The organism is Luteimonas sp. YGD11-2 (assembly GCF_004118975.1).
Classification (GTDB): domain Bacteria; phylum Pseudomonadota; class Gammaproteobacteria; order Xanthomonadales; family Xanthomonadaceae; genus Luteimonas; species Luteimonas muca.
In genome coordinates, this window is sequence record NZ_CP035376.1 from 113,582 (window position 1) to 169,229 (window position 55,648).

General features: G+C 68.6%; 51 protein-coding genes and 1 pseudogene (1 of these 52 only partly in view). 25 read left to right on the top strand and 27 right to left on the bottom strand.

The window, feature by feature from the left end; translation table 11 throughout:
- Positions 1-307: the 3' portion of a S1 family peptidase gene (locus ERL55_RS00530; RefSeq protein ID WP_129134683.1), read on the top strand. Its footprint begins 656 nt before the window's first position; the window shows 307 of its 963 coding nt (coding positions 657-963); its start codon lies off the left edge, out of view; it ends in the stop codon at positions 305-307.
- 345 nt (positions 308-652) lie between these two features.
- On the opposite strand, the gene ERL55_RS00535 is transcribed toward ERL55_RS00530, so the two are convergent.
- Together ERL55_RS00535 and ERL55_RS00540 are read right to left on the bottom strand one after the other, a co-directional pair.
- Complete coding sequence (locus tag ERL55_RS00535; RefSeq protein ID WP_129134684.1) at positions 653-1,054, bottom strand: hypothetical protein; 402 nt, start codon at positions 1,052-1,054, stop codon at positions 653-655.
- 40 nt (positions 1,055-1,094) lie between these two features.
- Positions 1,095-1,646, bottom strand: a complete 552-nt coding sequence (locus ERL55_RS00540) for a hypothetical protein (RefSeq protein WP_241685794.1) — start codon at positions 1,644-1,646, stop codon at positions 1,095-1,097.
- A gap of 229 nt (positions 1,647-1,875) precedes the next feature.
- Here ERL55_RS00540 and ERL55_RS00545 point away from each other — a divergent pair, with 229 nt between their 5' ends.
- Complete coding sequence (locus ERL55_RS00545; protein ID WP_129134685.1) at positions 1,876-2,094, top strand: polyprenyl synthetase; 219 nt, start codon at positions 1,876-1,878, stop codon at positions 2,092-2,094.
- On the opposite strand, the gene ERL55_RS00550 is transcribed toward ERL55_RS00545, so the two are convergent.
- Positions 2,084-2,467 carry a hypothetical protein gene (locus ERL55_RS00550; protein ID WP_129134686.1) on the bottom strand — a complete coding sequence of 128 codons (384 nt, stop codon included), beginning with the start codon at positions 2,465-2,467 and terminating at the stop codon, positions 2,084-2,086. The two genes, ERL55_RS00545 and ERL55_RS00550, sit on opposite strands and share 11 nt — an antisense overlap.
- A 167-nt stretch (positions 2,468-2,634) precedes the next feature.
- Between ERL55_RS00550 and ERL55_RS00555 the strand changes: the two genes are divergently transcribed.
- The 4 genes from ERL55_RS00555 (at position 2,635) to ERL55_RS00570 (ending at position 6,783) form a co-directional block, all read left to right on the top strand.
- Complete coding sequence (locus tag ERL55_RS00555; protein WP_129137128.1) at positions 2,635-3,852, top strand: RtcB family protein; 1,218 nt, start codon at positions 2,635-2,637, stop codon at positions 3,850-3,852.
- 112 nt (positions 3,853-3,964) lie between these two features.
- Complete coding sequence (locus ERL55_RS14800) at positions 3,965-4,711, top strand: hypothetical protein (RefSeq protein WP_164972075.1); 747 nt, start codon at positions 3,965-3,967, stop codon at positions 4,709-4,711.
- Positions 4,712-4,925: 214 nt separating this feature from the next.
- Positions 4,926-5,492, top strand: coding sequence for a YdeI/OmpD-associated family protein (locus ERL55_RS00565; protein WP_129134688.1), 567 nt, complete (start codon positions 4,926-4,928; stop codon positions 5,490-5,492).
- Positions 5,479-6,783: an NAD(P)/FAD-dependent oxidoreductase gene (locus tag ERL55_RS00570; RefSeq protein ID WP_129134689.1), complete on the top strand. Its 1,305-nt coding sequence runs from the start codon at positions 5,479-5,481 to the stop codon at positions 6,781-6,783. Before ERL55_RS00565 ends, ERL55_RS00570 begins: the two co-directional genes overlap by 14 nt.
- 77 nt (positions 6,784-6,860) lie before the next feature.
- Here the strand turns inward: ERL55_RS00570 and ERL55_RS00575 are convergent, their stop codons facing one another.
- The 3 genes from ERL55_RS00575 to ERL55_RS00585 all read right to left on the bottom strand — a co-directional run bounded on the left by ERL55_RS00575 (position 6,861) and on the right by ERL55_RS00585 (position 8,824).
- Positions 6,861-7,724: a type II toxin-antitoxin system RelE/ParE family toxin gene (locus ERL55_RS00575; RefSeq protein WP_129134690.1), complete on the bottom strand. Its 864-nt coding sequence runs from the start codon at positions 7,722-7,724 to the stop codon at positions 6,861-6,863.
- Between the two features lie 315 nt (positions 7,725-8,039).
- Positions 8,040-8,267, bottom strand: a complete 228-nt coding sequence (locus ERL55_RS00580; RefSeq protein ID WP_129134691.1) for a DUF378 domain-containing protein — start codon at positions 8,265-8,267, stop codon at positions 8,040-8,042.
- Positions 8,268-8,302: 35 nt separating this feature from the next.
- The gene (locus tag ERL55_RS00585; RefSeq protein WP_206733387.1) at positions 8,303-8,824 is read right to left on the bottom strand and encodes a fasciclin domain-containing protein; all 522 of its coding nucleotides are present in this window, start codon (positions 8,822-8,824) and stop codon (positions 8,303-8,305) included.
- Positions 8,825-8,930: 106 nt separating this feature from the next.
- On the opposite strand from ERL55_RS00585, the gene ERL55_RS00590 reads away from it, so the two are divergent.
- Entirely contained in the window at positions 8,931-9,830 is a 900-nt protein-coding gene (locus ERL55_RS00590; protein WP_164972076.1) for a MerR family transcriptional regulator, read from the top strand.
- Positions 9,831-9,883: 53 nt separating this feature from the next.
- On the opposite strand, the gene ERL55_RS00595 is transcribed toward ERL55_RS00590, so the two are convergent.
- From ERL55_RS00595 to ERL55_RS00605, 3 genes are all read right to left on the bottom strand, one after another.
- Entirely contained in the window at positions 9,884-11,545 is a 1,662-nt protein-coding gene (locus ERL55_RS00595; RefSeq protein ID WP_129134694.1) for a hypothetical protein, read from the bottom strand.
- 149 nt (positions 11,546-11,694) lie between these two features.
- Positions 11,695-12,897, bottom strand: a complete 1,203-nt coding sequence (locus tag ERL55_RS00600; protein WP_129134695.1) for a glycosyltransferase — start codon at positions 12,895-12,897, stop codon at positions 11,695-11,697.
- Positions 12,898-12,977: 80 nt separating this feature from the next.
- Positions 12,978-13,469: a YetF domain-containing protein gene (locus ERL55_RS00605; protein ID WP_129134696.1), complete on the bottom strand. Its 492-nt coding sequence runs from the start codon at positions 13,467-13,469 to the stop codon at positions 12,978-12,980.
- Positions 13,470-13,600: 131 nt separating this feature from the next.
- On the opposite strand from ERL55_RS00605, the gene ERL55_RS00610 reads away from it, so the two are divergent.
- A complete protein-coding gene (locus ERL55_RS00610) occupies positions 13,601-17,044 on the top strand; it encodes an amidohydrolase family protein (RefSeq protein WP_129134697.1) in 3,444 nt (1,147 codons plus the stop codon).
- Between the two features lie 310 nt (positions 17,045-17,354).
- Here ERL55_RS00610 and ERL55_RS00615 read toward each other — a convergent pair whose 3' ends face one another.
- Genes ERL55_RS00615 through ERL55_RS00625 form a run of 3 tightly spaced genes read right to left on the bottom strand, consistent with a single transcriptional unit; the run spans position 17,355 to position 19,348 of the window.
- Positions 17,355-17,846: a VOC family protein gene (locus ERL55_RS00615; RefSeq protein ID WP_129134698.1), complete on the bottom strand. Its 492-nt coding sequence runs from the start codon at positions 17,844-17,846 to the stop codon at positions 17,355-17,357.
- Positions 17,843-18,646 (bottom strand): VOC family protein, encoded by an 804-nt coding sequence (locus ERL55_RS00620; RefSeq protein ID WP_129134699.1) that lies wholly within the window; start codon positions 18,644-18,646, stop codon positions 17,843-17,845. The genes ERL55_RS00615 and ERL55_RS00620 overlap by 4 nt, the downstream gene beginning before the upstream one ends.
- A 33-nt stretch (positions 18,647-18,679) precedes the next feature.
- Entirely contained in the window at positions 18,680-19,348 is a 669-nt protein-coding gene (locus tag ERL55_RS00625) for a glutathione S-transferase family protein (protein ID WP_129134700.1), read from the bottom strand.
- A 117-nt stretch (positions 19,349-19,465) separates the two neighbouring features.
- On the opposite strand from ERL55_RS00625, the gene ERL55_RS00630 reads away from it, so the two are divergent.
- A complete protein-coding gene (locus ERL55_RS00630; RefSeq protein WP_129134701.1) occupies positions 19,466-20,167 on the top strand; it encodes a winged helix-turn-helix transcriptional regulator in 702 nt (233 codons plus the stop codon).
- Positions 20,168-20,227: 60 nt separating this feature from the next.
- A complete protein-coding gene (locus ERL55_RS00635) occupies positions 20,228-21,922 on the top strand; it encodes a M28 family peptidase (RefSeq protein WP_241685795.1) in 1,695 nt (564 codons plus the stop codon).
- A 131-nt stretch (positions 21,923-22,053) separates the two neighbouring features.
- Here ERL55_RS00635 and ERL55_RS00640 read toward each other — a convergent pair whose 3' ends face one another.
- The 3 genes from ERL55_RS00640 to ERL55_RS00650 are packed head-to-tail and all read right to left on the bottom strand — an operon-like array spanning position 22,054 to position 22,872.
- On the bottom strand, positions 22,054-22,263 hold the full coding sequence (locus ERL55_RS00640; protein WP_129134702.1) for a hypothetical protein: 210 nt from the start codon (positions 22,261-22,263) through the stop codon (positions 22,054-22,056).
- A gap of 30 nt (positions 22,264-22,293) precedes the next feature.
- Complete coding sequence (locus ERL55_RS00645; RefSeq protein WP_129134703.1) at positions 22,294-22,539, bottom strand: hypothetical protein; 246 nt, start codon at positions 22,537-22,539, stop codon at positions 22,294-22,296.
- Between the two features lie 12 nt (positions 22,540-22,551).
- Entirely contained in the window at positions 22,552-22,872 is a 321-nt protein-coding gene (locus tag ERL55_RS00650) for a YkgJ family cysteine cluster protein (RefSeq protein ID WP_129134704.1), read from the bottom strand.
- Positions 22,873-23,232: 360 nt separating this feature from the next.
- Between ERL55_RS00650 and ERL55_RS00655 the strand changes: the two genes are divergently transcribed.
- Together ERL55_RS00655 and ERL55_RS00660 are read left to right on the top strand one after the other, a co-directional pair.
- Positions 23,233-23,778, top strand: a complete 546-nt coding sequence (locus tag ERL55_RS00655; RefSeq protein WP_129134705.1) for a YaeQ family protein — start codon at positions 23,233-23,235, stop codon at positions 23,776-23,778.
- 100 nt (positions 23,779-23,878) lie between these two features.
- Positions 23,879-24,115, top strand: coding sequence for a DUF378 domain-containing protein (locus tag ERL55_RS00660; RefSeq protein WP_129134706.1), 237 nt, complete (start codon positions 23,879-23,881; stop codon positions 24,113-24,115).
- A 66-nt stretch (positions 24,116-24,181) separates the two neighbouring features.
- On the opposite strand, the gene ERL55_RS00665 is transcribed toward ERL55_RS00660, so the two are convergent.
- Positions 24,182-26,044, bottom strand: a complete 1,863-nt coding sequence (locus ERL55_RS00665; protein ID WP_206733338.1) for a DUF885 domain-containing protein — start codon at positions 26,042-26,044, stop codon at positions 24,182-24,184.
- A 199-nt stretch (positions 26,045-26,243) separates the two neighbouring features.
- On the opposite strand from ERL55_RS00665, the gene ERL55_RS00670 reads away from it, so the two are divergent.
- The 7 genes and pseudogenes from ERL55_RS00670 (at position 26,244) to ERL55_RS15265 (ending at position 32,639) form a co-directional block, all read left to right on the top strand.
- Positions 26,244-26,606 carry a hypothetical protein gene (locus tag ERL55_RS00670; protein WP_129134708.1) on the top strand — a complete coding sequence of 121 codons (363 nt, stop codon included), beginning with the start codon at positions 26,244-26,246 and terminating at the stop codon, positions 26,604-26,606.
- On the top strand, positions 26,603-27,079 hold the full coding sequence (locus ERL55_RS00675) for a hypothetical protein (protein WP_129134709.1): 477 nt from the start codon (positions 26,603-26,605) through the stop codon (positions 27,077-27,079). Before ERL55_RS00670 ends, ERL55_RS00675 begins: the two co-directional genes overlap by 4 nt.
- Positions 27,080-27,126: 47 nt before the next feature.
- Positions 27,127-27,735 carry a GTP cyclohydrolase I FolE gene (folE, locus tag ERL55_RS00680; RefSeq protein WP_129134710.1) on the top strand — a complete coding sequence of 203 codons (609 nt, stop codon included), beginning with the start codon at positions 27,127-27,129 and terminating at the stop codon, positions 27,733-27,735.
- A complete protein-coding gene (locus tag ERL55_RS00685; RefSeq protein ID WP_129134711.1) occupies positions 27,735-28,121 on the top strand; it encodes a YchJ family metal-binding protein in 387 nt (128 codons plus the stop codon). The genes folE and ERL55_RS00685 overlap by 1 nt, the downstream gene beginning before the upstream one ends.
- Before the next feature lie 46 nt (positions 28,122-28,167).
- Complete coding sequence (egtB, locus tag ERL55_RS00690; RefSeq protein ID WP_129134712.1) at positions 28,168-29,448, top strand: ergothioneine biosynthesis protein EgtB; 1,281 nt, start codon at positions 28,168-28,170, stop codon at positions 29,446-29,448.
- 4 nt (positions 29,449-29,452) lie between these two features.
- A complete protein-coding gene (egtD, locus tag ERL55_RS00695; RefSeq protein WP_129134713.1) occupies positions 29,453-30,415 on the top strand; it encodes an L-histidine N(alpha)-methyltransferase in 963 nt (320 codons plus the stop codon).
- Between the two features lie 113 nt (positions 30,416-30,528).
- A pseudogene (locus ERL55_RS15265) lies at positions 30,529-32,639 on the top strand (lytic murein transglycosylase).
- Between the two features lie 862 nt (positions 32,640-33,501).
- Here the strand turns inward: ERL55_RS15265 and ERL55_RS00710 are convergent.
- From ERL55_RS00710 to ERL55_RS00735, 6 genes are all read right to left on the bottom strand, one after another.
- Positions 33,502-34,869, bottom strand: a complete 1,368-nt coding sequence (locus ERL55_RS00710) for a hypothetical protein (protein WP_129134716.1) — start codon at positions 34,867-34,869, stop codon at positions 33,502-33,504.
- 9 nt (positions 34,870-34,878) lie between these two features.
- On the bottom strand, positions 34,879-36,957 hold the full coding sequence (locus ERL55_RS00715) for a DUF87 domain-containing protein (RefSeq protein ID WP_129134717.1): 2,079 nt from the start codon (positions 36,955-36,957) through the stop codon (positions 34,879-34,881).
- Between the two features lie 24 nt (positions 36,958-36,981).
- A complete protein-coding gene (locus ERL55_RS00720) occupies positions 36,982-37,965 on the bottom strand; it encodes a DNA adenine methylase (protein ID WP_241685796.1) in 984 nt (327 codons plus the stop codon).
- Positions 37,966-38,400: 435 nt separating this feature from the next.
- Positions 38,401-39,411, bottom strand: coding sequence for an IS1595 family transposase (locus ERL55_RS00725; RefSeq protein WP_129134718.1), 1,011 nt, complete (start codon positions 39,409-39,411; stop codon positions 38,401-38,403).
- 100 nt (positions 39,412-39,511) lie between these two features.
- Entirely contained in the window at positions 39,512-39,826 is a 315-nt protein-coding gene (locus ERL55_RS00730; RefSeq protein ID WP_129134719.1) for a hypothetical protein, read from the bottom strand.
- 88 nt (positions 39,827-39,914) lie between these two features.
- On the bottom strand, positions 39,915-40,229 hold the full coding sequence (locus ERL55_RS00735; RefSeq protein ID WP_129134720.1) for an I78 family peptidase inhibitor: 315 nt from the start codon (positions 40,227-40,229) through the stop codon (positions 39,915-39,917).
- Positions 40,230-40,340: 111 nt separating this feature from the next.
- Here ERL55_RS00735 and ERL55_RS00740 point away from each other — a divergent pair, with 111 nt between their 5' ends.
- Positions 40,341-41,516 carry a DNA topoisomerase IB gene (locus tag ERL55_RS00740; protein WP_129134721.1) on the top strand — a complete coding sequence of 392 codons (1,176 nt, stop codon included), beginning with the start codon at positions 40,341-40,343 and terminating at the stop codon, positions 41,514-41,516.
- 4 nt (positions 41,517-41,520) lie between these two features.
- Here ERL55_RS00740 and ERL55_RS00745 read toward each other — a convergent pair whose 3' ends face one another.
- On the bottom strand, positions 41,521-42,039 hold the full coding sequence (locus ERL55_RS00745) for an isoprenylcysteine carboxylmethyltransferase family protein (protein WP_129137131.1): 519 nt from the start codon (positions 42,037-42,039) through the stop codon (positions 41,521-41,523).
- A gap of 99 nt (positions 42,040-42,138) precedes the next feature.
- Positions 42,139-45,942 (bottom strand): indolepyruvate ferredoxin oxidoreductase family protein, encoded by a 3,804-nt coding sequence (locus ERL55_RS00750; protein ID WP_129134722.1) that lies wholly within the window; start codon positions 45,940-45,942, stop codon positions 42,139-42,141.
- Between the two features lie 196 nt (positions 45,943-46,138).
- Here ERL55_RS00750 and ERL55_RS00755 point away from each other — a divergent pair, with 196 nt between their 5' ends.
- Complete coding sequence (locus ERL55_RS00755; RefSeq protein ID WP_129134723.1) at positions 46,139-46,777, top strand: tetratricopeptide repeat protein; 639 nt, start codon at positions 46,139-46,141, stop codon at positions 46,775-46,777.
- Between the two features lie 215 nt (positions 46,778-46,992).
- On the opposite strand, the gene ERL55_RS00760 is transcribed toward ERL55_RS00755, so the two are convergent.
- Both ERL55_RS00760 and ERL55_RS00765 read right to left on the bottom strand, forming a co-directional pair.
- Positions 46,993-47,655: an ankyrin repeat domain-containing protein gene (locus ERL55_RS00760; protein ID WP_164972077.1), complete on the bottom strand. Its 663-nt coding sequence runs from the start codon at positions 47,653-47,655 to the stop codon at positions 46,993-46,995.
- 115 nt (positions 47,656-47,770) lie between these two features.
- Positions 47,771-49,435, bottom strand: coding sequence for a DUF2974 domain-containing protein (locus ERL55_RS00765; protein ID WP_164972078.1), 1,665 nt, complete (start codon positions 49,433-49,435; stop codon positions 47,771-47,773).
- Positions 49,436-49,603: 168 nt separating this feature from the next.
- Between ERL55_RS00765 and ggt the strand changes: the two genes are divergently transcribed.
- From ggt to ERL55_RS00780, 3 genes are all read left to right on the top strand, one after another.
- Positions 49,604-51,313, top strand: coding sequence for a gamma-glutamyltransferase (gene ggt / locus ERL55_RS00770; RefSeq protein WP_129134726.1), 1,710 nt, complete (start codon positions 49,604-49,606; stop codon positions 51,311-51,313).
- Positions 51,314-51,371: 58 nt separating this feature from the next.
- The gene (locus ERL55_RS00775) at positions 51,372-52,412 is read left to right on the top strand and encodes a hypothetical protein (RefSeq protein ID WP_129134727.1); all 1,041 of its coding nucleotides are present in this window, start codon (positions 51,372-51,374) and stop codon (positions 52,410-52,412) included.
- 227 nt (positions 52,413-52,639) lie between these two features.
- On the top strand, positions 52,640-53,137 hold the full coding sequence (locus ERL55_RS00780) for a hypothetical protein (RefSeq protein WP_206733339.1): 498 nt from the start codon (positions 52,640-52,642) through the stop codon (positions 53,135-53,137).
- A gap of 288 nt (positions 53,138-53,425) precedes the next feature.
- Here the strand turns inward: ERL55_RS00780 and ERL55_RS00785 are convergent, their stop codons facing one another.
- Positions 53,426-54,913, bottom strand: coding sequence for an AAA family ATPase (locus ERL55_RS00785; RefSeq protein ID WP_129134729.1), 1,488 nt, complete (start codon positions 54,911-54,913; stop codon positions 53,426-53,428).
- 91 nt (positions 54,914-55,004) lie between these two features.
- Between ERL55_RS00785 and ERL55_RS00790 the strand changes: the two genes are divergently transcribed.
- Positions 55,005-55,643: a ParA family protein gene (locus tag ERL55_RS00790; RefSeq protein WP_129134730.1), complete on the top strand. Its 639-nt coding sequence runs from the start codon at positions 55,005-55,007 to the stop codon at positions 55,641-55,643.
- The last annotated feature ends 5 nt before the right edge of the window (positions 55,644-55,648 follow it).

Here is a 55,648-nt window from a genome sequence, read left to right on the forward strand (position 1 = left end):
TGTTGGAACTCTGCTATGCAAATACGGCAGAGCCTCCGGACAGACGTGTGGGGAGATCACATCTACCAACGCAGGGGTCACTAATCGTGAGAACGGGACGGTCGGATACTATTATCGTGTGCGGAATCTGACACCAAACCAGCCGATGACCATTAACGGCGACAGCGGCGGACCAGTGTTCGGCAGCGCGGGAGTGGCCTTCGGCATCGTTCATGGCCGTGGCAGTGGGCAGTTTGTCAACGACATGTACTTCATGCCGGCTCACCGCTTCTCCGCTATTGGTGCTAGCGTCCTCACTACTCCTTGAGCCGCTGCCGGAGTACTCGGCGGTGTGCCGGTAGGAGTCCGCTCCTTCCGGCACACCGTCTGTCAGTTCCCGTAGTCACGCGGAGGGCTGGGTCAGGCCGGCCGGCACCCTGCCGCGGCAGCCGGTGCGCGTTCGCGTAGGAGCGCCAGGAGATGACGCCTGATCCCAGCAGCGGGACCGTGACAGTGCGCTTCTCCCCGAAAGAGCGGCATCAGGCTGTTCCCAACCTTACTTCGCTGGCCGTCCGGAGGTGACATCGGCGACAAGCGCCGGCGCCACCCGCTGATGAACCGGGAGCAGGATCGGGCGGTGCGACGCACGTTGACGGGCAGGGCAGAACAGGATTCAGTGCGAACGCGCTCGCGTGGCGCGGCGACGCGCGGCCACGCCGGCCCAAAACACGAAGCCGTGGAGCACCGCGGCGCACAGGGCCGCGAGCGTCCAGAACAGGTCGAGCGTCAGCACGACGTTCGCGGCGCCATCCAGGAGCGGCCAGCCCGAGCGCTGGAACCAGGCGCTTCCCGCGCCGAACAGCCGGTGCGCGGCCTGGTCGGTCGACAACGAATGCCAGTCGCCAGACCGGAACACGCCGGCGAAACCCCAGGCGAAGCGGGCCGCCGCGCCCACGGCCAGCGCGCCGCCGATCCACAGCAACGCCTCGCCCACCCAGCGCGCGCGCGACCAAAGCTGCAGCGCGCCGAGCCACCAGGCCAGCGCGATCAGCAGCAGGAGGAACAGCAGCCCCATCAGTGGCGCCCGTCATCGAGGCGCCGGCCGCACGGCGGAATCACACGCCGGCCCGACGCGCATCGATCCCCAGCGCCGGCGAGATCACCCGGACCGCCTCGTCATCCGCCGCCAGCGTCATCCACCCCGCCACCGCATCGGTCCCGGTCTCCCAGGTCCACAGCGTGTAGCCATCGAGCCGCAGCTGGTCGTGGGCAGTTTCCAGCAGTTGGGTCGCCGACACGCTCCCGAGGAAAGCATCGTCAGTCGGATCCTCGACACCCCAGTCGATCGCCAGGTTGAATCGCGCGGCCAGCTCGTTGATGCAATCGATCAGCGCACCGGTCTCGCTCTCGTCGATATGGAAGCCCGACCTCCAGTCGATCACATCCTTCAGTAGCCCGACCACGTCGACGTCAGCGGCATCGCCACCACCCAGCGCATCCTGGAACGCCCCGAACTGCTGCATCGCCGCATCCTCGTCGCCGGGATTGATCACCAGCAGCAGTTGCCAGACCAGCGCCTCGGCGCCGGCCGCGTCCTCGATGTCCGCGCCCCCGGCCTCCTGCGCGTAGTTGTCGTCGGGATCGAAATCGTCGTCGGGCAGGGTCATCGCGGGCGCGCCGTGGCATGGGCGCGCCAGTGTGCCGCATGTCGCGTGGTGGCCGCGGGGGTGCGAATGCCCGCCGCCACCGGAGTCCAGCGCGTCGCTGCGGCCGCGCAGGCCGGTGTGGGTCGGCGCCGGCGCATGGCGGGCCTTGAACCTACCTGCCGAGCCGGAAGCGGCTTCCCGCATGGCGCGTGCGCCACAATGCACGGCCCCCGCACGATCAGGACGTCGCATGGACGTTGAAGCACTCCTCCGCGCAGCCCTCCGCGAAGCCGGCTACGGCCCCGACGCGATCGGTTCGGCGCTGCCGCGCATCATGCGCATCCTGCAGGCGGAGGACGTGCGCATCGAAGCCGGCCGCACCCTGTCGCGCAAGGAACGCGAGTACGTGCGCGTACAGCTCGAGATGGGCGTCGACGTGTCGGAGATCGTCGCCGGCCTCAAGCGCTGACGTCACCAAGCACCACGGCCAGCAGCAGCACGTACGCGGCCACCGCCGCCAGCGCATGGCCGATCACCAGGCCTGCCGGCAGCAGCCGCTTGTTCCACTTGTACCCGAGGCTCAGCACCGCGCCGCCGGCGGCCGCCAGCAGGAACAGCAGCAGTGCCAGCAGCGCCAGTGCCGGGATGCCACCGGCATACCAGGCATAGGCCATCAGGGTGACGCCTGCGCCCGCCAGCAGGCCGTGCAGCATGGCGAGCCAGGCGGGGGGATTGCGACGGCCTCTGAAACGGATGCCGGCCATCACCAGGCCGCCAAGGGCGGCCACGGTGAACAGCACGGCGGCCGCCTGCAGCATGCGCATTGTCTCGTCCGGATTCATGGCATGGCTCCTTTCGCCCTGCGGGTGCAGGCGTAAACGGAAGTCTTGCCCCGTGCGTCATCCGCCGTCGTGAAGGCTGCAACACGGTTGCCGGGACGATGGCGACGCGCGATTCATTGCCGATGGCGAACCATACGACGACGCGCACGGCTTCCGGGTGGATGGACATGGACACCTCGAACTACCAATGGCTGCACCACGAAGGCGAGACGCCCATCAAGGGCTGGGTGCGCGGCGTGCCGCTGGAAGACCAGGCGCGCGCGCAGCTGCGCAATATCGCCAGCCTGCCCTTCGTCGGCCCCTGGGTGGCGGTGATGCCCGACGTGCACCTGGGGATTGGCGCCACCGTGGGTTCGGTGGTGCCGACGCAGGGTGCGATCATTCCCGCCGCGGTTGGCGTGGACATCGGCTGCGGCATGGCCGCGGTGCGCACCACGCTCAACGCACGTGAACTGCCGGATTCGCTGTCGCGCCTGCGCTCGGCGATCGAGCGCGCCGTCCCGGTCGGCAACGGCCCGCACGGCGAACACCGCAAGACCCCCGACAGCATCGAAACGGCGCTCGGTGGATCGGGCCTGTGGCAGCGGCTGCAGCGCATCAAGGCCAGGCACCCGCGCATCCGCCTGGACAAGGTGGAGAAGCAGCTCGGCACGCTCGGCGGCGGCAACCATTTCATCGAGGTCTGCCTGGACGAAAGCGACGCGGTGTGGGTGATGCTGCATTCCGGTTCGCGCGGCACCGGCAACCTGATCGGCAGCTACTTCATCCAGCGTGCGCGCGAGGAACTCGGCAAGCGCGTGCTGGGCTACCACGTGCCCGACAAGGACCTGGCGTTCTTCATGGAAGGCGAGCCGCTGTTCGACGATTACGTCGAAGCCGTGGGCTGGGCGCAGGACTACGCGCGTGCCAACCGCGAGGCGATGATGCAGCGCGTGCTGCACGCGATGCGCGCGGAGCTGCCGAAGTTCAGGCTGCAGGCGATGGCAGTGAACTGCCACCACAACTACGTGCAGAAGGAGACGCACGCAGGGCAGGAGATGTTCGTCACCCGCAAGGGCGCGGTGCGCGCCGGCATGGACGAGCTCGGCATCATCCCCGGCAGCATGGGCGCGAAGAGCTTCATCGTGCGCGGGCTGGGCAATGGCGACAGCTTCGAGAGCTGCAGCCACGGCGCCGGCCGGGTGATGAGCCGCACCGCGGCGCGCAACAGCATCACGCTCAAGCAGCACCGCGAGGCCACCGCGCACGTGGAGTGCCGCAAGGACCAGGCGGTGATCGACGAATCACCGGCCGCGTACAAGGACATCGACGCGGTGATGACCGCGCAGGAGGACCTCGTGGAGGTGGTGCACACGCTGCGGCAGGTGGTGTGCGTCAAGGGTTAGGCGGTCGGATCCGGCACGCCAGGCAGTCCAGGCTCGCCTGCCGCGTGGAAAAGCAGGCCCCACTTCGGCAGGATCGTGCTCGACATCCGAGATCCGAGATCCGAGGTTTGCGATGCTCCGACATCCCGCCTGCCTGCTGCTCACGATCGCCTGCTGCCTCATGCCCGCGCTGGCGCGCGGCTTCGAGGTGCCCGACGTCACCTATCCCGCCATCGCGGAACGCGCCGCGACCACCGAGGCGTTCGCGCCGCCAGGCTGGCGGCTCGAGCACCTCGCGCGCGGCCGGCTGGATGCCGATGACCGGGAGGACGCCCTGCTGGTGCTGCGCATGGACGATCCAGCCAATGTCATCGACAACAGCGGCTTCGGGCCCGATCGCTTCGACACCAATCCGCGCATGCTGGTGGCGGTACTTGCACAGCCCGACGGCAGCTGGCGCCGGGTGATGCACAACCACACGCTGGTGCCGCGGCCGGAGTCGCCGGTGATGGACGATTACCTCGACGACGACCCGGCCCATGCCGTGACCATCCACCCGAACCGGACCTGGTCGGTGGCGCTTCGCAGCTGGGCCAGCGCCGGCACCTGGAGCATGCGCCAGGTGTCGCACACGTTCCGCCTTGAAGGCGACTGCATGCGGCTGGTCGGCTACGACGACATGCATCTGCATCGCGCGAGCGGGGAAACCATGACCACCAGCGTCAACCACCTCACGGGCCGCGCGTGGACCCGGCCCGGAAGCATCGAGGACGACGCGCCCGGCCCGCAGCGCCACACCCGCCTGGCCGCGAACCCGCGCCTGTGCATCGACGAAGTCGGCGACGGCCTGTCGTACCTGCCGGAACTCCTGGACCAGTAGGGCGCACGCTCACGCGCGATCGGCGACCGCGGGACCGGACGTCGCCGTCCGCACTGGCGATCCACGCGCCCTGTCCGGGCACCGTCGCCACCGGCCCCATGCGACACCGCACCTGCAGCCGCCGCGCTGCAGCAGGACCCCGGCGCCTACGCCGGGAACATCCATGCCGGATCCACAGTAGCCACCCGCGGCGGGTGCCATTACGCTGGGTCGCATGCCCAGCCGCGCGCCCGCCCGCGTTCGCTTCGAAGCACGCCTGCAGCGGCCCGCACGGCCGGCGGATGCCGATTGGGCCTTCCTTGTCGTGCCGGGGTCCGCCAGCTCGAAGCTGCCGACCCGCAGCCAGGTCTCGGTGGAGGGCACGCTTGCCGGGGCAGCGTTCCAGGCCACGCTGGAGCCGGACGGGCAGGGCAGCCACTGGCTCAGGGTCGGACCCGCGCTGCTCGGGGCGGCCGTTGCACGGGCGGGTGACACGGTGGCGCTGGACGTTATGCCGGTCACGCAGGAACCCGAGCCCGTTGTACCGCCGGACCTCGATGCCGCCCTCGCGGCGAACCCCGCCGCCAGGGCCACCTGGGACGACATCACCCCGCTCGCCCGCCGCGACTGGATCCAGTGGGTGACGTCGGGCAAGAAGGCCGCGACCCGCGTCAAACGCATCGCCACCGCCTGCGACAAGCTGGCCTCGGGCCAGCGCCGCGCCTGCTGCTTCGACCGCTCCGGCATGTACAGCCGGGGCAATCTCGGGCCGCCCGAGGCCCCGACTGATGCCCACGGCTAACACTCCAGCACGGATCGTGATCGTCGGCGGCGGCGTGGCCGGGCTGGAAATCGCCAGCACGCTGGGGCGGCGCTGGCGCCGCCGCAGCGCTGCGCCATCGATCACGCTGGTGGACCACGAATCGGCGCATGTCTGGAAGCCGATGCTGCACACCATCGCGGCCGGCACCCGCGACATCTCGCAGCAGCAGACCGCCTATCTCGCGCAGGCGCGCGATGCCGGTTTCGTCTACCGGCCAGGCGAGCTGTGCGGGCTGGACCGGTCCGCCCGCGAGATCCTGCTGGCCGCGCAGCACGCGGGCGACGGGCGCCTGCTGGTGCCGGCCAGCCGCGTCGGCTACGACCTGCTGGTGCTGGCGATCGGCAGCGAGGCCAATGATTTCGGCACCCCGGGCGTGGCCGAACACTGCTGGCGGATCGATTCACGGCGCCAGGCCGATGCCTTCGGTCGCGAGATGCGCATCCGGCTGCTGCAATCGACGACCCTGGACGCGCCGCTGCACATCGCGGTGGTTGGCGGTGGCGCGACCGGCGTTGAGCTGTCGGCCGAACTGGTACAGCTGCTGGAGTCGGCCACGGCCTACGGCGCGCCGGACCTCGCCGGGCGGGTCACCATCACCCTGGTCGAAGCCGGGCCGCGGCTGCTTGCCGCGTTTCCGGAGGACATCTCAAGCGCCACCCGCACGCGCCTGGAGTCGATCGGCATCCGCGTGCTGGTTGGCGCCCAGGTGAAAGCGGCCACGGCCGACGCCTTCGTGCTGGCAGACGGCAGCACCCTGCCGGCCACCCTCAAGGTCTGGGCCGCCGGGGTGAAGGGGCCGGACTTCCTCGCCGACTTCGATGGTCTCGAGGCCAGCCGCAGCAACCAGCTGGTGGTGCGCCCGACGTTGCAGACCACCCGCGATGACGCCATCTACGCACTCGGCGATTGCGCGGCGCTCACCCTGCCCGGCGCCGAGCGCCCGCTACCGCCCACCGCACAGGTCGCCCACCAGCAGGCGCGCTACCTGATCGACGCGTTGCCGCGCGCGCTGCAGGGCAGGCCGGTACCGGACTTCCGCTACCGCGACCTCGGCGCGCTGGTGTCGCTGGGCGACTACGACGCCTTCGGTTCGCTCGGCCAGTTCGGCCTGTTCAACGGCCTCACCTTCCGCGGCAAGCTCGCCCAGCTCAGCCACGTGATGCTCTACCGCAGCCACCAGGCCCGCATCCACGGCTTCTGGCGCGGCGGCCTCCTGTGGCTGGTCGACCGCCTCAACTCACGCGTGCGGGCGTCGATCCGGCTGGATTGATACAACGCGGGGTGGCGTCCGCACGGCGCCCGCCGCGCCTGGGTACAGGCGCGTGCCCGCCTGCGAGGTCGTCGCTGTCACCGGTACGCCCCCGGCCCGCGCCAGAGCATTTCGCCGCGGCGGTAGACGCCGTGCATGGTGATGACCTCGCGGGCGTCGCCGATGCTGGCGAGTTCGGGGTCGTCGGGGGATAGCAGGCGGCAGGGGCCGGATTCGCGGCGCAGGGCGGTTTCCAGCGGGCAGACCATGCGCTGGCGGGTGCCGGGCAGGGGGAAGAAGACTTCGGTCATGCCGGCGTCGCGCCAGGCGCGCAGGCGGGTTTCGCTGCGCAGGTCGTAGGTCACCTGGTAGCCGCCGGCTTCCAGACTGGGCCCGCTGGAGGAGTCGTGGCCACGGCCGCGGCCGGCGGCGACGTTGCGTCCCCTGCCGGCGTTCACTGGCGCGGTTTCCCGCGGCAGCATGCCCGGCGGCTGGCCCCAGGTGTGCTGGCGTTGTTGCGGCGCGGGTGGACTGGTGGCGGCACCGGCGACCGGCGCGGGTGCCGGCGGTGTCGGCTCCGGAACCGGCATCGGGGCCAATGCTTCAGTGATGGACGGAGCCTGCGTGTCGGCGTCCGGCGGACGCGCGTCGTCGGCGCGGGCGACCTCGGTGGTGCGCACGCGTGAGGGCGCGGCGCGGGCAGGTGCGCGCGGCCGCGGGGGTGGCGGGCTCGCGTGTGGCGCCTGCACCGGTTGCGGCGGCGTCAGGCCGACGAAATCCACCACCATCGGGCTGCCGGCTTCGGCGCCCTGTGGGTCGTTCGGGGTCATCGGCGTGCTGGACAGCAGCAGCCACGCAAGCCACAGGTGAAGTCCCACGGTGGCCAGCACCGCGATCGGGCGCTGCACGCGATCGCTGCGGGATGGATGGCCGTTCGCGGCCCGCGTCGACGCCCTGCTCATGCAGCCATGGTGGCGTCGGGATGGCGGGCCTTCATGCGGTGGGCAGCGTGCGTTCGACGGAGCCGCATCCTACCGCGCGCAGTCGCGCTTTCCGCGGCACGCCGATGTGAGACGCGGCCACACGAGGGCAGCGGACGATCGATCGTGCTGGCGCCGCGGCGCGGCGATCACCGGGACCGGAGACGCCAATTGGCCGACAGCACGAAGCCGCCCTCGGGCGGCTTCGCGGAAGAAGGTGCCAGCCCTGCGGGGGAGCAGACCGCAGGGCTGGCGGACCGCCGCCGGCACTGGAGAACCGGACGACGGCGTGGGGACTCAGCGGCGCGCCTGCGCGTGCACTTCGCCGGTATTGCCGGCACGCATCAGCGGCATGATCTGCCACAGCGCCGACAGGCCGACCAGGGTGTAGACGACGCGTGCGAGCAGCGCGTCCTGGCCGCCGAAGATCGCGGCAACGAGATCGAACTGGGCCGCGCCCACCAGGCCCCAGTTGATGCCGCCGACGATCACCAGCACCAGCGTCACGATGTTGATTGCTTTCATGGTCTGTCTCCTTGCGGGTAGGGAAGCGCGCGCGCTCAGCGCGGCATCAGCACCTTGTCGACGACGTGGATCACGCCATTGCTGGCCATCACGTCGGCGCTGACCACATTCGCGTTGCCGACCATGACGCGTTCGCCGTTGGTGCGGATGGCCACATCGGCGCCGTTGACGGTGGTGGCGCTGTCCATGTTGGCCACCTGCGCGGCCGGCACCCGGCCCTGCACCACGTGATAGGTCAGCAGCGCGACCAGCTGCGCCTTGTTTTCGGGCTTGAGCAGGTTGTCGACGGTACCCGCCGGCAGCGCCGCAAACGCCGCATCGGTCGGGGCGAACACCGTGAACGGACCGGCACCCTTGAGCGTATCGACCAGGCCGGCGGCATCGAGCGCGGCGGCCAGGGTCTTGAACTGGCCGGCGGCGACGGCGGTGTCGACGATATCGGCGGAGGCGCGGGTGGCCGGCGAGGCGGTTCCGGTCGACGGCTGGGCTGCGAATGCCGCCGGGGCGGCCAGGCACAGCGCGAGCGCCAGGGCGAGGGATCGGAGGGACGGGTTGATGCGGTTCATGGGAAAGCTCCTGTTGGTTGACAGGGCCCATCCTCGCCGTGGCGCCGTTAATCGGTTGTCCAGCACGGAATTGTACGAAGCCTGTACATTGCAGGTCATGTTTCCGGTCAAGGCCACTGCCGAGCTCACCGGGCTGACGCCCGAGACCCTGCGCGCCTGGGAGCGGCGCCATGCCGCCGTGGTCCCACATCGCGACGACGCCGGCCGGCGCCTGTACGACGCGGCGATGGTGGATCGCCTCTGCCATCTGCATCGCCTGACCACCCGCGGCCATCCGATCCGCGACCTGGCCGCGCTCGACGATGCCGCCCTCGAGCGCCTTGCCGAGGAGAGCCGCGATACCGGCTACGGCGGGCTGGATGCGCTGCCCGGGCGCATGCTCGATGCGATCGCCGACTACCGCATCGACGAGTTCGATCGCGACCTGTCGGTGTCGATCGCGACGCTGCCGGTCGCGGTGCTGGTGGCGCGCGTGGTGTCGCCGCTGCTGCGCGAGGTCGGCGTGCGCTGGGCGGACGGGCGGCTGGCGATCGCCCAGGAACGGCTGGTCAGCAGCCTGCTGCGTGCGCGGCTGATGTCGGTGCTGACCCAGCAGCCCGGTGCGGTGCGGCCGCGGGTGCTGTTCGCCACCCTGTCCGGCGAACCGCACGAGCTCGGCCTGCTCGGCGCGGCACTGCACGCGCACGATGCCGGCGCGTCGGTGCTGTACCTGGGCACGGGGCTGCCGGCGGTGGAACTGGCCACGGTGGCCGCCCGCCTCGAGGCCTCGGCGGTGGCGGTGAGTTCCATCGACCCCGGCCACGCACCGCAGGCGCTGGCCGAACTGCGCGCGCTGGATGCGGCACTCGCCCCGCACGTGCCGGTGTGGCTGGGCGGCGCCAATGCGCGCTACCTCGCCGAGGCGGTGGGGGTCGAACGCGTCCAGGCTGTCATCGACCCCGGCGCACTGACGGCGCTGATCCGGCGTCGGGCCGCGGCGAGGCGCACCTCGCGCTGACTGACCGGATCCTCCCTTGGCGCGGCCAGCAGACCTTCGGCCGCCGTCCGCAGTCAACCCTCGGTGGTTTGCGTGGGCGGCGCTGCGAGCGCGTGAGACGGCATTTCCGGCGGGGCGAGGCGGGGCGCCGGCGTATGCGCATGTTGCTGAGTTTGCTGGAGCGCGCTGAACTCGGACGTTCGCTGCTCCACCTGGTCGCGGTAGGCACGCGCCTCGGTGAGGAGATAGTCGGTCGTGGCGATGTCCAGGTCGATCGAAGTCGTATAGCGCGGCTCACGGGGGCCGAAACTTACGCTGTGCATGCGCGCCACGCGGGCCGCCAGCCGTCCGGATTTCACATTCAGAGCGTTGTCGGTGTACGTACCGCCGCCCAGTGTTGTGTTGCCTTGGGTGCGCCGGATCTGCGCGAACTCGGCATCGACCATGACCTCATAAACCAAGGAGTGGAAGTCTGCGCGTTTCCACAGCTTGTGAGCCGAGAGCATGCAGAAATGCGCCGACGACAACAGTCCGACTCCCATGGCCAAGAGGCTGTATCCGCCGGCTGTCCCGTAGCGCACGAAAACCGCGCATGAAGCGAGTCCGAGCAGCAGGCCGAGCATGTCCAAGACGACGAGTGGGCGAGTCGGGGCCTCGCGCCACGCCTGACGGAATACGTGTGCCAGCGAGCCGGTACCCGCCGTGGCAAGCAGAGGACGCGTCTCGTAGATGAAACGACCATGCAGACTGCCTTCTTCGCTACCGTCGACGCGGAACGAGCGGTGATGGCATGTTTTGGGATCCGGTACGTGGCGCTCGAGATGCGTCAACACGCCGTCAGTGCGGTCTGGCACGCGGAAGCTGCTATCCCAGCGTCGCTTCACCGTCGACTGGGACAGTTCCCGCGTCTGTCGTGACAGAGCAAGGAAGAACAATGCGCTGCCGGCAAGTGCCGGCACGAGGACGGCCAGGGTGGGCAATGCGAGGGATGACAGGGCTGCTGGCGCCGGCGGCAGTACGCCTTGGCTGACCAGCAAAGCGAGACTGGTGGGCCCCAACACAGCGATCGCCAGCAATGCGATGGTCTTGCCCAAGCTGGGCACGGACGTCAGCTGGGGCTCAGACGCAGCCCCCATCGCTGCTCGAGCCGCTTCGTGTGGCCTCACTACCGCAATGGCGAACACGAAGAACACCATCGCCATGTAAGGCAACACGCTCGCATCGGCCATCACCCACGCCAAGGCGAAGCCGATGAGGAGTACCGACAGGTTGACCGCACGCAACGCCTGCACATAGGCATGAAATCGCACGGGTGGCGGCGCCATCTCCAGACGGGGAGAGATGACCGCGAGAAGTCCGCCAATGGCGCCGGAATAGCCGGCGCCGGGCCGCACTCCTTCATCCAGAAGTGTGGACAGATAATCTCGCGTGGCCTGCTTTCCGTTGACCACCGGACCCGGATGGGTCACGTCATCGTCGTTGAAGCGGAACGCCCAGAAGCGCATCGACCGGGCCACGTTGAGACCACCGATCAGCAACAGGGTGACTGCGATCCCGAACTGACGGGCCACGTCAAACGTGAACGAGTCGTCGCGCAAGGTGACCTGCGCCAGGTAAAGCATTGCCAGTCCAGCAAGTCCGAACGCGGCGCCTGCCGCGAAATGGAACGTGTTCGCGATTCTGATGTTGCTAACGCGGTTATCCGCGGGCGCGGACAACTCGAACTGGGTATTCATGGCAGCCCCCTTTGTGCTCTCGTTCGCGGCCTGACGGCAACGCGATGACATCCCTGATGCGCCCGCTGATGCAGACGACGGCCCTCCTGTGCGTATCGGCCGCTGCGAACGACTCTTGAGCGTCATCGCACGATCCCGGCGCTGGAACGTCAGGCGGGGGTTATCGCGTAACGCTCCATCAGCTTCACCGCCGCCGCGGTGCCGTCCTCGTCGCGCATGCGCGTGCCCAGTCCCGTCGCGCGCTGGCGGGCGTCGGTGCTTTCCGCATGTTCGAGCGCGGCGGCCAGCCGGTCCGCGGTGATGGTGCGGCCGCGCAGGGTGTGGCGCATCACCCCGAGTGCGCACAGGCGCTGGTTCCAGAAGAACTGGTCGCCGGCGAACGGCACGATCACCGAGGGGATGCCGGCCCGGGTCGCGGAATGGGTGGTGCCGGAGCCGCCGTGGTGGATCGCCAGCGCGCAGCGCGGCAGCAGCCAGTCATGCGGCACATGGCCGACCGGATGGAAGTTCGCAGGCAGTGCGCTGGCGTCGATGCCGCTCCAGCCCGCGGAAAACAGCGCACGTCGACTGCCCACCGCGCCCACCACCGCCCGCAGCAGGCGCGCGTTGTCGAAGCCGCCCATGCTGCCGAAGCCGACGTAGACCGGTGGCTCGCCGGCGTCGAGGTATTCGACCAGCCCGGGCGGAGGCACCCACCCCGGCACGGGCGGCACCCACTGGCCGCAGACGTGGGTATCGAGCGGCCAGTCGGCGGGCGGCGGCAGCAGCGCCGGCGAGATGCCGTAGAGCATCGGGTAGGCGGTATGCAGGCCGCGCCGGGGCGGCAGCCCGGCGCGCCGGCGCGCCCGGTTGGTGGCGGGGCGGAACAGCCGCCAGCTGGCATGCCCGAACAGCCAGTGGCTGGCGCGGTTGAGCGCGCGTGGCACCGGCAGCGGCAGGAACGGTGACGCGAACTCGCCGGTGGGCGAGAGCGGGATCAGCATCGCGCCGATCGCCGGCACCCGCAGCACATCCGCGGCGGCCTGGCCGACGAATACCGTCAGCCCGGACACGATCACCGCATCGCAACCGCGACCCAGCGCGATCGCCTGCTGCAGCCAGGCATCGGTGTGCTGGATGGTCAGCCGTGCGAGGTTGGTGGTGATCCGGCGCATGGCGCCGTCGGCGGCGATGGTGGCGCGGATGTCGCCGGCCAGCGCCGTCGACGGCAGGCCCAGTGTCCGGGCGATGCCGAGGGTGGCGGCGTCGGCCAGCAGGTGCACGTCGTGTCCGGCCTGCATCAGCGCATGGCCCAGCGCCGCCAGCGGCCGGGTGTCGCCCTCGGTGCCGCATGTGAGGATCAGCAGCCGCATGCAGCGATGTCGCCCGGGTGCGCGTGCATGGCCAAGGGGCGCGCAATGCCACGCCGCGCAGACGCCGACCGCTGCATCGCCTATTTCCGGGTGACGAAGGTGATCTGCCCTTCGCTTTCGACATAGGCGCATTTGACCTGCGAGAGGTCGTCGATGTCGTTCTGGCGCAGGTGGCTTTCCAGCTCGTCCTCGGTGACGAATTCGCGGCGCATGTTGCGGCGCTGGATCCTGCCGTCCAGCACGATCGGGATCGGCGGCGAGGAGACCAGCCTCTCCATCCACGGCACCCGGTAGCTGAGGAAATTCACGCTGAAGTTGAGCACCATCACCGTGGTGATCACGAACAGCCCATCGCCCAGCGAGGTGTAGTCGCCCAGTGCGTGGGTCGCGGCCTCGGTCATCAGCAGGATCAGCACCAGGTCCATGGTGGCGAGCTCGCCACCGGTGCGCCGCGGCATCACCCGCAGCAGCAACAGGATGGCGAAATACAGCACGCCGCCGCGCACGAGCAGTTCGAGCAGCGGCGTGTCCAGCGCCCAGATGCTGCCCCAGTCGTCAGGGAGGAGTTCCATGCGGTGGATGCTGGAACGGTGTCCGCACGGGTTGCGTGAAGGCGCGGGCCGCGGCAACCGGGACTTTTGTCCCGCGCCGGCGGCCCCGGTCACCGCTAAGGTCGATGGTTTGCCCCAGCCGGACCCGCCGCATGACCCGAAACATCCTCGCCCTCGCGCTGGCCTGCGCGCTCGCCTCCACTCCGGTGCTCGCGCAGCAGCCGCACCCGCAGCCGACGCCGGCACCCGATGCGCAGGCCGATGACCAGGCGCGCGACGAGCGCCGTGATCCCAATGTCGAGCTGGAGCAGGACGCCCTCGATGCGGCAGGCACGGACCATGCCCAGGCGCCGCTTGCCAGTGCGCGCGGCCTGCGTGACGACGCCGAAGCCGGCGATGCGGCGAAGTGGGATGTCGAAAGCGTGCAGGGCGCCGCCAGGACCGTGCGCTTCGAGACCGACGAAGGCACCTGGATGGACGTCGATGTCTCGCCCGACGGCCGCGAGCTGGTGTTCTCGCTGCTGGGTGACCTCTACCGCATGCCCGTCGCCGGTGGACGTGCCACCCGCATCAGCTCCGGCCGCGCCTGGGACATCCAGCCGCGCTGGTCGCCGGACGGCACGCGCATCGCGTTCACCTCGGACCGCAGCGGCGGCAACAACATCTGGACGATCGCCGCCGACGGCAGCGACCCGCGCCAGGTCAGCACCGAGACCTTCCGCCTGCTCAACAACCCGGCGTGGACGCCGGACGGGCAGTACATCGTCGCCCGCAAGCACTTCACCGCGACGCGCTCGCTGGGCGCCGGAGAGTTGTGGATGTTCCATGCCGCCGGCACCAGCACCGGCATGCAGCTGGTGGAGAAACCCAACGACCAGCAGGACATCGGCGAACCGGCGGTCTCGCCCGACGGACGCTACGTGTACTACTCGCAGGATGTGAGCCCCGGTCCGGAGTTCCAGTACAACCGCGACCCGCACGGGGTGATCTACGCGATCAAGCGTTTCGACCGCCAGACCGGCAGCACCGACACCGTGGTGGCAACGCCCGGCGGCGCCGTGCGCCCGCAGGTGTCGCCCGACGGAAAGACACTGGCGTTCGTGAAGCGCGTGCGCGATGCCAGCGTGCTGCACCGCCTCGACATCGCCAGCGGCGAGGTGCGCCCGGTGTGGGATGGCCTGAGCCATGACCAGCAGGAGGCGTGGTCGATCTTCGGCCCGTACTCCGGCTTCAACTGGATGCCCGACTCGAAGAGCGTGGTGATCTGGGCGCAGGGCGGGCTGTGGCGCATCGACATGGCCAGTGGCGACGCCACCAGGATCCCGTTCACCGCGCAGGTGGAACAGGTGGTGGCGGAGCCGCTGCGCTTCACGCAGACGCTGCCGGAAGGTGACTTCGCCCCACGGATGATCCGCGACGTCGCCACCTCCGCCGACGGCGGCACGCTGGTGTTCCATGCGCTCGGCCAGCTGTGGCGCAAGCCGCTGCCGGGCGGCACCCCGCGGCGGCTCACCGCCAGCCGCGACGTGTACGAATACCAGCCGAGCTTCAGCGCCGACGGCCGCCAGCTGCTCTACACCACCTGGTCGGATGCCGGCCTGGGTGCGATCCACGTGCGTGCTGCCGGCGGCACCGCGGCCGGCCGCAAGCTCACCACCCAGCCGGGCTTCTACTACCACCCGCGCTTCTCGCCCGATGGCCGCCACGTGGTCTATGCCCGCAGCGGCGGTGGCGGCCTGACCGGCAGCCTGTGGTCGGGCGACCGCGGCATCTACGTGGTGCCGGCGGCGGGTGGCGAGCCGGTGCGCGTGGCCGAGTCCGGCCAGGCCCCGCAGTTCAACCATGACGGCAGCCGCGTGCTCTACCTCAGCGGTGGCGGCATGGAAAAGAAGCTGATGTCCGTCGGCCTGCACGGCGAGGACCCGCGCGAGGTGTTCGACCTCAAGTACGTGGACTCGGTGCAGCTCAGCCCCGACGGCAAGTGGGTCGCCTTCAGCGAACTGTTCAACGCCTACGTGGCGCCGATGCCACAGACCGGCCGGGTGATCACCCTCGAGCGCGAGACCAGGGCGCTGCCGGTGCGCCAGGTGAGTGCCGATGTCGGCAGCTACCTGCACTGGGCGGCGGATTCGCAGTCGCTGCACTGGATGGTCGGCGACCGCTACCACTCGCGCCGGCTCGACGAGACCTTTGCATTCCTGCCGGGTGCACCGCAGGAGATCGCCACGCCCGCGCCCGGCGGTGGCATTGCGGTGGGCCTCGAGGCGCCGGTGCATGCGCCGCGCGAGGTGGTGGCGTTCACCAATGCGCGCATCGTCACCATGCGCAACGCCGAGGACCAGCAGGAAGTGATCGAGAACGGCACCATCGTGCTCGAGGGCAACACCATCCGCGCGGTGGGCGCGCGCGGCAGCATCGAGGTGCCGGCCGGCGCGCGGGTGATCGATGCCAGCGGCAAGACGATCATGCCCGGCATCATCGACGTGCACGCGCACGCGTCGCACTTCGGCCAGGGCGTGGTGCCGCAGCAGAACTGGGCGTACTACACCAACCTCGCCTTCGGCGTGACCACGCTGCATGACCCGTCGGCCACGAGCGAGTTCGTGTTCTCGCAGGCGGAGCTGGTGCAGGCCGGGCGCATGGTCGGCCCGCGCATCTTCTCCACCGGCACCATCCTCTACGGCGCCGATGGCGGCTACAAGGCGGAGATCGATTCGCTCGACGACGCGCGCAGCCACCTGCGTCGCATGCAGGCGCATGGCGCGTTCTCGGTGAAGAGCTACAACCAGCCGCGCCGCGACCAGCGCCAGCAGGTCAACCAGGCCGCGCGCGAGCTCGGCATGCTGGTGGTCGAGGAGGGCGGTTCCACCTTCCACCACAACATGACGATGATCCTCGACGGCGCCACCGGCATCGAGCACAACCTGCCGATCGCGCCGCTCTACGGCGACGTGGTGAACCTGTGGAAGGAAACCGACGTGCGCAACACGCCGACGCTGGTGGTGAGCTACGGCGGGCTGTCGGGCGAGTACTGGTTCTATGCCCGCGACAACGTGTGGGAAGACCCCAAGCTCAACCGCTTCTTCCCGCGCGAAACGTTGGATGCGCGTTCGATCCGCCGCGAGATCGCACCGGACTGGGACTACCACCACATCGAGGTGGCGAAGGCGCTCAAGGGCCTGCGCGATGCCGGGGTCAAGGTGCAGGTCGGCGGTCATGGCCAGCTGCAGGGCCTGGCCACCCACTGGGAGATCTGGATGCTGCCGCAGGGCGGCTTCAGCAACTTCGAGGCGTTGCGCGCGGCCACCATCGACGGCGCCGACTACATCGGCATGGCGGCGCAGCTGGGCTCGCTGGAAGCCGGCAAGCGCGCCGACCTGGTGGTGCTCGACGGCAATCCGCTGGACAACATCCGCCACACCGCCGATACCCGCTACGTGATGGTGGATGGCCGCCTGTTCGACGTCGCCGCCGACATGGCCGAGATCGGCAACCAGGCGGTGCCGGCGCCGACGTTCTACTGGCAGCACCACCGCCAGGGCCAGACCTTCGGCGAAGCCTTCGGCCCGACCGCGGTCTGCCACGGCGTGCACTGAGGGAAAGCGCCCTCACCCGCCCCTGCCGGGGCACCCTCTCCCGCCTGCGGGCGAGGGGGTGTGCTGCGCACCCCTCATGTTGCGACGGAACGCCTCCACCCACGCCTGTATCTGCAGCCCTCCCGCGCCGTGACCCCTCTCCCCGCCTGCGGGAGAGGGTGCCCGCAGGGGCGGGTGAGGGTGCTCCCCGATCCCGTGCTGCCGCGTCCGGCGCGATGCAGCGGAACTCGAGCGAGGGCGCTCTCTTGGAGCGCGACGAGGACCGTCCGGGTATGGGACGGGAACGGGTGCCCGTACAGCACGAATGCCATCAGTCGCTTCCGAGGCCGGCGCGCGCCGCCTCGATGGCGGCGATGTCGATCTTCCGCATCGTCATCATCGCCTCCATCACGCGGCGGGCCGCGTCGCGGTCGGGGTCGGCCATCGCCTCCATCAGCACGCGCGGGGTGATCTGCCACGAGAAGCCCCAGCGGTCCCTGCACCAGCCGCATTCGCTGGCCTGGCCGCCGTTGCCGATGATCGCGTCCCAGTAACGGTCGGTCTCGCCCTGGTCGTCGGTCAGCACCTGGAAGCTCACCGCCTCGTTGGGCGTGAAGTGCGGGCCGCCGTTGAGGCCGAGGAAGCGACGGCCGAGCACGGTGAAATCCACCGTGAGCTCCTGGCCCTGGCTGCCGTCGGGGTAGTCGGCAGGGGCGGCCACGACGCGGTCGACATGGCTGTCGGGAAACAGCGAGGCGTAGAACTCCGCGGCATGGCGTGCCTGGCGGTTGTCGAACCACAGGCAGGGGACGAGTCCGGTCATGGCAGGTGCTCCGTGTGTGCGGCGCGCGGCCCCACCAGGCCGAAACGCGCGCCCTGCGGGTCGCGGGCCACCAGCGCGTACTGGCCGCCGGGGATTTCCTGTGGTTCCTGCAGCACCTCGCCGCCGGCGGCCAGCAGCCGGCGCTGCGCCTGGTCGATGTCGGCGGCGTGGATATAGAACAGCCAGCCCGGTTCGCTGCCCGGCACCGGGCCCATCACCGCGCCGAAGCAGTTGCCGGCCGCGTGCAGGAAGCGGTACTCGCCGAGCCCGCCCATCGGCATCCCGCCGTCCTGGCGCCAGCCCAGGGCAGTGGCGTAGAAGCCGATCGCGGCATCGGGGTCGGGCGTGGTGAGTTCGCACCAGACCACGTGGCCGAGGGCGCGGTCGTCGGTCTGGCCCATGCATTGCCGGAATGCGGTGCTGGTCGCATCGCTTTCGCCGCGCATGACGTACAGCGCGATGCCCTGCGGGTCGCTCACCATCGCCATGCGCCCGATGCCGTCCAGCATCAACGGCGGCATCTGGATGGCACCGCCGGCCTCGGCGAACGTGCGCGCGCTGGCGTCGACATCGTCCACCGCCACGTAGCCCAGCCAGACCGGGCCGCTGCCCATGTCCGCCGGCATCCGCATCAGCCCGCCGACCTGGTCGTCGCCGGCGTGCAGCAGGCGGTAGTCGACATCGGGCATGCCGCTGGGCCGGGCGGTCCAGCCGAGCACGTCGCCATAGAAGGCCTGTGCGGCGTCGGCATCACGGGTCAGCAGTTCGAACCAGATCCATTCGCCGTGGGAATTGGACATCGGTGCTACCTCGCTGGATGGGTGCGTCGGGGCCTATGCGGCGGTGGGTTCGGCCTGGAAGTCCGCCAGTTGCGCGTGCAGCGCGGCGGCGAACGCCGGACGCGCGATGCCGCGCTGCAGGTACGCGGCCAGGGCCGGGCGATGGTCGAGCAGGCCGGTCTCGCCCACTTCGCGCAGCACCGTGACCATGGCGATGTCGGCGATGCTGAAGCCCCCCGCCAGCCAGTCGCGGTCGCCCAGCGCGGCTTCAAGGCGATCCAGGCGCTGGCCCGCTTCGGCCAGCAGGCCCGGACGGCGCAGCACGGCCCAGGGTTCGTCCCGGCAGAAGATCTCGACGTTGGCGATCTCCATGAACACCGGCTCGATCGAGTTGAAGGCGGCGAACAACCAGCACAGCACGCGCGCACGGCCTTCGCGGTCGCGCGGCAGCAGGCGGGTGTCGCGTTCGCCCAGATGCAGCAGGATGGCGCCGCTTTCGAACAGGGTCAGCGCGTCGTCCTCGAGCACCGGCACCTGGCCCCAGGGCTGCTCGCGGAAATACCAGTCCGGGCGCTCGGTGGCGCTGATCAGGCGCGTGGCGTAGGGCAGGCCGAGTTCCTCGCAGGCCCAGCGCGGACGCAGGTCGCGGACGAATCCGCGCGCGAAGCGGGGCACCCATTCGAATGCGGTGATGCGCAGGGCTGCGTTCTGGTCGACCGGCATGCGCTTGATCCCTATGGTGTCCCCAGCGGGGGAAGTCCCTGGCGGTACGGCGGGTGGAACGGAGCGGGCCACCGGGCCGTGGCCGATCCTATGCGCATCAGGTTATAAAAAACAACCATGAAGTCAGAAAAAATCACCTTGCCCGACGAAAGCGCCCCGAAGCGCTGGTACCAGGACGCCTGCGGTGCCGCGCTGGCGCTGGAATTCGTCGGCGAGCGCTGGGCGTTGCTGGTGATCCGCGAGCTGATGCTGGGCCCGCGCCGCTTCTCCGAGCTGCGCGCCGACCTCCCCGGCCTCAGCGCCAATGTGCTCACCCAGCGCCTGGATGGGCTGGAGCGTTCCGGGGTGGTGCAGCGGCGGCGGCTGCCGCCACCGGCGGCGGTGCAGGTGTACGAGCTCACCGACTGGGGCCGGGAGGCGGAGCCGATCTTCCACGCCCTGGGCCGTTGGGCGCTGCGCTCGCCGAGCCACGACCCTGCCCTGCCACTGTCGCCGGTGTCGGCGATGCTGTCGCTGCGCATTATGCTGCGCGCGGCCCGCGAGCCGCTGTCGATGACGCTGCGGTTCCGCTTTCCCGCCGCGGTATTCACCGGCCACCTCTCGCCCACGGGTCTGGAGATCGAACGTGGCGACGGCGCCGGGGCGGACGTGGTGTTCGACACCGATACCGGCACCTTCATCGGCCTGGTCCATGGCAAACGTCCGTTCGGGGCCGCCGAGGCCGAGGGCCGGTTGCGGCTGGAAGGCGATCGCGCGCTGGCGCAGCGTTTCATCGACTGCTTCGCATTGCCGCCGAAACTGCCGGCACCCGCGGACTGAGGCGGGGTTCGGGTGCCGCCGCGCGCGCTGGTGCACTATCGGGCCTGCTCCCGTCAGCGGATGAACCCGATGCAGCAGCGCGTCACCGGTGTGATCATCGCCAGTCTGGCGCTGGCCGCGTGCGCGGCCACGCCGACGTCATCGACCGGCGCGGCCGCGCCTGCCGGCGGCATCAGCAGCGACAACCTCGCCGCGCACCTGCGGGTGCTCGCGTCAGATGAGTTCGAGGGCCGCGCCCCGGCAACGCCCGGCGAGGACAGGACCGTCGCCTGGATCAGCGCGCAGTTCGCCGCGGTCGGGCTGGAACCCGCCGGTGAGGGTGGCGGCTGGACCCAGGCGGTGACGCTGGAACGCACCGCGATCACCGGCCCGGCACGCGCGGCCTTCACGGTCGCGGGCACCCGCCGCGAACTCGCCAACGGCGACGACATCGCGCTGGAAACCCTGCATCCGGATGGCGACGTCGACCTGCGCGATGTGCCGCTGGTGTTCGCGGGCTACGGCATCAGCGCGCCCGAACTCGACTGGGACGACTACGCCGGCCTCGACGTGCGCGGCAAGGTGGTGGTGGTGCTGGTCAACGATCCGGACTTCGAGACCGCGCCGGGCCGTTTCGGCGGCCGCGCGATGACCTGGTACGGGCGCTGGGCCTACAAATACCTCGAGGCGGCGAAGCGCGGCGCGTCCGGCGTGCTGATCGTGCACGAGACCGAACCGGCGGCGTATCCATGGGCGACGGTGCGCAACGGTCGCGCGGCGCCGCAGTTCGACATCGTGCGCGCCGATGCCGCCGGCCACCATCTGAAGGTGCGCGGCTGGATCCAGCGCGCCACCGCCGAACGCCTGTTCGCCGATGCCGGCGTGTCCTTCGATGACGCCAAGGGCGCCGCGCAGCGGCAGGACTTCCGCGCGCACGCGCTGGGCGATGCGACGTTCTCGGCCGCGTTCGATGTCGAGCGCAGCCGCATCACCAGCCGCAACGTCGCCGGCCTGCTGCGCGGGGCGCAGCGCCCGGACGAGACCGTGATCGTGTCCGGCCACTGGGACAGCTTCGGCATCGGCACACCGGACGCCAGCGGCGACGCGATCATCAATGGCGCGGTCGACAACGCCACCGCGATCGCCTCGATGATCGAGATCGCGCGGGTACTGGGCGACGGGCCGTCGCCCGCGCGCAGCGTGCTGTTCCTGGTGCTGACCGCGGAGGAAAGCGGGCTGCTCGGCGCGACGTACTACGCGGCCAATCCACTGCGTCCGCTGGCGACCACCGCCGCTGCGATCAACATGGAAATGTGGAGCCCGGACGGGCCGACCCGCGATATCTCGAGCTGGGGACTGGGGCGGGTGTCGCTGGAGCGGTCACTGGCCGCTGCCGCCGAGGCCGAAGGCCGCAGCTATTCCGGCGATCGTGATCTCGAGGCGGGGTTCTTCTACCGCGCCGACCATTTCGCGTTCGCGCAGGCGGGCGTGCCGGCGATCACCGTGGGGCCGGGCATGGACCAGCTGGAGGGTGGCGTGGAAGGCGGCCTGGCTGCGCGCGCCCGCTACTTCGCCGAGCGCTACCACCAGCCGGGCGACGAATTCGACGACAGCTGGGACATGCGCGGGCCGACCGCGGATACCACTGTCGTGTTGCGCCTGGTGCGGGCGATCGCGGATTCGAAGGCGTGGCCACAGTGGGATGCGGACAGCGAGTTCCGCGGTGTCCGCGAGGCGAGTGCCGACCAGCGCAGGCAACGCCGGGCCGATCGGTAACGGCACCAAGCGGCGCGGTACCGGCAGCGTACATACAGCGCCGGGGTCGTCACGGGTGCGGTGCCACCCCCTCCCGTGGCGGGAGGGGGCCGGCACGGCACGGCTGCGCACGCAGCGCAGCCGCGTGTCGGTTACTCGCTCGAACGCAGGTGGACGCGCGGCGCCGCGGGTGCGTTCGCACTGTCGTCGACAGGTGCGGGCGCTGGCGGTTGCGGCTCGGCCGGGGGCTGCGCGGTGGCGGCTTCGCGGGCCTCGCGCTTCTTCGCGTCCTTTGCGTCCTGCTTGCGTTTCTTCGCCAGCTCGCGCTGGCGCTTCTCGAAGCTGTAGTTGGGTTTTGCCAATGTGCTCTCCGTTCTTCAGCGGGGGTAATGTCAGCGGCGGGTGCGCGATGCCGGCGCGGGTGCCGGCTTCGCGGGTGCGGTTTCGAGCGCGGGATCGATGCGCTGCAGCGTGCGGGTGACGCCGAGCACCTCGATGCGGCCGCCCGACTTGCGGAATGCGTCGAGGTCGGCAGCGATGCGCTCGTGGGTCATCGAGGCGCCCTGGCCCTTGGCGGGCGAGGAGCGGGGCGCCTTGACGGCGGGCGTGGTGGCGGTGGCACGGACGGGGCGGGACATGCGGGTCTCCGGTCAGTAAAGGCGCAGCGGAACGCGGCGGGAAGTGCGGTCGCTGTGGTCGGCACGTACGTCCTGGCAATAGGGCCCGGACATCACGAACCGGCGGCAGACCTCGGGACGGCTGTCGTAGATGGAGCAGTGCATGCGCGCGCCATCCACCGCCACGCACCAGCCCTCCTCATCGCGTGCCATCACTTCCAGGCCGGACTCGGTGAACGTGGTGAGGTGCGGCGGCATGCGGTCCTCGGGCTGCACGACCACCGTCAGCCGGCAGCAGACCGCGTCGCAGCGGGCGCACAGCGGGGTGTCGGACTCGGCGATGACTGCGCTCATGCGCAGACCATCTGGCGGGACAGGCGGGTCATGTAGCCGGGACGGCGCTCCGGTGAAGGCGTGGTGCCGGAAGCGGGCAACACGCGGAAGGAAAGCGCAGCGAGCGACGATGATGACGGTCGGACGGGACGCAAAAGATGGGCGAGACGTGGACCATCCTACGCCATTGGCGCCGACGGCGATGACCGCAGTACAACCGGGCCGCTGCCCTGCGACGTGGATCGCGTCGCGATCGACGCGAGCGGGCCGCGATCCGCGCACGCCACCAGCACCCAGGCGACGCTTCACGCCCGTGATGCCCCGACAACCCCGCTGCGGCCGCACGCCTACAATTGCCGCCCCCAAGGACAGGCGCGGCCGATGGCTCCCAACTCCACGATCTACAAGGCCGAACTGCAGGTCAGCGACATGGACCGGCAGTACTACGCCGAGCACAACCTCACCCTCGCCCAGCATCCGTCGGAAACCCCGCAACGGCTGATGGCACGGCTGATCGCCTTCGTGCTGTTCGCCGACGAGCGGCTGGAATTCGGCCGCGGCCTGAGCAACGAGGAGGAGCCGGACCTCTGGCAGCGCGACTACACCGGCGACATCGAGCGCTGGATCGACCTCGGCCAGCCCAGCGAGACGCGCATCCGCAAGGCCTGCGCCCGCGCGCGCCATGTCGCCGTGGTCAGCTACAGCGGCGGCAGCGCGGCGATCTGGTGGGGCAAGCAGGCCGGCACGCTGGCGCGGCTGAAGAACCTGACCGTCATCGATCTGGACCCAGATGCGCTGGACACGGCGACCGCGCTGCTCGAGCGCGGCATGCGCCTGACCGCGCTGATCCAGGACGGCGAACTCCAGCTGATGGGCACGCAGGCCAGCGCCGCGCTGGTGCCACGGGTGCTGCAGGCCGCTGCCTGACGCGGACCGCGTGGCATTCGTTCGCTGAACCGCGTGCATCGCCTGGCGTTCACGGCTCTGGGTGCAGCGTCTTCGGACCTACCCAACGCTGGAGCCCGACATGAAGGCGATCAACAGCGTGACCCTGGTCCTGGTCATCATCGGCGGCATCAACTGGGGCCTGGTCGGCCTCGCGCAGTTCGACCTGGTGGCCGCGATCTTCGGCGGCCAGGACGCACCGCTGGCGCGCCTGGTCTACATCCTGGTCGGCCTGTCGGCCCTGTGGCAGCTGATTCCGCTGTTCCGCTCGGGCTCGCATGGCGAAGTGCACGCCCAGGGCGGCCACACCCGCCGCTGATCCGGCAGGCCTCCGGCACCACGGTGCCGGAGGCCGATGGCGGTGTCGCCTCGGTGACGCCGCTGCTCAGCCCGTCCTGCGGCTGGCGATCCACGCATCCACGCGGCGTTCCAGCAGATCCAGCGGCATCGCGCCGCCGCCCAGCACGGTGTCGTGGAAGCCGCGGATGTCGAATGCCTCGCCGAGCCCGGCCTCGGCCTTCGCACGCAACTGCTGGATGCGGATCATGCCGACCTTATAGGCGGTGGCCTGGCCGGGCATGATCAGGTAGCGGCGCACCTCCGACCGGATCGCCGCGTCCGGGACCGATGCGTTCTGGCGGAAGAAGTCCACCGCCTGTTCCTCGGTCCAGCCCTTTGCGTGCATACCGGTGTCGACCACCAGGCGGATCGCGCGCCACATCTCCGACATCAGCCGCCCGTATTCGGAATACGGATCCTGGTAGGTGTCGGGCATCTCCTTGGCCAGCCACTCCGAGTACAGGCCCCAGCCTTCCGAGTAGGCGGTGCTGGAGTACTGCGTGCGGAAGGTCGGCACGCCCTCGAGTTCCTGCGCGATCGAGATCTGCATGTGATGGCCCGGCAGGCCCTCGTGGTAGGCGATGACCTCGAGCTCGGTCTTCGGCATCGCGTCCATGTCCGACAGGTGCGCGTAGTAGATGCCCGGGCGCGCGCCGTCCGGGGTGCCGGGGAAGTAGTGCTGCGCGGCGCCGTCCTGTTCGCGGAAGGCTTCCACGCGCCGCACCACCAGGTCGGCCTTGGGCAGCAGCCCGAAGTAGGCCGGCAGGTGCTGCTTGATGTTGTCGATCGCCTTCGTGGCGTCGTCGATATAGGCCTGGCGGCCGGCGTCGGTGTCCGGATAGCGGAACTGCGGGCTGGTGTTGATGTGCTCGAAGAAGGCCTGCAGGTCGCCCTCGAAGCCGACCGTGGCCATCACGGCTTCCATCTCGCCGCGCAGGCGCGCGACCTCGTCCAGACCCAACTGGTGGATCTCGTCGGCGCCCATCGCGGTGGTGGTGTTCTGGCGCAGCTGGAAGGCGTAGTAGTCGGCGCCGCCGGGATGGGTGGTGCCGACGCCGGAGGGATTCTCCAGTGCGTGCGCGAGCTCGGACTCGCTCCATGCGATCACCCGCTCGTACGCCGGCCTGACCTGCTCCAGCAGCGCGCTGCGCGCCTGGGCCTTCAGCGCGTCGGCGCGGGTGGCGTCGATGGTGCCGGCCTCCACCAGCGCATCGGCCTTGGCCACCAGGTCCGCCCACAGTGCGCTGGGCTCGCCATCGTCGAACGGCGCGCCGGCAATCAGCTTGCGCGACTGCTCGATGACACCCTCGTAGGCGAACTTCGGTGCGCGGATGCCCTTGGCGGCCGATGCCTGGCCGCGTGCGAGCAGCTGGTCGAACAGCCGCGCGCTGGCGCCGAGGCGGCTGATGTAGGCCTGGTAATCCGCCTCGCTGTCGACCTTGTGGAAGTTGATCAGCAGGGTCGGCAGCATGCTGTGCATGCCATTCATCTGGTCGAAGGCGTAGCCGTGGTCGATGAAGCGTTCGGCGTCGCGCGCGTCCTCGTACTGGCGCTTCCACAGGTCCCAGGACAGCCGGGCCTCGGCATCGAGCGCGTCGTAGTCGAACTGCGATTCCATCGCCTCCACCGAGGCCTGCATCCACGCCAGCTGCCTGCGCTGCGCTTCCGGCGAGACATCGTCGAGCTGGTCGTAGAGGTCCTTGCGGCCGAGGAAGGTCATCCGCAGCGGGCTGAACTGCAGCGACTGTTCGTACTGCTCGTCGAACCAGGCATTGAGCCGGGCGGACTGGTCGCCCGCGCGCTGCGATGCGGTGGCGGCCGTGTCGACCGCGGGCGCCGCGGAGGGTTGCGAGCAGGCCGCCAGGGCCAGCGCGACGGCAAGGGTGGAGCAGGCGAAGGCGGTGCGCACGGCGTTCTCCGTTGGCGAAAGCCGCATTGTGAGGCCGCCCGTGCCGTGCCGGCCCCTGCTGGATGTCATGGCGGTCGAAAGCGGCGCGCGCATCTGAATGCCAGGTATCGCGACGATACGCATGCGTGTGCATTTCACCGCCCGGCGACCGGGCGGGGCCCAAGGTCGCTGCATTCCGACTTTCCGGCCCCTTGCCTTCATGCACAAGCTTCCATCACAGCCGATCGCCGCGTCGTGCGGGCTGGCCGTGGCCGGCCCGCGGCAGGGGGACGAATCCGCCTACGAGTACTACCGGCGCATCTACCGCGACATGCCGTACTTCTCCAGCGGCCGCGCCTGGAACGATTACGCCCCCGCCTACCGCTACGGCATGGAACAGGTGGAGGCACTGGGCGTGGCGGGCACGTCGTTCGACGCCATCGAGCCGCGGCTGGAGGCCGGCTGGGAGCGCGCCCGCGACGGCTCGCGGCTGAGCTGGCCGGAGGCACGAAGCGCCGTGCGCCATGTGTTCGAGGACGCCGATGCACGCCGGCGCGCGCGTGCGCTGAAGAGGGAATCATGAGCCGTCTGCAGAAGGTCCATGTCGTGGGTGCCGGCATCGGTGCGATCGCCGCCGGGTTCGTCATGGGCGGCATCGGCTACCTGCCGTTCGGCGTGCCGGGGCTGGTGGTGGGCGTGGTGATCGGCGCCGCGATCGGCGCGATCGTCGGTCATCGCAGCATGGAGTCGGCCGACCCGCGTGGTGATCTCGGCCATTTCCAGCAGGTCTACCGGAACAGCAACTACTACGCCGACGGCATGGGCTGGGAGGACTACGCGCCCGCCTACCAGCTGGGGCTCGACAGTTTCGAGCGGCGCCAGCGCGACCCCGACCTCACCGGTGCCGAACTCGAGGCCCGCTGGCCGGCCGTGCGCGGCACCTCGCGGCTGGAATTCGCGCAGGCGTATCCCGCCATCCAGCACGTCTGGAGGGAGCTGGGACAGCGCGAGCGGGCACTGCAGTCGCGCGACGCCGACGCCCCGCGCAGCAGCTGAGCAACGGCTGCGCGGTACCATGGCGGGCCCCTGCAGCCGGACGCGCCATGGCCGACGACACCTCCCCCCGCGAACCCGACGTCACCCGCGAACAGGCCGAGGAGGCCGTGCGCACGCTGTTGCGCTGGGCCGGTGACGATCCCCGGCGCGAAGGCCTGCTCGACACCCCGAAGCGCGTGGTCAAGGCCTACCGCGAGTGGTTCAGCGGCTATGCGCTCGACGCCGACGAGTACCTCGCGCGTACCTTCGAGGAAGTCGAGGGCTACGACGAGATGATCGTGCTGCGCGACATCGAGTACGAAAGCCACTGCGAACACCACATGGCGCCGATCATCGGGCGCGTGCACGTGGGCTACCTGCCGGCAGGCAAGGTGGTGGGCATCAGCAAGCTGGCGCGGGTGGTGGATGCCTACGCCAAGCGCTTCCAGGTGCAGGAGAAGATGACCGCGCAGATCGCCGGGTGCATCCAGCGCGCGCTGGCGCCGCTGGGCGTGGCGGTGGTGGTGGAGGGCGAGCACGAGTGCATGACCACCCGCGGCGTGCACAAGCGCGGCGTGAGCATGGTGACCTCGACGATGCTCGGCAGCTTCCGCGAGGACGCACGCACCCGCGCCGAGTTCCTGCAGTTCATCGAGACCGCCAGCCGCGGGCGCTGATGGCCGCAGCCTGCCCCTGCGGCACCGGCCGCACCTACGCCGCCTGTTGCGGCCCGCTGCATGCCGGCGCGCCGGCGGCGGATGCCGAGGCGCTGATGCGTTCGCGCTACAGCGCGTATGTGCGCGAGGACGCCGGCTATCTGCTGCGCACCTGGCACCCATCCACACGCCCGCCCGCGATCGCCTTCGACGAGGGCGGCCGGCCGACCTGGCTGGGCCTGACGGTGCTGCGCCATGACCCCCGCGGCGACAGCGCCGGGGTCGAGTTCATCGCCCGCTACCGGATCGGCGGCGGCAGCGCCGTGCGCATGCGCGAACACAGCCGCTTCGTCCGCGAGGACGGCCAGTGGTTCTATGTCGACGCCCTGGACGGATCGGCGCCCTGACGCGGCCATGACGCGGCGCTGATCACGTCCTGCCCAGACTGGCCCGATGCACACAAGCCTGGCGCCCCCCGCACCTCCGGTCGACGCGATCGCACGCTTCTTCGAGCGGGTGCGCACCCGTACGCAGGGGCTGGCCGCACCGCTGACGCCCGAGGATGCGATGGTGCAGAGCATGGCCGATGCCAGCCCGGCGAAATGGCACCTCGCGCACACCACCTGGTTCCTCGAACGCTTCGTGCTCGCGCTACGGCCCGGCTATGCGCCGTATGCGCCGCACTGGGACCGGCTGCTCAACAGCTACTACCACAGCGCCGGACCGATGCATGCCCGGCCGCAGCGCGGGCATCTGTCGCGCCCGTCGTTGGACGAGGTGCTGGCCTACCGGCAGGCGGTGGATGCGCGCGTGCAGGCGCGTCTGGCGGCCGATGATCTCGATGAGCGCGAGCGCCGCAACCTGCTGCTGGCGCTGCAGCACGAGCAGCAGCACCAGGAGCTGCTGCTGACCGATATCAAGCACGCCTTCTGGAGCAACCCGCTACGGCCTGCCTATCGCGACGACCTGCCGATACCGGCCCAGACAGTTCCGCAGCCCATGCGCTGGATCGATGTCGACGAGGCGCTGGTGCGGATCGGCGCGCCCGCCTGGCCCGCCGCCGACGGCTTTGCCTACGACAACGAATCACCGCGCCACCGCGTGCTGGTGCATGCGCATGCACTGGCGTCGCGGCCGGTGTCCAATGCGGAATTCCGCGAGTTCGTCGAGGACGGCGGCTACCGGCAACCGCTGCTGTGGCTGAGTGACGGCTGGGCGACTGCGCAGGCCGAAGGCTGGACGCGACCGCTGTACTGGAGTGAGGACCTGGCCCATGCGCATACGCTGGGCGGCCCCCGCCAACTCGACCCGGCCGCACCGGTCTGCCATCTGAGCTACTACGAGGCCGATGCCTATGCGCGCTGGTCCGGCGCGCGGTTGCCGACCGAGTTCGAGTGGGAGCGGGCGGCACAGGACGTGGCCCGCGCGGGCAATTTCGCCGACGACGGCCTGCTGGAGCCGGCCGCCGCCGCCGGAGGCGACCACGGCGCACCCGTGCAATTGTTCGGCGATGTCTGGGAATGGACGTCCAGCGCTTATGGCGCATACCCGGGGTACCGGCCCTGGACCGGCGGCATCGGCGAGTACAACGGCAAGTTCATGGTCGGCCAGTGGGTGCTGCGCGGCGGCAGTTGCGCCACGCCGCAGGGCCATGTGCGGGCCAGCTACCGCAACTTCTTCCCGCCCGCGGCACGCTGGCAGTTCGCCGGCCTGCGCCTGGCCCGTGACCGCTGACCCCATGGCCCCGGAACACGCGCTGGTCGACCTCCAGCCCACCCCCGCGCGCATCCTGGCCGAGGTGGTGGAGGGCCTGTCGCAGTCGCCGCGCCGGCTGCCGTCGAAGTACTTCTACGACGCCGAGGGCTCGCGGTTGTTCGAGGCGATCACCCGGCAACCGGAATACACCCTCACCCGCACCGAGCTGGCGCTGCTGGAGGCGGTGCTGCCCGACATCGGCCAGGCGGTCGGCGACGGCCTGCAGGTGGTGGAGTACGGCAGTGGCAGCGGCCGCAAGACGGAATTGCTGCTGGCGGGGCTCGACGGCGTCGTCGCCTATACCCCGGTGGAGATTTCGCGCAGCGCACTGGAAGCCAGCGTCGAGCGCCTGCGCGCACAGTTTCCGGACATCGAGATGCTGCCGGTGCTGGCCGACTTCACCCGCGCCATCGAGCTGCCCGCGCCACGGCGCCCGGCCCGCGATGTGCTGGTGTTCTTCCCCGGTTCCACCCTGGGCAACTTCACCCACCCGCAATCGGTCGCGCTGCTGGCCGGCATGCGTGCCGTGCTGGGGCCCCGGGGGCATGCGCTGGTCGGTTTCGACCTCGACAAGGATCCGCGCCTGATCGAGGCGGCCTACAACGATGCCGCCGGCGTCACCGCCGCGTTCACCCTGAACCTGCTGCGCCGGCTCAACCGCGAGATCGGCAGCGATTTCGACCTCGACGGCTTCGCCCACCGTGCGGTCTATGCCGGCGAACGCATGCGCATCGAGACCTCGCTGGTCAGCCTGCGCGCGCAGACCGTGCGCGTCGGCGGCCAGCGCTTCGGCTTCGCCGCAGGCGAGGCCATCGCCGTGGAGATCAGCCAGAAGTACACCCGCGGCAGCGTGGCCGGGCTGGCGGCCGAGGCCGGGCTGCGGCTGGCGGGCTGGTGGACCGATCCCGGCCACGGCTTCGCGCTCGGGCTGCTGGCGCCGGACTGACCCCGATGGCCGCGCTGCATGCTGTCGATACACGCAGCCCCCGATATGCTGCCGCGCCGCGTCCCACGGTGCCGCCGATGTTCCGAGCCGCTGTCCTTGCCTGCCTGTGCGCGCTGCCTGCGCTGCATGCCGCCGCGCAGGCGCCCACACCCGCTGCGCATGTCGCGCCTGTCGCCGACCCCGCGTTCGCGCGCTGCCTGTCCACGCTCAGGCAGACGGCCGCCGGCAAGGGGGTCAGTGCCGCCAGCTTCGACCGCTTCACCGCCGGCCTGGCGCCCGACCGCAGCGTGCTCGAACTGCTGGACGCACAGCCCGAGTTCACCACCCCGATCTGGGATTACCTGGCCGCGCTGGTCGACGACGAGCGCGTCGCCGACGGCCGTGCGCGGCTGGCCGAACATGCCGACCTGCTCGCGCGCATCGAGGCGCGTTATGGCGTCGATCCCGCCACCGTGGTCGCGGTGTGGGGGGTGGAAAGCGACTACGGGCGCATCTTTGGCAAGCGCCCGCTGCTGGTGTCGCTGGCGACGCTGTCGTGCGAAGGCCGCCGGCAGCCGTTCTTCCGCGGCGAGTTCATCACCACGCTCAGGCTGCTGCAGGCCGGCGACATCCAGGCCGAAGGGCTGACCGGTTCCTGGGCCGGTGCGTTCGGCCACACCCAGTTCATGCCCAGCACCTATGAGCGCATCGCCGTGGACTTCGATGGCGACGGCCGCCGCGACCTGGTCGGCAATATTCCCGACGCGCTCGCGTCCACCGCCAACTATCTCAAGCAGTCGGGCTGGCGCACCGGGCAGCCGTGGGGCTTCGAGGTGCGGGTGCCGCAGGGCTTCGATGCATCGCTTGCAGGCCGCACCAGCCGCCGCCCGCTGTCGGACTGGGCCGCACGCGGCGTACGCCGCTTCGACGGTTCGCCGCTGGTGGCCGGTGGCGTCGCCGCGGACACCCGCTCCGCGCTGCTGCTGCCGGCGGGCCCGCGCGGCCCGGCGTTCGTGGTGTTGCGCAACTACGACGCGATCTATTCCTACAACGCCGCCGAGAGCTACGCGCTGGCCATCGCATTCCTCGCCGAGCGCCTGCGTGGCGGCAACGTGCCGCAGGCCGCCTGGCCCACCGATGATCCCGGCCTGTCGCGCGCGCAACGGCGCGAACTGCAGACGCTGCTGCTGGCACGCGGCCACGACATCGGCGAGGTCGACGGCATGATCGGCACCAATACCCGCCGCGCCATCCAGGCCGAACAGCGGCGGCTCGGGCTGCAGCCCGCCGACGGCCGCGCGGGCGTGCGCATCCTCGAGGCGCTGCGTCGATGAGCACGGCGCTGGCCGGCACCGCCGACGTCAGCGCGGTCCGCGCAGGCCCGCATGCCGGGTCCGACGGCTGGATCGTCGAGACCCCGCTCGCGCGCGCGACGATTTCCGCGTGGGGCGGGCAGCTGCTGTCGTGGCAACCCGCTGGCGCCGCACACGACGTGCTGTGGTTGTCGCCGCAGGCGAAGTCGCCACCCGCCGCGCTGCGCGGGGGCGTGCCGCTGTGCTGGCCTTGGTTCGGCAGCGGCGAGGGCGATCTTCCCGCGCACGGGCTTGCGCGCACGCGCGCATGGGTGCTCGACGATTGGGAGCTGGAGGAGGATGGCAGCGTCGCGCTGGCGTTGCGGCCTGCGGTGCAGCCGGTGCCAGGCTTGGAGCTGATCCAGCACCTGCGCATCGGCGATGTGCTCGAACAGACCCTCGAGACCCGCAACAGAGGCGACGTGCCATTGGCCATCACCCAGGCGCTGCACGGTTATTTCCGGGTCGGCGACGTTGCACAGGTGGAGGTCGTCGGGCTCGACGGCCACGACTATCTCGACAAGTACGAAGGCTATGCCGCGGCCCGCCACCAGCGTGGTGCCTGGCGGCTCGACGATCCGCGTGATCCGGGCCGCAGCGACCGCATCTATCTCGGCACCGGCGGCCGTTACCTCCTGCGCGATCCAGTGCTGGGGCGGGGGCTGGCGATCACCTCGGCCGGCAGCCATTCGCTGGTGGTGTGGAATCCCGGCGAGGCCGGCGGGCGGGCAATGGACGATGTCGGCGAGGGCTGGCGCGACTATCTGTGCCTGGAAGTCGCCAACGCAGCAACAGACCGCGTGCAGCTGGCCCCCGGCACGACGCACCGGCTGTCGCAGCGGGTCGAGGTGCTGGCGCTGGATGCGGTCGGTCAAGGTTCCCTGACGGGGTGATCCCCCTGCGAGGTCGCGCACGATCGGAGGTGCCGGCACCATGCGGGAACAGAGAGCTTCGAGCCGCAGCACGGGGCCATGAAGCACAGCTGGAGAGCGTGCGCCCGCGGGCCGCTCCGTTCTAGTCCGCGCTGCCCGTCGCGCGCACCGGGGGGTGTGCTCCCCCGGCCGGAGTCCGCATCCAGCTACCACGGCCGGCCGCCGGCCATCCATGGCCGGCTGGGAGCACACCCCCCGATGCACGCGACGGGCTCAGGCGTCCGCAGGCTTAGGTACGGAGAGCAGAAGCGGTGGTCTGCAGTCGCCCGCGAGGGAACACCCTGGACTGCCCGGCTCCCGCATGGAGAGCGGCGGTGGTTTTTGCTGAAGCCGTCACCCAACACGCTCATGCGTCGGCAGTTGCGGCATGCAGGTCAACAGCGCGGCAGCCGAAGTCGTCCACTGCCACGACGGGTCTGGGGCTCTTCGCCGTTGACCTTCTTCCCGCCGCGACGCCAGGTTGGAGCCCGCCGCGGACGCAGGGGGATGTCCAGAGCCGGCCATGCATGGCCGGCGGCCGGATGTGGGAGCAGGACGCGGAGATATCCGGCTGGGCATCCCCTTGTGGCAGTGGCGGGCCCCTCGCAAATCCCAGAGACACCAGCTCGCCCGACATCCACCCGGGAGCGCGCGCGGGTGCCGCTTTCCGGTGGACCCCCGAAACCGCCGGCACAACTTCCCAGGCACCTACCGCCGCCATCCGGCCCAAGCGAAGAAGCAAAAGAAAAGGCTCTGTTAGCGTTGAGTGTTGGTAATCCAGAAGACGCAAGAAAAAGGGCCTGCAATCAGGCCCTTTTGTCATCCTAGACGCTGGCAAATGATCTCAGCGCCGGATCGTCGTTCTCGCAAGGATGTCCAGAACTTTGCCGCCCGGCATAATGCTAATGGACGCATGACGGTGTGCCAAAGCCACTGGGACGATCGCGCTTTCATAGAGATCCATCTCAAAGTGGCGTATCAAATCGCACGCTTGTTGCACCAAATCGCCGTAGCGGGATTGGTCGGCCTTGGCGTTGGCAAACCCCTTGCCGCCTCCGTTGAAGGTCTTGTCGGCAAATGGGTAGGGTATGGCGAAGTTGAAGACGCGGCCGCGCTCGGTTCGAAAGATGAAATCTTGGCCGTAGTAGGTTTCATTTCCAAAGTTGTCGGCCGGTGATTCCGCACCGACCACATACTTGTTCCGGTATTCATCATCAACCAGGCGAAGCGATCCATTAGGTAGATGGCGTTCCAAGAGTTTGGCGTGATCCATCAGCCCTCCCGTTTTCTGAAGGCCGAGCACCAGCATCTGCGGTAATCCGCTGCCAGAAAGGTGTTGATTCACCTTGTGAATCAGGCCTTGCAGCCTTCCATGGAGTTTTGCGGGCTCACCAAAAATGGCCAGTGGTCCGTCCATGACAAACGCCACCTCTGCGAGAACATTGGGGGTGTCATTGAAGACTGTGAGAATGAATGAGGCCAATAAGAGATGCTCGACGGCATTCATCATGCGCGTCATCATGCTCGCATTGTCCCCGAAATCACTTATCCCTTCGTGTAAACGCAGGATGTCCGTGGCATAAACAGTTTTTCGACAAGTCGCGCATTCGCTTGAAGTCCGCTTGGAGTCAAAAGAGAACAGGCCTGCTGTCTTACAGGCTGGACAGGTTTTGATCTCGATAGTCCCATCAAAGATCTCGACAAGAACCTGCAGCAATGTCAGCCCTCCGCCATTCGCGTTTCGGTTCAGGCTGAGCTGATCGTAAAGCGATTGACGAAAGCTGTCTTTGACGTTGTCGTTTCCTTTGTATTTGATGTTGCTGCCTGGCATGGTGAACGTGATAGGGGCGGCACCTCTGTGAATGGCAGCCACCTTGTAGGGATTCACGACGCTTCCTCGTTGCTCTCGTAAGCCGTCGTAGTCATCCATCTTGATCATCACATGGCTGATTTTCAGGAAGCCCACCTGGGTGCTCGGCAGTTTGTCGTTAATGGGTGAATCGCTTTTGCTAGCGTCCGACGCCACCACGCTCCGAGGGAGCATTCTGGGTTCACTGTTGGGTGCCGGTTGATACAACGCAGCAATGGCTTCCGCCTCACGATCAGACGGTTCGCGCAAATACGAACAACTTTCCAAGAACTGCTTTACATCGGGGTTGCGGATAAAGTCCGAATGCCCACCCTTTCCAGCCTGTTCGCGTGGATACGGCATTGCGCCCCCCTACTTCTTATCGCTTGCAGGAGGAGACAAGCCGGCCGACTTCATCTCTTGAATGATCTCGGATGGCGTAAACCGATTGATCTGTGTCGGAATGACAAACGGGGCCGACAAGGTTTTGATCCTGGCAAAGCCGACATCCTGCGCTGATTTCAGCGAATCCAAGAAATCGCCAAAATCGTAGAACTTGCCAAGCGTGCGCAACTCGTCGTCGTTATTGAGGTGAGATACGAACCAGTTCTCCGTGTTGGCCAGGATGTTCGGATGAACCGAAGACGGCTCCTGCGTGGCATACACGAATGCAATTTTGGCCTTGGCCCCCTCTTTGGCAATTCGGGGCCATGTGTCTTGAAGGTCGTCCTTGCGGCCGATCAGGTTGTGTGCCTCTTCGACATATAGAACGATGTTCATTGGCGTTGCGCCGCTATTGAGGGTGTCGAACTGGCGTTTGAAAATCGCCTCCGCGATACGAAGCGACAAGGTCTTTCGGATTGAAACTGGACCAGCGGAGAGATCAAGAATAACGATCCGCCCATCGTAAAGATGCCCAAGGATCTCCTTGACGACATCACCGCTCCGCGTTGCGGAGTGGTAATCCCTGTATTCCTGGATCTGCTTGAACCCGCGAATATAGGTGCCGCCTGTGTTTTGACAACTGAGCACATTTAGTGTGGCTGAAAGAGGTGAGTCCACCCATTCTTTGCCACTGCTGCTCTTGAGTGGACTTCCCAGATTTACTTCACGCGCCGCCTTGAACCATTGGGTCGCTTGCGTTAGGTCGAGATCATAAATTTGGGCGTTCCCTTGCTTGATCGGCGAAGGAAATCCAGCGCTGAGTTTAGGTGCGACTGCGGCAACCACGCTTTGACTCACTGGAAACCTGACCTTGAATCCCTTTGGCGCCACGTATTGCGCAGAGTGAAGCACACAAAAGAATGCGGCCCGACGAACCTGCCAGCGTGTGTGTCCGCCCCGGTCCTCGGCGGCGTCGGGCTCTTCCAGAGAACTGGTCAGGAAGGTCAAGATATCTTGCGCGTTTCCTCGGGTTTCTCTGGACAATCGTTCCAGCAGGTCAACGGCAACATCAGGCTGTTCATAAAAGTTGGTCCGCAAATCGCCGAAGCCGGGAGTATCGATGGCACGATAGCGTCGGACATGATCACCGAAGACTTCAGCAATCGAACTGCCGTCATCTTGATTGTTAGCATTCGCATATTCACCATTGACGTCGAAGATCAGCTGACCAATGGAAATTTTGGATTTCAAAGCGGCCATGGCCACGGCAGACACTGTTGTCTTGACAGTGTTCGATTTGCCGGTTCGGGTCATGCCAAGGACGGCGGTGCGGCGCGCCAAGAAGTCGGCGGGCTGGATCTCCACCTTGACAGGTTCTTCGGTAGGGCCGCGGTGAAGGCGGTCCGTCGAGGTATATCGAATAGTCCCGATGTTGATGGGCTTCGGCGGCTCGTTAAATCCTGCCTTCTTGGCCTCTTCTCTGGCCTTCTCGCGAACTTCTGGATTGATGTGATTGACGATCATCTCCAATGATTTCCCACGCGGCTTGTAAACACGCATCCGCGAGTTGTTCATGAAGTTTTCGATGTCGCTCCCAAGTCGGAGCTTGTTGTTTTTGTCCAGGTAGAACGTGCCGATCACACGGCAACGAATGCCACCCCATTGAAGCTCGTCTGCGGTAATCGGGTCCAGGCCGTCGTGCCCGTCGCCTGGGAGGCGTTCGCCTTCAAGGCGACGCTGATGGTGCTCAATCCTCGTTTTAACCAGGTCGGCATCTTGCGGAAGAGCAACAGGCTCCAATACGCGCAGCAGAATGATTTCCTTGTCCATGCCTGACGCGGCATGAAATGACTGCGGATTGAAGCCAGCCGCGATTAAGAAGGAGTTATGAGGAATTCCGCCAACACTGACCTTGAAGGCGTCATTTGTTTGAATAAGGCATTCCTGATATGAAAGCCGAAATACATACCCAACAAACGTTTTGTTGATAGCCTCATCACTACCGCAGTCGCCGATGATGCGTGTCAGTTCGTTGTCGGATATTAGTTTCGATATCAGGTCGTTCATTGATCCCCCTTCAATGGTGTAAGTTCAGGCTGCCCGCTTTTGACGGGATGGGCCTGATCGCTTCGGTGCGCCTAACCGCTCCCCACGTGTCATAGTCGGGGGCATGGGCAATGTCAAGCCGGCATAGAACATAACTTCACTCGTCAGCGGTCGCTCGGTGTGCGTGGAGTAGTGAAGGGACAACAAAGTTGACTTCATACCCTTGTATATCTTTCGAATTTCAGGGGCGTCGTCATAGGTAATGAGGGTCGGATGGGTGAGACCCTTGGCCACGGTCGCTACGTCAATATGGTCGTCGTGCTCATAAAAGTTCCGATAGAGCTGGCTACCTTTGAGGTAGTAGGGCGGATCCAAATAGATCAGGCTCTTCTTCGGAAGTTTTGGGTCTACCTTGTTCAGAAAATCAATTGCATCCAGCCCATATACTTGGATGTTTTTGCGTTCAGCGGCGATGGCTTGAATCCGGGCGATCAAATCGGTGCGGTTATATCTGGCATCGATCTTGTATTTTCCGTCCTGTGCCTTGCCACCAATCACGCCGCCATTCAGTATTCCAGAGCGGCTGGTTCGATTCAGGAAGAAGGTGGCGAAGGCAATCTCCGATGTGGAGTGTGCCTCCATGTTCGCCAAGACATCCTTGGCGAATGCCCTGGTCTCCATCGTAGGAGCGCGTGTCTGGATTTCATGAATGAGCGCCTCTGGCTCTTGAATGATGGAGCGCCAGAAAGCGTAAACAACGGGGTCGGCGTCGTTGATTACAATGCGCCGAACGTGCTTCCGCAGCAAAAGATACATGGCCACGCCGGCGCCGCCAGCGTAGGGCTCAACATAGCAGCCGCCTTCCAGGTTATTGGCTTTCAGCAGCGAAGCGATCCACGGGCCAAGACGCCCCTTTCCGCCAGGATAGCGCAACGGACTCACGAACGCGCCGCCTCCGTTGCCCACGGTCGCGCCGGACATCACTGCTGTTGGTTTGTTGACTTCACCATTTGTGTCTTCCCTTTTCATGCTGCCCCTGTATTCCAGCGCTACTCATCGTAGCTCTAATCATCAAAGCAGAAAATCCGATTTGCGCAATACCAAAAAGCGCCGAAAGTATGCATAAATACACATAATCAACCTGCGGTTATTGCCTGACCTTTCCAAAATCAGAAAACGCAATAGAGTCAATGGAAATCCATATCCTTTACTTCTCTTATGCGTGTCCCTAGAAATTGTCCATACGAAGACTGCCGATACCACCAAAACGTGCCCCGCCATCCGTTCTACATCAAGAGGGGGAAACGGGCCAACAAAGGGGCGAAGCCGACAAGGCGCTACTTCTGTCTGGGCTGCGATAGATGGTTCAAGTCCACATACCCCAAGAAAGCGAACTAACCGAAAGCCGGAAAGCTGGGCCAGCTTACATAGGGCTTGTAAAGACCCAATAGCCGGAGGCCGCCATCATGGTTGCGCGTCCCCCAATGCCCCCGTCAGGAACTTCCTCGGCGTAGGCTTGGTGTTGGGCACATCCAGGTAGCGATGCCAACCCAGGTAGTTCGGTAGATTCTTGGTGGCCACCCCTCGGAACCGGAACATCCAACCCTTCAAGCGGCTATCGTAAGCGTTGACGTTCTGGATGTGGTAGACCTCGCCCTTGCGCTTCTTCTTGGGGTTGGCAGGCACGCAGCGCAGTTCAATCTCCATGGCCTTGGCAAGCGTGCGATACGCGCTAGCGTTGTCGGAGCAGAGCACTACATCCATAGCCAGGGCGGGCACCAACGCCTTGCCAATGTCGCGGGCAGTGCGCGAGGGGAGCACCTTGGTCAGAGTCTTGCCGGTGGAGCGGTCGCGAGCAACCAGCACCGGGATTTGCTCACGCGACAGACCACGCTGGCTGGCGGGTTCGCCACGGCGCTTGGCCGGACGGGGCATGTCCTTCTTACGGCCCTTGAAACTTTCCTTGAAGAAGGTTTCGTCGGCTTCCACGATCCCGGACAACTCGGTCGGGTTCATCTGGCTCATGACCTCAAGGAACCGATGGCGCCAGCGGAAGGCAGTGGGAACACTCACGCCCAAAGCCTTGGCGGTTTTCCGCACCGTCATGCCTGCCACCATGTATTTCGCATTGGCGATGTGCTTCTCGCCATGGCGCAGGCCAGCCAACGGTGTGCCGGTGATTGGGGAAAAGGTCTTGGCGCAATCGTGGCAACGAAAACGCTGGTTGCCCTTGTAGCGTCCCCACTTCTGGAAAGAGACGCTACCGCAGTGTGGGCAGCCCTTGATGTTTTCCGCACGCTTTTGAAGGACAACGGAGCCTTCAACCTGGCTTTCCCGCGCCTTCAATGCCTGCTTCAACTTCGAGCACTCTTCCGCCGTCAGGTTGCCAATGGCGGGAAGGATCTTTTCGACCCGAGACTTCTTCGGCATTTGCCTTTTCCCAGCCTGCAAAAAGGGCAGGTTGAAAGTCTTCAAGCCGGGTCATAACCAACACTGAACGCTAACAGAGCCAAAGAAAATGCCACCCGCGAGGGTGGCAAGTCGTCGACCTTGGAGAGAGAGATGACGGCGTGCGTCAGCGGGTCGGCGGTTGTTCGGGATCCTCGGGCGGGATCTGTTCGTCGGTGGGATCGAGCGGCGGCGGGTCGGTGACCGGATTCCCCGTCGGCGGAAGATCCGTGGTCTGGCTGGGTCGCGAGGTGCCATCGATCGGATCGGCGACCGGCGGCGTGCCGTAGGGCCCGGTGGTGTTGTCGGCGGGCGGCGTCGGCTCGGTCGCCGCGGCATTGGTCGCCGGGGGAACCACATCGTTGTTGTTGGTGTTCGACGGGCTGCAGGCCGCAAGCCCGAGAGCCAGCAGCGGCAGGAGTGCGGACGTCGGATTGCGCATGCATGGACCCTCGCGGTCGGGGATGCCAGCGTCCCGCAGCAGGTGTGTCGCCGGCGTCATGGAAGTGCTAACGAAACGCGAAGGCAGCTCAACCGCAATCGATCGAGGCCACGATGTTGCTCTCGTCGACGCGCAGGTTGAGGCGGCCCTCAAGGTATTCGAGGGTGACCATCTGGTCGGGTTTCAGCGTGCGCGCGGTGTTGGCGCCGGCGGCTGCGCGCGCACGCTCCACCAGTTCGGTGGTGGCCGCCTGGCCGACGAAGGACTGCGCACGCGTGGCATCGCAGCGTTCGGTCACGGTGGGCGTGGCGGGATCGGCGGCGGCCGTGTCGCGCGGGCTTGCGCAGGCGGTCAGTGCGAGCAGGGCGGCGGTGCAGGCCAGGGCCGAGAGCGAACGGGTCATGGGGAGATCTCCGGAGCGGGCATACAGGCTGCAGGCGCCGGTGTTGCGATCGGGTCAATGCCGCGCCGCATTTGCCGTGGCGTTGACGCGCTTCTGCAGAAGCTGCCGCGCATGAGTGCCTCCTCCCCCGCGGCGGCAGCGCCGACTGCCGACCCCGTGCGCGACGCCCGCCAGGCCGGCCTGGTGTACGTCAGCGATACCCAGCCCGGCATCATCCGCGTGCGCAGCGGCAAGGGGTTCTGCTATCGCCTGCCCGACGGCAGCGTGCTGCGTGACCGCGACGAGATGGCGCGCATCCGTGCATTGGCGATCCCACCCGCCTATACCGACGTGTGGATCTGCACCGATCCGCGCGGGCACCTGCAGGCCACCGGCCGTGATGCGCGCCGGCGCAAGCAGTACCGCTATCACCCGCAGTGGGCGGAGACCCGTGGCATCGGCAAGTTCGGCCGGGTCATCGCCTTCGGCCGCGCGCTGCCACGCCTGCGCCGGCGGTTGCGGCGCGACCTGCGCCAGCCGGGGTTCCCGCGCGACAAGGTGCTGGCGGTGGTCGTGTCGCTGATGGCGGAGACGCTGGTGCGGGTCGGCAACGCCTGTTACGCCAGCAGCAACCGTTCGTACGGTCTGACCACGCTGCGCAACCGCCATATCGATTTCCTGCGTGGTGGCCGCGCGCGGCTGCGCTTCCGCGGCAAGGGTGGGCTCGACCACGATCTCGAGATCGACGACGCCCAGCTGGTGAAGCTGGTGCGCGCCTGCCAGGAGCTGCCGGGGCAGGCGCTGTTCCAGTACCACGACGACGACGGCACGCTGCAGCCGGTGGACTCCAGCGACGTCAACGCCTACCTGCGCGAGGCCACCGGCGAACACTTCACCGCCAAGGACTTCCGCACCTGGGGCGCGACGCTCGAAGCGTTCCGCATCCTCGCCACCACGCCGCTGCCGCCGCCGTCGCGTACCGGCGTGCCCAGCGAACGCGCGCTGGCGCAGGTGAAGAAGGCCGTGGTCGCCGAGGTGGCGTCGGTGCTGTGCAACACGCCGTCGGTGTGCCGCAAGGCCTATATCGACCCGCGGGTGTTCGCCGGCTGGGAAGACGGCAGCCTCGCCCGGGCCGCCGCCGGCGCGCGCGGCGAACGCCAGTGGGAACTGGCGGCGCTGAAATTCCTCGCCGGTTGCGATCGTGCGCGTGCCAGTGCTGCGCGCAAGCAGGCAAAGGTGGCCGCGAAGACCTCGACGCGCCCGCGCCAGCGCAAACGCGAGGCGTCGGCGCGCGCGCAGCGCGCGTGACGCACTACAGCCAGCGCCGCACCCGTGCCCGGTAATCGAGATAGGCCTGCCCGAACAGTGCGTGCATGCGCGACTCCTCGAAGGGAATCATCACCCGCTCGAGCTGCAGCAGCGGCAATGCCATGAGCGGCAGCGCCCAGGGCGCACGCAGGTACATGGCCAGGCCGACATAGGCGGCAACCAGGCTCACGTACATCGGGTTGCGGCTGTAGCGGTACGGACCATGCACGACCAGCCGCGAGGCCGCGCCCGAGGGCAGGATGGTGGTGCGCTCGCGTGCGAACAGGCCGAGGCTTGCCAGCGACAGCAGCAGCCCGGCCGTGGCGAGCAGGCCGCCCGCGGTCTGCAGCGCGGGCACCCACCGGCCGTCGTACACCGGCAGTGCCAGCAGCTGCTGCAGCAGCAGGCCACCACCGAGGCAGCCCGCGAATGTCAGCGGTGCCGGGAATGTCGCCAACCATGGTGCGCGTGTGCCGCTGCGCCCGCCCTGCGTGCCTGCCTCGACCGCATGCAGGCCGGTCATGGCCTGCGCGTCCGCCTCGTTCATCGTGTTCCCCCTTGCGCTGCGCGCGTCGTCCTGACGGCCGGTGCGCCCGCTCCCCGCGGGCGTGCCGGTGGCGGCTCAGGCCGCCTGTATCTGCACCACCCGCAGCGGGTTGTCCCACTCGCGAAGCAGCTCGGCTTCGCGCGTCTTCGCCGCATGCAGGTGCGCGTGCTTGACGTGGCCGAAGCCGCGGATGTGTTCCGGAATGCTGGCGATCTCCGCGGCGAGGTCGACGTTGCCACCGTCGAGCTTCTCCAGCAGCCCGCCGACGGTGCGCTCGTAGTCGGCGATGAGCTGGCGCTCCATCTTCCGCTCCGCGGTATAGCCGAACACGTCCAGCGGCGTGCCGCGCAGGCCGCGCAGCTTGGCCAGCACCCCGAAGGCCTTGAACACCCACGGGCCGTACTCGCGCTTCTGCAGCTCGCCCCTGTCGTTCTTCTTCGCCAGCAGCGGCGGGGCGAGGTGGAAGTGCAGCGTGTAATCACCCTCGAACTGCTGCTCGAGCCGGCGGCGGAACTCACCACTGGTGTACAGGCGTGCGACCTCGTACTCGTCCTTGTAGGCCATCAGCTTGAACAGCGAACGTGCGACCGCTTCGGTGAGGTCGGTGGAGCCGGGTGCCTTCGCCGCTTCGGCCTTGCGCACGCGGGCCACGAATTCGGCATAGCGGCGCGCGTACTTCGCGTTCTGGTAGTCGGTAAGGAAGGCGGTGCGGCGACTGACGAGTTCGTCGAGCGAACGCGACAGGCGCAGGTCGTCGAGGGGGAGGAAGGTGACGGCGTCGGCGTTTGCCCTCACCCCACCGTCGGCGTCGCCGAAGGTCCCCCCCTCTCCCGTTGTACGGGAGAGGGACGCGTGCGCGCGGCCTGCGGCCGCGGGCGTCTTTTCGGGCAGATGCCGCAGGTCGTCCTCGTCGCGTGCCGGCTTCGGAGCCGCGGTGGCACCTGCCTCGGTGCTTTCCCACTCGCCCGGCGGCAGTGCTTGGAGGGCGTGCGGGGTGTTCTCGGCCACGGTGCGCGCGGTGGTTTCCAGCCCGGCGGCCTCGCGCACGGCGTCCGGATCGACCGCCGCCAGCCGGCCCCATGCGAACGCGGTCTTGTTCATCTCCACCGCGGCGCCGTTGAGCTCGATCGCACGCGCGATCGACTCGAACGACAGCGGCACCCAGCCGCGCTGCCAGGCGTAGCCGAGCATGAAGAGGTTGGCGGCGATCGCATCGCCCATCAGTGCGGTGGCCAGCTGGGTCGCATCGACCACGTTGAGCGCACCGGCCTGCGCGGCCTCGCCACCGAGTGCGGTGCGTACCGCGCTGATGATGTCGGCGGCCGGGAACTCCATGTCCGGGCGGGTGGTGAAGCTGCCGGGCATCGCCTCGTAGCTGTTGAGCACCACGTGGCTGCGGCCCTCGCGGATCTTCGACAACGCCCAGTAGTCGTTGACCACCACCATGTCGCAGCCCAGCACCAGGTCGGCCTCGCCGGCGGCGATGCGCACCGCGTGGATGTCGGCCGGAGTCTTCGCGAAACGGATATGGGTGGTGACGGCGCCGCCCTTCTGCGCGAGGCCGGTCTGGTCGAGCACGGTCGAGCCACGCCCTTCGAGGTGCCCCGCCATGCCCAGCAGCGCGCCGATGGTGACCACGCCGGTGCCGCCGACGCCGGTGATCAGGATGTTCCACGGCTGCGACAGGTCGCTTGCGAACACCGGCTGCGGCAGGCTGGCCAGGCGTTCGGCGGCGTTGACCTTGCGGCCCTTGCGCGGCTTGCCGCCATGCACGGTGACGAAGCTCGGGCAGAAGCCCTCCACGCAGCTGTAGTCCTTGTTGCAGTTGGACTGGTCGATCGCGCGCTTGCGGCCGAACTCGGTCTCCTGCGGCAGCACCGAGACGCAGAACGATTTCTTGCCGCAGTCACCGCAGCCTTCGCAGACCAGGGTGTTCACGAACACGCGCTTGGCCGGGTCCGGCAGCTTGCCGCGCTTGCGGCGGCGGCGCTTCTCGGTGGCGCAGGTCTGGTCGTAGATCAGGATCGACACGCCCTTGACCTCGCGCAGGCGCGTCTGCACCGCGTCGAGCTCCTTGCGGTCGTGGAACTCGACGCCTGCGGGGAAGATCGACGGATCCGACCACTTGGCGATGTCGTCGCTCAGCAGCACGATCGTCTGCACGCCCTCGGCGCGCATCTGGTGGGCGATGTCGGGCACGGTGAGGGTGCCGTCGACCGGCTGGCCGCCGGTCATCGCCACCGCGTCGTTGTAGAGGATCTTGTAGGTGATGTTGACCTTGGCCGCGATCGCCTGGCGGATCGCCAGCGAGCCGGAGTGGAAGTAGGTGCCGTCGCCCAGGTTCTGGAAGATGTGCGGCGTGTCGGTGAAGGCCGCCTGGCCCGCCCAGGTGACGCCTTCGCCACCCATGTGGGTGAAGGTGTCGGTGGCGCGATCCATCCACGTGACCATGTAGTGGCAGCCGATGCCGGCCTGCGCGCGCGAGCCTTCCGGCACCCTGGTCGAGGTGTTGTGCGGGCAGCCCGAGCAGTAGTGCGGCACGCGGGGGAACTGCGCACGCGGCAGGGCCAGCGCGCTTTCCTTCTGCTCCATCCAGGCAAGCGTCTGGCGGATGTGCTCGGAATCATGGAAGCGCTGGATGCGCCTCGCGATCACGCCGGCGATGGTCGCCGGGGTGAGTTCGCCGGTCGACGGCAGGATCCAGTGGCCGTCCTCGTCGTACTTGCCGACGATCGACGGGCGCCTGCCCTCGAAGTTGTAGAACATTTCCTTCATCTGGCTTTCGATGAAGGACAGCTTCTCCTCGACCACGAGGATGTCCTCGAGCCCGCGTGCAAACGCGCGGATGCCCACCGGTTCCAGCGGCCAGGTCATGCCGACCTTGTAGACGCGGATGCCGAGCTCGGCGCAGGCGCGCGCATCGAGCCCCAGGTATTCCAGCGCCTGCAGCACGTCGAGGTAGCTCTTGCCGGTGGTGACGATGCCCAGCCGCGCATTCGCCGAATCGATCACCACGCGGTCGATGCGGTTGGCGCGTGCGAACGCCTGCGCGGCCTTCACCGCATAGCGATGCAGGCGCATCTCCTGCTCCATCGGCGGATCCGGCCAGCGGATGTTGAGGCCCCCCGGCGGCAGCTCGAAATCGTCGGGCGTGGCGATCTGCAGCGCGAACGGATTCACGTCCACCGAGGCCGAGGACTCCACCGTCTCGGCGATCGTCTTGAAGCCGATCCAGCGGCCGGTGTAGCGGCTCATCGCCCAGCCAACGAGGCCCATGTCGAGGATGTCCTGCACGCCGGCCGGGTTGAGGATCGGCATCAGCGCGCTGGTGAACTCGCCTTCACTGCCGTGCGGCAGGGTCGAGCTGCGGCAGGCGTGGTCGTCGGCGGCCAGCGCCAGCACGCCGCCATGCGGATTGGTGCCGGCGGCGTTGGCGTGCTTGAACACATCGCCGCAGCGGTCGACGCCCGGGCCCTTGCCGTACCACATCGCGTAGACGCCATCGACGGTCGCGCCCGGGAACAGGCCTGTCTGCTGGGTGCCCCAGACCATGGTCGCGCCGAGGTCCTCGTTGAGGCCGGGCTGGAACTTCACCCGCGCTTCTTCCAGATGTTTGCGGGCACGCCACAGCTCGAGGTCGAAGCCGCCCAGCGGGCTGCCGCGGTAGCCGGAAATGAAGCCGCCGGTATTCAGCCCTGCGGCCTGGTCGCGCAGCCGCTGCATCAGCGGCAGCCGCACCAGCGCCTGCACGCCGGACAGGTAGATGCGGCCCTCGGTGCGGGTGTAGCGGTGGTCGAGGCTGTAGTCGGTGTCCACCGCGCCACGGGTCAGGGCGGTGTTCGCGGACGCAGGAGAAGACAGTTCGGCAGTGCTGGTCATGGCGGAGTCTTGGCTTGCGCGCGCGGCGCTGGCGGCCATGGCGGATGCCGGATGGCGCGACGGGTGGAGCCGGGAGGGCCCGGCCGGGGGCGCGCGATTGTAGCAGCGCGCTTTCCGGCCCCCTTTTCAGGCATGCCAGGCGGCCCCGCCGTAGAATGGCCGCGGGAGAACACGCAACACCTCAGGGGAAAACACGATGAATCCACGCACCTTCGCCTGTCTGGCGCTGTTGTGGCTGTGCGTGCTGGCGCCGACGGCGCTGGCGCAGTCGCTGCCGGCATTGCGCGAGTTCTATTTCGACGACGACCAGGCCGCGCGCCCGATCCGCGTGGTCGAAGGCACCGACGATGCCGCGGTCGAGCAGCTGATGCGCACGATGGAGCGCCGCCAGCGTCATGCCGAACTCGCCACCGCGCAGCTGGCGCACATCGCGCTGGCCGGCGGCCGCGCCGAGACCGCGCATGCGCTGTACCGGCAGGCGATCGAGTCCACCTCGCCGCGCAGCTCGCAGCGCCAGCAGGTGCAGTGGAACTACGGCTGGGACCTGCTGCGCGCCGGCGATGCCGAGGGTGCGCTCACGCAGTGGGCGGGGGTGATGGAAGGCCGCCGCCAGCAGCCGGAATGGCTGCCGCCGACGCTTGCGCTCGCCCTGTGGCGGCTCGACCGCCGCGCCGAAGCGGTGGCCTGGTTCGCGGCCGCGGTGCGCACCCATCCCGACCGCTGGCCCTACGCCGCCAACCTGCCGGCGCTGCTGCCCGACTGGCGCGAGGACGAGCGCGCAACACTTGCACAGGTGCAGGCCGCGTGGGTCGCCAATCCGCCCGTCTGGCCGTAAGCGGACCGCGTTGACGGCCCTGCGCCGTTACCCGCGGGAAGGGCGGATCCGGCGGGTCATCCCCGAAGGCGATTAGGCGTCTGTCATCCCCGCAAAGGCGGGCATCCAGGGACGTTGCCTTCCATTGCCGCGCCGCAGCGCGCGCTGCACATCGGGTTCGTTGCAGCAGGGCGGCACAGGGCGCCGCCCGGCATGCCGCCTCCGCAGGAGCTGCGTCAGTCGGTGTCCTGCACCGGGGCTTCCAGCGGCACGCCATTGGCCTTGAGCCACGCCACCACCTGGCGGCGCTCGTCGAGGGCGCGGTCGTTGAGCAGTTCCCGGCGGTAGCCGAAGTAGTAGGGCTGGAAGCTCTTGCCGCCGGAGTTTTCCGCCAGCGGCGACGCGCCGGCCGCGAGCAGGCGCAGGATCGCCGCGCCGGCATTGGTACGGGCGGCCACGTGCAGGGGGGTGTCGCCGTTGAGGTCGGCGACGTCGGCGTCCGCACCGGCGTCCAGCAGCACCTCGAACTGGCGCGCCTCCGGCGACAGCAGGGCGGACACAAGCGGGGTGGCGCCGGTATGCGGATTGCGCACGTTCGGGTCGCCGCCGCCGGCCAGCACCGCGCGCAGCAGCCCGGCATTCCCGGAGAACGCCGCCGCATGCACCGCGGTGTCACCGCGTGCGTTCGCGCGGTTGGGGTCGGCACCGCCGGCCAGCAGCGCCTGCACGCTGGCGACCTGGCCCTGGCGGATGGCCTCGATCAGCAGGCTGGAACCATCGCTGCCGGGTGTGTTGGCATCAACACGCTCCAGCTGGCGACGGATCTCGGCGTCATCGCCACGGCGCACCGCATCGGCCAGCGATGCGACCTCGGGACTGGTGAAGGCATCGGTGCTCATGGACGGTTGGGCGCACCCCGGGGCGCAGATGAGGGCCAGGGCGCCGGCGATCGCGTGGAAGGGGCGCATGCGGGCCATTTCAATCGCGATCGCTGCCGGGCGCAAGCGTCACCGCTCAGCGCCCGAACAGGCCACCCACGAAGTTGGTCACGCCCTGCGCCACCTTGCCGGCACCATCGGCGATGGTCTCGACCACCTGTCCACCCGCGTCGGCGACGAACTCCACCGCGTCACCACCGAAGTCGACCGCGCCCGACAGCGCATCACCGGCCCAGCCGTCCACGCGCTCGTCGATCTTCGCCGCCAGTGAATCGGCATAGCGGTCGACGGTGTCGCCGACCGAGTTGGCGGCACCCTCGGCGAAGTCACCGGCGATGCTGAAGCCGCCAGCGACGTACCGGCCATTAGCGAACTCGCTGGCGACCACGCCGTCGATATCGGTGGCGAAGTCATGGGTGTTGCGCGCGAAGTCGTCCTTCAGCTCGCCCGGCAGCAGGTCCTGCAGGTCGCGGCCGAGGTTGGAGGGGTTCTCGTAGCCGGCCTGCCAGGGCTGGCGGTCGATCATCGCCGCGGTCAGCGCGTTGGGGCTGTGGCTGATGCCCGCGTAGGCCAGGTTGCCACCCACCACCGTCACCAGGGAGCCACCGAGCGCTCCGAGAGGGGCGATGAGCGGCCCGCCGATCACGGTGGCGACCCCGGCCCCGATGGGAGCGCCGACGATCGTGCCGGTCACCGGATCGCGGGCGAGTTCGACGCCGGCATTGATGGCCCGGCTCTGCTCCGGCGAGAAGCCTTCGATGGGCCCGTAGTTGGTGAACATGTTGTGCTCGTCGGCTCGGGCGGGATCGACCACGATCCGCGTGCCGATCGCATCCGGTGCCACCAGTCCGGTGGCCCAGCTGTCCTGGGCATTGGTCAGTGCGTCGCCCGACAGCGAGTAGGCGCGGATCTGGCCGCCCTCGGCGAGGTCGCGCGCGCGCTGCGGATCGATGCCCATGCGGTCGAAGGTGTTGGGGTGGATGCCCGACGCATCGAAGGTGACCGCGGGCACGCCACTGGCCAGCGCGCCGACGCTGGCCAGCCCACCGCCCTGGGAGTGGCCGGTGATGGCGAGGTTGGAGGACTCACCACCCGGGTTGTCGCCGAACACCTGTGCGAATTCCACCGCGGTGTTGACCGCGGTGACGCTGAACTTGTCGCCGTCGCGGGTCTCGTAGCCGAGGCCCTGGCGGAAGTTGTTGTCCCAGTCGTCGCCGCCCTCGGCGGTGCCGCGGTAGGACAGCACGTAGTTGCCGTCGCCGTCGCTATAGACCTCGGCGCGGAATTCCTGGTCGTTGGTCGGCACGCTGTCGTTGGCGCCGAGGTACTGCAGGCGCCAGGCCTGCACCTGTTCCGGGGTGGCCGGCCGCTCCGGCGTGCCAATGCGTTCGGCGAGGTCGGCGTCCGACACCGCGCTCCAGCCTTCCGGCGGATCGCCACGGGTGCCGTAGACCGCGGTGGCCAGCTGCGACAGGGTCACGTCGAAGGGTTGCGCCTGCGTGCCGCTGGCGACCGAGCCGAGCGTGCCGCCCTGGGGGATGCCGTACTGGCCGCCTGCGGCGGACGGCGACTGCGCGGCATTCGCGCCCGGTGCCTGGACCTGCGGATGCCAGCTCGGCTCGGGGCGGTAGCCACCATTGCCACGGGCCAGGCACTGCGGCGGCTGCGACGGCGGCGGTGGCGGCTCCTGGCGGAGCAGGGGGCGATGGATGGCACCGCTGTCGGAGATGGTCATGACCATCGGCATGTCCTGTGCGCAGAATCCTGTGCCCGTTATCCCGAGCCGGGCGCCGGGTGGCAATCCGGGCTGACCCTAGGGCGGTGCGCAGGGCCGGGTGCCGACGCCGTACGCCGCACGACGTACGACGTACGACGTACTATCGGGCTCCCGCCGTTGCCCGTATTGCCGATGCCCGCCTATCGCCTGTCCGCGGCCGCCGCGCTGCTGTGCTGCCTGCCGCTTTCGCTGGCCGCCGCCGATCGCATCACCGGCCAGCCGTTCGCCACCCGCAGCGAGGTCCACGCGCCGCATGCGATGGCCGCCACCTCGCATCCGCTGGCCACCCAGATCGCGCTCGACATCATGAAGGCCGGGGGTTCCGCGGTGGACGCGGCGATCGCCGCCAACGCCGCGCTCGGGCTGATGGAGCCGACCGGCAACGGCATCGGCGGCGACCTGTTCGCGATCGTCTGGGATCCGGCCACGAAACGCCTGCATGGCTACGACGGCTCCGGCCGCTCGCCGCGCTCGCTGACCATGGACGAATTCCGCCGCCGCGGGCTCACCGAGATCCCGTCGCACGGCCCGCTGCCGGTGACCGTGCCGGGCACCGTCGACGGCTGGTTCGCCCTGCACGAACGCTTCGGCAGGCTGCCGATGGCCGACAACCTCGCACCGACCATCCGCTACGCCCGCGACGGCCACCCGGTGCACGAGGTGATCGCCCACTACTGGGACCGCTCGGTGCCGCGGCTGTCGCGCTGGCCGGGCTTCAGCGAGCAGTTCACCCTCGACGGCCGCGCCCCGCGCACCGGCGAGACCTGGAAGAACCCCAGCCTCGCCGACACCCTGCAGAAGATCGCCGATGGCGGGCGCGATGCGTTCTACAGGGGTGACATCGCCCGCACCATCGGCGACTACTTCGCCGCCAACGACGGCTTCCTGTCCTACGACGACCTGGCCGCCCACACCGGCAACTGGGTCGAGCCGGTGTCGACCAATTACCGCGGCGTCGACGTGTGGGAACTGCCGCCGAGCGGGCAGGGCATCGCCGCGCTGCAGATCCTCAACCTGCTCGAGCCCTACGACCTCAAGTCGTACGGCTTCGGCAGCCCCGAGCACGTGCACCTGTTCGTCGAGGCCAAGAAGCTGGCGTTCGCCGACCGCGCGCGCTGGTATGCCGACCCGGAGTTCCATCCGGCACCGGTCGCACGCCTGATCTCCAAGGACTATGCCCGTGAGCGCGGCGAGCTGATCTCGATGGACCGCGCACTGCGCGAGGTGCAGCCGGGCACGCCGGCGCAGCTCGACGAGGGCGACACCATCTACCTGACCACCGCCGATGCCAGCGGGATGATGGTGTCGCTGATCCAGTCCAACTACCGCGGCATGGGCAGCGGCATGGCGCCGCCGGGGCTGGGCTTCATCCTCCAGGACCGCGGCGAGCAGTTCGTGCTGAAGGACGGCCATCCCAACAGCTACGCGCCGGGCAAGCGCCCGTTCCACACCATCATCCCGGCATTCGCCACCCGGGGCGGCGAGCCGTGGCTGTCGTTCGGGTTGATGGGGGGCGCGATGCAGCCGCAGGGGCATGCGCAGATCATCATCAACATGATCGACTTCGGCATGAACCTGCAGGAGGCCGGCGACGCCCCGCGCATCCACCATGATGGTTCCACCGAACCCGCCGGACAGAACCTTGCGATGACCGACGGCGGCCGCATCGAGCTGGAATCCGGATTCCCCTACGAAACCGTGCGCGGGCTGATGCGCCGCGGCCATCGCGTGCAGTTCGCCGACGGCCCCTATGGTGGCTACCAGGCGATCATGAAGAACCCGCACGGCGGCTGGACCGGCGCCAGCGAGTCACGCAAGGACGGCCAGGCGGCGGGGTACTGAGACGACACCGCAACGCAGTCTCTCCGGCCGGGGCACACCACATCAAGGGACGCACCAGATGCAGAAGGATCGCGGCACCGCGGTAACCTCCAGACCCCGTCGACGCGCCGTGTCGCTGCTTGCGGCGGCGTTGCTGACGCTGGCGACGCCGCTGGCGTTCGCGCAGCCTGGCACGGATACGCAGGCCCCGATGGTCGACCAGGCCGTCGCCGCCGCGCAGCGCGACTACCTCGGGCGCCTGGCGGAGACGCTGGCGGCCGAGGGCAGCGCGCGCGGGCTTGCCCACGCCGCGTGGCTCCGGGACTGGCAGCAGGCGCTGGATGGCACGGCCACGGGTACTGCCAGCCATCCGCAGGCACGCGCCTGGCGCGAGCTCGCATTGCAGCGGGGCGGCACCGATACCGTGGCATTGGCGATGCTCGCCGGTGCCGATGATCCGTCGTCCACGCAGGCGGTCGCGCGTTGGCGGCAGCTCTCGCCCGGAAACCTGGTACCGGTGCTGTTCGCCGGGCTGGATCCGGAGCCGTTGCTCGCCGCCGCATCGCGCACCAGCCACGCGCAGGGACACACGATCGACCAGCTGCGCTGGATCGTGGAAGCCGTGCGCCGCCTGCCGCCCGCTCCGGACGCGCTCGCGCAGCTCGTCCCCGACGGGGTCGGCATCGACGATTTCGCGGTGATGCACGGCTGGGCGTACCTCGCCACCTTCGCCACACCCGACTTCGCGACACTGGTCGAGGCCTGTCGCGCCGCCGGGCAGCGCGGCGCCGAAACCGCGGCGGCATGTGGCAATGCGGCACGGGTGCTGCAGGGTGGCGATACACGCTTGCAGCAGATGGTCGGCACTGGCCTGGCCGGCGAAGTCGCCACCAGCGCCGGCGACCGCCAGCGGGCCGACGCGGCGCGCCGTCGCCTGGATTGGCAGATGTTCGAACTCGGCCGCCTGAGCAGCGGCCTGCCCGACCAGGGCGTCGCCGAACACGTGGCACTGCTCGCCGATCCGGCACTCGACAGCGAAACCGCCATCCACGAGGCGCAGCTGCGTGCGGCCGGCATCCCGCTGGATCCGCCGGCGGGCTGGCAGCCGCCCTACCGGTAAGCCACGTGCTGCAGGGCGATGCGCAGAAGCCATTACCGCCGTCGCGCGACCCCGTCGCCAGCACGGTGATGAGTGCGGCCTACGTCCGGGGCTGCACCGCGCGGACGGCGCCGTGCTGGCGATGCCGGAGATCGATTGGCCGCCAGCGAAGTGCCCTCCAACAGCCACGCTCGGATAGCCGGGATCAACGTGCCGCCGGGCGGCTGGACGCCCACCGCATGACAGCCATGCGCGTTGCCGTGATGCTACTCGCCAGCACATTGGCCGCTTGCGCCGGCCACCGCGGCCACGTGATACACGAGATGGTCCCGCCGGCAGGCCGCGCACCGTATCCCCTCGGCGCGCAGCAACGCCTGTTCCTGATGCCGGTCCCGGTGACCGCGCCGATGCCGACGCTTGTCGCAGGCCGCTGGCCGCGTGTCGCCACCGTGGTCTGCGTCGAGTTCACCGTCACCATCGCGGGCGAGACCGTGGACATCGATACTGCCGGCCAGACCGGATGCGGTGGCTCGGCCCCGCTTGACCCCGCCCACCACGCGCGGCTGCGTGCAGCAGTCGAGGATGCGCTCGCGCGGTGGACGTGGCGCTCCGGTGCCATCTGCACGTTTCCGGAAGGCCTCCAGCCCAATGATGCGTGCCGCGCCCCCGGCATCCTCTACGAGGCGGTGCCAATGCGGCTGGATTACCGCTTCACGTTCGAACCCGGTCGCCAGGTCGACAAATAGCGCTGGGAGTCAGTTGGGCTGGCGCTCGCTAATCGCCGTGTGGCCGACGCTGGCCACGATGCGGGTGGGCACCATCAGGCTCCGTTTCTTGTCGAGGGTTTTCGTTTTTCGTCTCCAGCCCAATTGCGGGGCCATATCCAGGCGCCTGCCGGGTGTTTCACCGACCAAGGCGGTATCGGGCGCCGACTCGGGGGAATACCCGGCAGGCGCCCTTGCGCAAGTTCACGCCTTTGCTCGGTGTCCAAACCCGAATGGTTTCGCTCAACCAGACGCGCCGGTGAACCCTTCTCAATCCGCCGGCACTGTCCGCGTTGCCGCCCATTCGCGCAGTCCGTCGACCTGCTCGCGCATCACCACCGAGAGCGGCCGTGTCTGCCTGAGCTCGGCACGCAGGCCGAAGTCGCCGAGCGGTGCGTCGGCCGCGTGCGCTGCATACAGCGTGGAGACGATCGCCTGCTCGATCTCGGCACCGGAAAAACCCTCGGATGCCGCAGCCAGCGCGTCGAGATCGAAGTTGGCCGGGTCGAACCCGCGCGACGTCAGGTGCAGCGCGAACACCTCGCGCCGCACCTCCGCCACCGGCAGGTCGACGAAGAAGATCTCGTCGAAGCGGCCCTTGCGCAGCAGTTCCGCCGGCAGCTCATGCACCTGGTTGGCGGTGGCGACCAGGAACACCTTCGATTTGCGCTCCGCCATCCAGGTCAGCAGGTAGCCGAGCACGCGCCGCGACACCCCGCCATCCTCGCCGCCGGTCGAGGCCGCCAGCCCCTTCTCGATCTCGTCGATCCACAGCACGCACGGCGCCAGCTGTTCGGTGGAGGCCAGCGCCGCGCGCAGGTTCGATTCGGTTTCGCCGTGGTACTTGTTGTAGAGCGTGCCGAAATCCAGCCGCACCAGCGGCACCCCGAAGCCGCCGGCGATCGCCTTGGCCAGCATCGACTTGCCGCAGCCCTGCACGCCCAGCAGCAGCACGCCCCTGGGTGGGTCCAGGCCGGGCGGCGCATCGCCTTCGACGAACACGCGGCGGCGCTGTTCCACCCAGCGCTTGAGCCGGCGCGCGCCGGCGACGTCGCCGAAACGCGCGGTGTCGTACTCGAAGTGCAGGTGCCCGCTGCGGTTGAGCAGTTCGAAGCGCAGCTTCTGCAGCTTCGGCAGGTCGCTTTCGCACAGCACGCCGTCGTCGAACACCAGGTGCCGGGCGATGCGCTGCGCGTCGGGCAGGCTCAGGCCCTGCAGGTTGCGCACGATGCGCTGCACGACCTGCTCGTCCGTCTCCACCCGACGCCCGCCGTGCTCGGCGGCGTAGGCGCTGGCGACCTCGCGCACCACGCGCAACAGCGCGGCCTGGTCGGGCAGGCGCGGCGCGTAACGCACGGCCATCGCCTCGAGCTCGTCGGGCAGCTCCACCCGGTGGCCCACCAGCACGATCACGTGCGGCAGGCATTCGCGCCGCTGCAGCAGGTCACGCAGCTGGCGGCGCGTGCCCGCCACGTCCAGGTACGGATGCACGTCGAGCAGCAGGTAGACCCCGCGCTGCTCGGCACCCCGGATCGCGCGCAGCAGGGTGCCGACATCGGCCGCGCCGTCGGGTTCGTCCTCGCGGTCGAGGTCGATGCGGCGCAGCCCCTCGGTGATCGACCAGCGGTACATCGCCCGCCAGACATGCCGCAGGGACTGCCGGAACAGCGCCACCGCGCCCGGCTCGTCGCGGGTTTCGATGACGATCAACGGCGTGTCGGCGCGGATCAGCGCCACCAGGTCCTGCAGTTCGCTCATGCGTGGCTCCCCCGAAGCCGCGTGAAGATATCAGTTCGGCGGGCGTCGCCGGTGCGGTGTACGCTCGGGCTTCCACTCGGCGGAGCACGCGATGAAGACGATCCTGGTGGCGAGTTCCAAGGGCGGCGTGGGCAAGACCACCATCGCCTCCCACCTTGCGGCGCGCTCGGCGCTGGATGGCCGGCGCACGGTGCTGGTGGATGCGGATCCGCAGGGGTCGTCGATGCGCTGGGCCGAACGCCGTGCCGGGCTCGACAGCGCGGTGCTCCCGGTCGATGGCAGCCGCCGCCGCAAGCAGGCCTGGAATGCGATCCCCGGTGATGCCGACACCGTGGTGATCGATGCCGGCGCCGGCGCGATGCGCGAGGATCTCGACCCCTGGCTCGAGCACGCCGAGGCGCTGGTGGTGCCGGTGCTGCCGTCGGCGCTCGACATCGACGCCACCGTGGCCTTCCTCAACGGCATCGCCGAACATCCGCGGGTGCGCTCGCGCGAACTGCGCGTGGGCCTGGTCGGCAACCGCCTGCGGCCGTGGACCAACGCCTCGCAGCAGGCGATGGAACTGCTCGCCCAGTGGCCATACCCGGTGGTTGCGCAGCTGCGCGACAGCCAGGCCTACGTGGTGATGGTCGCGCTGGGCCGCAGCCTGTTCGACTACAACTCCCAGCAGGTGCGCGAGCACCAGGCCGACTGGCAGCCGCTGCTGAAGTGGGTGCGACGCAAGCCATGACCCCG

Bases quoted from the DNA above. Each gene is read 5' to 3' on its own strand.
- ERL55_RS00535 (WP_129134684.1), bottom strand. From the start codon at position 1,054: ATGGGGCTGCTGTTCCTCCTGCTGCTGATCGCGCTGGCCTGGTGGCTC.
- ERL55_RS00540 (WP_241685794.1), bottom strand. From the start codon at position 1,646: ATGACCCTGCCCGACGACGATTTCGATCCCGACGACAACTACGCGCAG.
- ERL55_RS00545 (WP_129134685.1), top strand. From the start codon at position 1,876: ATGGACGTTGAAGCACTCCTCCGCGCAGCCCTCCGCGAAGCCGGCTAC.
- ERL55_RS00550 (WP_129134686.1), bottom strand. From the start codon at position 2,467: ATGAATCCGGACGAGACAATGCGCATGCTGCAGGCGGCCGCCGTGCTG.
- ERL55_RS00555 (WP_129137128.1), top strand. From the start codon at position 2,635: ATGGACACCTCGAACTACCAATGGCTGCACCACGAAGGCGAGACGCCC.
- ERL55_RS14800 (WP_164972075.1), top strand. From the start codon at position 3,965: ATGCTCCGACATCCCGCCTGCCTGCTGCTCACGATCGCCTGCTGCCTC.
- ERL55_RS00565 (WP_129134688.1), top strand. From the start codon at position 4,926: ATGCCCAGCCGCGCGCCCGCCCGCGTTCGCTTCGAAGCACGCCTGCAG.
- ERL55_RS00570 (WP_129134689.1), top strand. From the start codon at position 5,479: ATGCCCACGGCTAACACTCCAGCACGGATCGTGATCGTCGGCGGCGGC.
- ERL55_RS00575 (WP_129134690.1), bottom strand. From the start codon at position 7,724: ATGAGCAGGGCGTCGACGCGGGCCGCGAACGGCCATCCATCCCGCAGC.
- ERL55_RS00580 (WP_129134691.1), bottom strand. From the start codon at position 8,267: ATGAAAGCAATCAACATCGTGACGCTGGTGCTGGTGATCGTCGGCGGC.
- ERL55_RS00590 (WP_164972076.1), top strand. From the start codon at position 8,931: ATGTTTCCGGTCAAGGCCACTGCCGAGCTCACCGGGCTGACGCCCGAG.
- ERL55_RS00595 (WP_129134694.1), bottom strand. From the start codon at position 11,545: ATGAATACCCAGTTCGAGTTGTCCGCGCCCGCGGATAACCGCGTTAGC.
- ERL55_RS00600 (WP_129134695.1), bottom strand. From the start codon at position 12,897: ATGCGGCTGCTGATCCTCACATGCGGCACCGAGGGCGACACCCGGCCG.
- ERL55_RS00605 (WP_129134696.1), bottom strand. From the start codon at position 13,469: ATGGAACTCCTCCCTGACGACTGGGGCAGCATCTGGGCGCTGGACACG.
- ERL55_RS00610 (WP_129134697.1), top strand. From the start codon at position 13,601: ATGACCCGAAACATCCTCGCCCTCGCGCTGGCCTGCGCGCTCGCCTCC.
- ERL55_RS00615 (WP_129134698.1), bottom strand. From the start codon at position 17,846: ATGACCGGACTCGTCCCCTGCCTGTGGTTCGACAACCGCCAGGCACGC.
- ERL55_RS00620 (WP_129134699.1), bottom strand. From the start codon at position 18,646: ATGTCCAATTCCCACGGCGAATGGATCTGGTTCGAACTGCTGACCCGT.
- ERL55_RS00625 (WP_129134700.1), bottom strand. From the start codon at position 19,348: ATGCCGGTCGACCAGAACGCAGCCCTGCGCATCACCGCATTCGAATGG.
- ERL55_RS00630 (WP_129134701.1), top strand. From the start codon at position 19,466: ATGAAGTCAGAAAAAATCACCTTGCCCGACGAAAGCGCCCCGAAGCGC.
- ERL55_RS00635 (WP_241685795.1), top strand. From the start codon at position 20,228: ATGAACCCGATGCAGCAGCGCGTCACCGGTGTGATCATCGCCAGTCTG.
- ERL55_RS00645 (WP_129134703.1), bottom strand. From the start codon at position 22,539: ATGTCCCGCCCCGTCCGTGCCACCGCCACCACGCCCGCCGTCAAGGCG.
- ERL55_RS00650 (WP_129134704.1), bottom strand. From the start codon at position 22,872: ATGAGCGCAGTCATCGCCGAGTCCGACACCCCGCTGTGCGCCCGCTGC.
- ERL55_RS00655 (WP_129134705.1), top strand. From the start codon at position 23,233: ATGGCTCCCAACTCCACGATCTACAAGGCCGAACTGCAGGTCAGCGAC.
- ERL55_RS00660 (WP_129134706.1), top strand. From the start codon at position 23,879: ATGAAGGCGATCAACAGCGTGACCCTGGTCCTGGTCATCATCGGCGGC.
- ERL55_RS00670 (WP_129134708.1), top strand. From the start codon at position 26,244: ATGCACAAGCTTCCATCACAGCCGATCGCCGCGTCGTGCGGGCTGGCC.
- ERL55_RS00675 (WP_129134709.1), top strand. From the start codon at position 26,603: ATGAGCCGTCTGCAGAAGGTCCATGTCGTGGGTGCCGGCATCGGTGCG.
- folE (WP_129134710.1), top strand. From the start codon at position 27,127: ATGGCCGACGACACCTCCCCCCGCGAACCCGACGTCACCCGCGAACAG.
- ERL55_RS00685 (WP_129134711.1), top strand. From the start codon at position 27,735: ATGGCCGCAGCCTGCCCCTGCGGCACCGGCCGCACCTACGCCGCCTGT.
- egtB (WP_129134712.1), top strand. From the start codon at position 28,168: ATGCACACAAGCCTGGCGCCCCCCGCACCTCCGGTCGACGCGATCGCA.
- egtD (WP_129134713.1), top strand. From the start codon at position 29,453: ATGGCCCCGGAACACGCGCTGGTCGACCTCCAGCCCACCCCCGCGCGC.
- ERL55_RS00710 (WP_129134716.1), bottom strand. From the start codon at position 34,869: ATGCCGTATCCACGCGAACAGGCTGGAAAGGGTGGGCATTCGGACTTT.
- ERL55_RS00715 (WP_129134717.1), bottom strand. From the start codon at position 36,957: ATGAACGACCTGATATCGAAACTAATATCCGACAACGAACTGACACGC.
- ERL55_RS00720 (WP_241685796.1), bottom strand. From the start codon at position 37,965: ATGAAAAGGGAAGACACAAATGGTGAAGTCAACAAACCAACAGCAGTG.
- ERL55_RS00730 (WP_129134719.1), bottom strand. From the start codon at position 39,826: ATGCGCAATCCGACGTCCGCACTCCTGCCGCTGCTGGCTCTCGGGCTT.
- ERL55_RS00735 (WP_129134720.1), bottom strand. From the start codon at position 40,229: ATGACCCGTTCGCTCTCGGCCCTGGCCTGCACCGCCGCCCTGCTCGCA.
- ERL55_RS00740 (WP_129134721.1), top strand. From the start codon at position 40,341: ATGAGTGCCTCCTCCCCCGCGGCGGCAGCGCCGACTGCCGACCCCGTG.
- ERL55_RS00745 (WP_129137131.1), bottom strand. From the start codon at position 42,039: ATGACCGGCCTGCATGCGGTCGAGGCAGGCACGCAGGGCGGGCGCAGC.
- ERL55_RS00750 (WP_129134722.1), bottom strand. From the start codon at position 45,942: ATGACCAGCACTGCCGAACTGTCTTCTCCTGCGTCCGCGAACACCGCC.
- ERL55_RS00755 (WP_129134723.1), top strand. From the start codon at position 46,139: ATGAATCCACGCACCTTCGCCTGTCTGGCGCTGTTGTGGCTGTGCGTG.
- ERL55_RS00760 (WP_164972077.1), bottom strand. From the start codon at position 47,655: ATGAGCACCGATGCCTTCACCAGTCCCGAGGTCGCATCGCTGGCCGAT.
- ERL55_RS00765 (WP_164972078.1), bottom strand. From the start codon at position 49,435: ATGGTCATGACCATCTCCGACAGCGGTGCCATCCATCGCCCCCTGCTC.
- ggt (WP_129134726.1), top strand. From the start codon at position 49,604: ATGCCCGCCTATCGCCTGTCCGCGGCCGCCGCGCTGCTGTGCTGCCTG.
- ERL55_RS00775 (WP_129134727.1), top strand. From the start codon at position 51,372: ATGCAGAAGGATCGCGGCACCGCGGTAACCTCCAGACCCCGTCGACGC.
- ERL55_RS00780 (WP_206733339.1), top strand. From the start codon at position 52,640: ATGCGCGTTGCCGTGATGCTACTCGCCAGCACATTGGCCGCTTGCGCC.
- ERL55_RS00785 (WP_129134729.1), bottom strand. From the start codon at position 54,913: ATGAGCGAACTGCAGGACCTGGTGGCGCTGATCCGCGCCGACACGCCG.
- ERL55_RS00790 (WP_129134730.1), top strand. From the start codon at position 55,005: ATGAAGACGATCCTGGTGGCGAGTTCCAAGGGCGGCGTGGGCAAGACC.